34 protein-coding genes and 1 pseudogene (2 of these 35 cut by a window edge) are annotated in these 57671 nt (G+C 59.8%); 15 read left to right on the forward strand and 20 right to left on the reverse strand.

Features of this window, described 5'->3' with window-relative positions; translation table 11 throughout:
* On the forward strand, positions 1-3901 hold the 3' portion of the coding sequence (locus tag ALO80_RS20590; RefSeq protein WP_055010330.1) for a membrane-targeted effector domain-containing toxin. 2225 nt of this gene lie to the left of the window's left edge; only the last 3901 of its 6126 coding nucleotides appear in the window; its start codon lies beyond the left edge, outside the window; the stop codon is at positions 3899-3901.
* Between the two features lie 9 nt (positions 3902-3910).
* On the opposite strand, the gene ALO80_RS20595 is transcribed toward ALO80_RS20590, so the two are convergent.
* The 8 genes from ALO80_RS20595 to glnE form a co-directional block, all read right to left on the reverse strand.
* Positions 3911-5356: a lipopolysaccharide kinase InaA family protein gene (locus ALO80_RS20595; protein ID WP_055010331.1), complete on the reverse strand. Its 1446-nt coding sequence runs from the start codon at positions 5354-5356 to the stop codon at positions 3911-3913.
* Complete coding sequence (locus ALO80_RS20600) at positions 5356-6135, reverse strand: lipopolysaccharide kinase InaA family protein (RefSeq protein ID WP_055010332.1); 780 nt, start codon at positions 6133-6135, stop codon at positions 5356-5358. Before ALO80_RS20600 ends, ALO80_RS20595 begins: the two co-directional genes overlap by 1 nt.
* On the reverse strand, positions 6132-6866 hold the full coding sequence (locus tag ALO80_RS20605) for a lipopolysaccharide kinase InaA family protein (RefSeq protein WP_055010333.1): 735 nt from the start codon (positions 6864-6866) through the stop codon (positions 6132-6134). The genes ALO80_RS20600 and ALO80_RS20605 overlap by 4 nt, the downstream gene beginning before the upstream one ends.
* Complete coding sequence (gene rfaP, locus ALO80_RS20610; protein WP_055010334.1) at positions 6866-7672, reverse strand: lipopolysaccharide core heptose(I) kinase RfaP; 807 nt, start codon at positions 7670-7672, stop codon at positions 6866-6868. Before rfaP ends, ALO80_RS20605 begins: the two co-directional genes overlap by 1 nt.
* A complete protein-coding gene (locus tag ALO80_RS20615) occupies positions 7672-8793 on the reverse strand; it encodes a glycosyltransferase family 4 protein (protein ID WP_055010335.1) in 1122 nt (373 codons plus the stop codon). The genes rfaP and ALO80_RS20615 overlap by 1 nt, the downstream gene beginning before the upstream one ends.
* Positions 8793-9857, reverse strand: a complete 1065-nt coding sequence (waaC, locus tag ALO80_RS20620) for a lipopolysaccharide heptosyltransferase I (protein ID WP_055010336.1) — start codon at positions 9855-9857, stop codon at positions 8793-8795. Before waaC ends, ALO80_RS20615 begins: the two co-directional genes overlap by 1 nt.
* A gap of 2 nt (positions 9858-9859) precedes the next feature.
* Positions 9860-10894 carry a lipopolysaccharide heptosyltransferase II gene (gene waaF, locus ALO80_RS20625; RefSeq protein WP_055010337.1) on the reverse strand — a complete coding sequence of 345 codons (1035 nt, stop codon included), beginning with the start codon at positions 10892-10894 and terminating at the stop codon, positions 9860-9862.
* A gap of 129 nt (positions 10895-11023) precedes the next feature.
* Positions 11024-13981 (reverse strand): bifunctional [glutamate--ammonia ligase]-adenylyl-L-tyrosine phosphorylase/[glutamate--ammonia-ligase] adenylyltransferase, encoded by a 2958-nt coding sequence (glnE, locus tag ALO80_RS20630; protein ID WP_055010338.1) that lies wholly within the window; start codon positions 13979-13981, stop codon positions 11024-11026.
* Positions 13982-14365: 384 nt separating this feature from the next.
* On the opposite strand from glnE, the gene aceE reads away from it, so the two are divergent.
* The 5 genes from aceE (at position 14366) to yccS (ending at position 24309) form a co-directional block, all read left to right on the forward strand.
* On the forward strand, positions 14366-17011 hold the full coding sequence (aceE, locus tag ALO80_RS20635) for a pyruvate dehydrogenase (acetyl-transferring), homodimeric type (protein WP_054986102.1): 2646 nt from the start codon (positions 14366-14368) through the stop codon (positions 17009-17011).
* Between the two features lie 143 nt (positions 17012-17154).
* Entirely contained in the window at positions 17155-18807 is a 1653-nt protein-coding gene (gene aceF / locus ALO80_RS20640) for a dihydrolipoyllysine-residue acetyltransferase (RefSeq protein WP_055005437.1), read from the forward strand.
* Between the two features lie 328 nt (positions 18808-19135).
* Positions 19136-20515 (forward strand): ATP-dependent RNA helicase DbpA, encoded by a 1380-nt coding sequence (gene dbpA / locus ALO80_RS20645; protein WP_082427220.1) that lies wholly within the window; start codon positions 19136-19138, stop codon positions 20513-20515.
* Positions 20516-20795: 280 nt separating this feature from the next.
* Positions 20796-21974 carry a BaiN/RdsA family NAD(P)/FAD-dependent oxidoreductase gene (locus ALO80_RS20650; RefSeq protein WP_055010339.1) on the forward strand — a complete coding sequence of 393 codons (1179 nt, stop codon included), beginning with the start codon at positions 20796-20798 and terminating at the stop codon, positions 21972-21974.
* A gap of 136 nt (positions 21975-22110) precedes the next feature.
* The gene (gene yccS / locus ALO80_RS20655; RefSeq protein ID WP_055010340.1) at positions 22111-24309 is read left to right on the forward strand and encodes a YccS family putative transporter; all 2199 of its coding nucleotides are present in this window, start codon (positions 22111-22113) and stop codon (positions 24307-24309) included.
* Here the strand turns inward: yccS and ALO80_RS20660 are convergent.
* Positions 24272-25027 carry a substrate-binding periplasmic protein gene (locus ALO80_RS20660; RefSeq protein ID WP_055010341.1) on the reverse strand — a complete coding sequence of 252 codons (756 nt, stop codon included), beginning with the start codon at positions 25025-25027 and terminating at the stop codon, positions 24272-24274. The genes yccS and ALO80_RS20660 overlap by 38 nt on opposite strands.
* 227 nt (positions 25028-25254) lie before the next feature.
* On the opposite strand from ALO80_RS20660, the gene ALO80_RS20665 reads away from it, so the two are divergent.
* Entirely contained in the window at positions 25255-25713 is a 459-nt protein-coding gene (locus ALO80_RS20665; RefSeq protein ID WP_054986097.1) for a GNAT family N-acetyltransferase, read from the forward strand.
* A gap of 55 nt (positions 25714-25768) precedes the next feature.
* Positions 25769-26065: a winged helix-turn-helix domain-containing protein gene (locus ALO80_RS20670; protein WP_055010342.1), complete on the forward strand. Its 297-nt coding sequence runs from the start codon at positions 25769-25771 to the stop codon at positions 26063-26065.
* A 62-nt stretch (positions 26066-26127) separates the two neighbouring features.
* Here ALO80_RS20670 and ALO80_RS20675 read toward each other — a convergent pair whose 3' ends face one another.
* A complete protein-coding gene (locus tag ALO80_RS20675) occupies positions 26128-26646 on the reverse strand; it encodes a M48 metallopeptidase family protein (protein WP_055010343.1) in 519 nt (172 codons plus the stop codon).
* 33 nt (positions 26647-26679) lie between these two features.
* Entirely contained in the window at positions 26680-28818 is a 2139-nt protein-coding gene (locus ALO80_RS20680; protein ID WP_055010344.1) for a two-component system response regulator, read from the reverse strand.
* Between the two features lie 314 nt (positions 28819-29132).
* Between ALO80_RS20680 and ALO80_RS20685 the strand changes: the two genes are divergently transcribed.
* Complete coding sequence (locus ALO80_RS20685) at positions 29133-29804, forward strand: polysaccharide lyase family 7 protein (RefSeq protein ID WP_055010345.1); 672 nt, start codon at positions 29133-29135, stop codon at positions 29802-29804.
* 81 nt (positions 29805-29885) lie between these two features.
* Here the strand turns inward: ALO80_RS20685 and putP are convergent.
* Positions 29886-31381, reverse strand: a pseudogene (gene putP / locus ALO80_RS20690) (sodium/proline symporter PutP).
* Between the two features lie 448 nt (positions 31382-31829).
* On the opposite strand from putP, the gene putA reads away from it, so the two are divergent.
* Both putA and ALO80_RS20700 read left to right on the forward strand, forming a co-directional pair.
* Positions 31830-35783, forward strand: coding sequence for a trifunctional transcriptional regulator/proline dehydrogenase/L-glutamate gamma-semialdehyde dehydrogenase (gene putA, locus ALO80_RS20695; RefSeq protein WP_055010346.1), 3954 nt, complete (start codon positions 31830-31832; stop codon positions 35781-35783).
* A 231-nt stretch (positions 35784-36014) separates the two neighbouring features.
* Positions 36015-37817 (forward strand): acyl-CoA dehydrogenase, encoded by a 1803-nt coding sequence (locus tag ALO80_RS20700; protein ID WP_055010347.1) that lies wholly within the window; start codon positions 36015-36017, stop codon positions 37815-37817.
* A gap of 27 nt (positions 37818-37844) precedes the next feature.
* On the opposite strand, the gene ALO80_RS20705 is transcribed toward ALO80_RS20700, so the two are convergent.
* A complete protein-coding gene (locus ALO80_RS20705; protein WP_055010348.1) occupies positions 37845-40466 on the reverse strand; it encodes a dermonecrotic toxin domain-containing protein in 2622 nt (873 codons plus the stop codon).
* Positions 40467-41014: 548 nt separating this feature from the next.
* Here ALO80_RS20705 and ALO80_RS20715 point away from each other — a divergent pair.
* Positions 41015-42757 (forward strand): potassium/proton antiporter, encoded by a 1743-nt coding sequence (locus ALO80_RS20715; protein WP_055010350.1) that lies wholly within the window; start codon positions 41015-41017, stop codon positions 42755-42757.
* A 38-nt stretch (positions 42758-42795) separates the two neighbouring features.
* Positions 42796-46185 (forward strand): mechanosensitive channel MscK, encoded by a 3390-nt coding sequence (mscK, locus tag ALO80_RS20720; RefSeq protein WP_055010351.1) that lies wholly within the window; start codon positions 42796-42798, stop codon positions 46183-46185.
* A gap of 69 nt (positions 46186-46254) precedes the next feature.
* On the opposite strand, the gene ALO80_RS20725 is transcribed toward mscK, so the two are convergent.
* Genes ALO80_RS20725 through ALO80_RS20745 form a run of 5 tightly spaced genes read right to left on the reverse strand, consistent with a single transcriptional unit; the run spans position 46255 to position 52409 of the window.
* On the reverse strand, positions 46255-47988 hold the full coding sequence (locus ALO80_RS20725) for an acetyl/propionyl/methylcrotonyl-CoA carboxylase subunit alpha (RefSeq protein ID WP_055010352.1): 1734 nt from the start codon (positions 47986-47988) through the stop codon (positions 46255-46257).
* Positions 47985-49589 (reverse strand): 5-oxoprolinase subunit B/C family protein, encoded by a 1605-nt coding sequence (locus ALO80_RS20730; RefSeq protein WP_055010353.1) that lies wholly within the window; start codon positions 49587-49589, stop codon positions 47985-47987. The genes ALO80_RS20725 and ALO80_RS20730 overlap by 4 nt, the downstream gene beginning before the upstream one ends.
* A 9-nt stretch (positions 49590-49598) precedes the next feature.
* Positions 49599-50393, reverse strand: coding sequence for a putative hydro-lyase (locus ALO80_RS20735; protein ID WP_055010354.1), 795 nt, complete (start codon positions 50391-50393; stop codon positions 49599-49601).
* Between the two features lie 2 nt (positions 50394-50395).
* Positions 50396-51160, reverse strand: a complete 765-nt coding sequence (locus ALO80_RS20740) for a LamB/YcsF family protein (RefSeq protein WP_055010387.1) — start codon at positions 51158-51160, stop codon at positions 50396-50398.
* A gap of 16 nt (positions 51161-51176) precedes the next feature.
* Positions 51177-52409, reverse strand: a complete 1233-nt coding sequence (locus ALO80_RS20745; RefSeq protein ID WP_054986144.1) for an NRAMP family divalent metal transporter — start codon at positions 52407-52409, stop codon at positions 51177-51179.
* 254 nt (positions 52410-52663) lie between these two features.
* Here ALO80_RS20745 and ALO80_RS20750 point away from each other — a divergent pair, with 254 nt between their 5' ends.
* Complete coding sequence (locus ALO80_RS20750; RefSeq protein ID WP_082427215.1) at positions 52664-53329, forward strand: GntR family transcriptional regulator; 666 nt, start codon at positions 52664-52666, stop codon at positions 53327-53329.
* A gap of 138 nt (positions 53330-53467) precedes the next feature.
* On the forward strand, positions 53468-54931 hold the full coding sequence (gene selO, locus ALO80_RS20755) for a protein adenylyltransferase SelO (protein ID WP_055010355.1): 1464 nt from the start codon (positions 53468-53470) through the stop codon (positions 54929-54931).
* 355 nt (positions 54932-55286) lie between these two features.
* Here selO and ALO80_RS20760 read toward each other — a convergent pair whose 3' ends face one another.
* Together ALO80_RS20760 and ALO80_RS20765 are read right to left on the reverse strand one after the other, a co-directional pair.
* The gene (locus ALO80_RS20760) at positions 55287-55757 is read right to left on the reverse strand and encodes a chemotaxis protein CheW (protein ID WP_044344666.1); all 471 of its coding nucleotides are present in this window, start codon (positions 55755-55757) and stop codon (positions 55287-55289) included.
* On the reverse strand, positions 55750-57671 hold the end of the coding sequence (locus tag ALO80_RS20765) for an Hpt domain-containing protein (RefSeq protein ID WP_055010356.1). The gene runs 4042 nt beyond the window's last position; 1922 of the gene's 5964 nt are visible here — the last part of the coding sequence; its start codon lies off the right edge, out of view — the gene reads right to left on this strand; it ends in the stop codon at positions 55750-55752. Before ALO80_RS20765 ends, ALO80_RS20760 begins: the two co-directional genes overlap by 8 nt.

Below are 57671 nucleotides of genomic sequence, written 5' to 3' on the forward strand. Positions count from 1 at the left end.
GGCAACCTTCAGTGGCCCCGACGGACTGGACCTCAGCGCACTGTCGCCCGCAGTGGTGGCAGGCTCGGTGCGCGGCAAATGGCTGGCGGACGGCTATATTGCACTGGTCAGGAATACACTGCTGAACGCTGAAAACGCCGGTTACACCGATCGCCGTCAGGCCAGCGTACTGATCAATCAATTGCAGATGAAGGCCGCCGCGCTGCGTAGCGTTTTAAAGGGCCACATTGAAGCGTCGCAATATACCTGGCTGAAGCAGTCGCTGGACCACGCGCACCTCAACGACCCGGTCGTGCGCGAGCAGTACCCGTTCTATCCCCTGCAGTTGCATATCGACAAGCCGTTGATCGGCTCGGGGCTGACCGACATCGACCAACTGGTCATCCCAAGCCCGCTGCTCACTCACATCGAAACCGTGCAGGGATGCCTGGTGGTCCTGCCGACGCAGACTCGACACGCTGCACTGCTTTATACACCGCAGGCGCCCGATGGCTTCGAGTTCCGCCTGTTCAGCGACTTTGTACGTTCACTGAGCACCGCTGGCATGATCGATTACTACAAGGATCGCTGCCGGGTAAAAGCGCGCCGGACCCTGTCGTTTTTCCTGCGCGACATGGAGAAAGGCAATGCCAACAAACCTCCGGTCATTCCCAAGGCATTCATTGCAGACCTTGCCGACACTTGCTTCAACCGACCGCTGGAGCGCAGGCTGCGCGATGTGGAAGAGACCACCACAGGCCGTAATGACATGCTGGCCCGGTTGATCTGGGTCAGCGTGGAAATAATTGCCACCGCCCTGACGCTACCGTTCCCGCCGGCAAGCTTTGCGGTTGGCAGCCTGCTGTCGCTGCATGACAGCGGGCAGGCCCTGGCCGCGCTGACCGAAGGCGACCAGCAACGCGCTACAGCGTACATGCTGTCGGCACTGTTCAACGGCATCGGCGCAGGCAGCGACTTGCTGGTGGGCCTGAAAGGCTTCGGCGGTGTATTGCATCAGCTTGAGCACAGTCATGAAACAACACCGGTACTGCGCTCGTTCCAGCGTCAGTCCTCGCTGCCGCGTTACGAAGATCTCTACCCGGTGGAATTGCAGGAGCAGGTATTCCTGATCGGCAAGCCCGACGTCAACGGCCACGCTGCAGTTTTCCATGCCAGCCACGTTGCTTCTGCGCCTCCGATGGCAACCGGTCAGTTCGCTGTGCGGGAAGCCGGTGGTGCCTGGCAGCCGCTCCTACCGTCTGCCAACGCTGTGCCTCGCGCGCCATCAGGTTTGCGCACCGACCTGGCAGTCGACATTTCTCTGGATAACCTGCCACGCATCACCGAGGGTCACGCAAGGGGTGTGGTGCTGCTCAACGGCAAACGCTACATCGGCCTTTCCGGCCAGACCTTCGAGGTTCAATACAACACGCATCTGGGCTGCTGGCAGATCATTGACCCGGCCAATCCATTCGCGTTCTTCGGCAAACAGCCCGTTCGCCTGAATGAACAGGGACAGTGGCTGGTCATTGATCGACAGCGCCTGCGTGGTGGAGTGCTGGATGACGCGGGAAGCTATCGGCGACTGCCTGAAGGAGGTGCCGGTAGTTCGACAGACACGCTGAATGATTACGAGATGCCAAGCAGCATGCGGGCGCACCTGGATGTCGTCATCAGCAAGGAAGTATTTGACCCTACCGGCGCAGGCCTGGAAGTCTATTTCGAGACCTATCTCACCGACATACGTCAAACCTTCACCACATTGCGAGAAAAGCTCTATCAGGATGCCCAGGATTTTTTTGCCAGGTTCTCCCCGCCGCCCAGGCCGCCACTGCCTGCCTATTCTTTGCCGGGTAGCGTCGACACGCTGATCAAGCACATCTTTACGCACAACAACGGCCTGGTTTTCAGCGAGGCACCAAAGTCCGTGGCCAGCAAGCGCCTGCTGCTACTCAACATGCCATTGCTGGCAGAGCAGCGTGTAGAGATCCTGTACATCGAACATCTACTGACCGACAAGCATCTGACCAAACTCGCCAGATACCGCAAGCTCGGCAACAAGAGTCGCTCCGGCTCTCATGAGCTAAAGTATTACCTGCGCGATACCAATCGCGGCGCGTTGAACAACTCAAGCACCGAGTATGACTACTACCACCTGATCAAGGCCGCTCATCGTTACGGAATCGAGGTGCGTCCTTTCAGTTCGTCGATCAGTTACCCGTTTCTCGGCCATACAGTGTCGGGCGCAACCAATGATCCGGCAGCCGCCTTGAAAATGAGCAACTTCTTCGGACATAAGCTCATCAGCCACGACATAGGGCCCGATTCCGCAAAGCGCTGGGTGGCACTGCTTGATCAGAAACTTGCCACGAAACATGACCAGGTGCCCGGCATCGCCGAGCTGAACGGCGCGGTCAGCGTGCACGTCGAGGATATCCCGGCAGGGCGTCCGACCCGCATCAGGCAGGACGCCGGCGTGCCGACTGACGAGCGAACGCCGATTCACTGCGACTTCACCATAGCGTTTTCCGACCCGGCAATAGTTGCAGCCCCACTGCCCCCCGTCACGCCTCTGGATGAAGTGCTGATGCGCGAACTGGGGAGCCCGTCGATTATTGCCGATGGCGAGCATTGGGCGGGCCAGTACGGTTTTGTTCAGGGCCAGGATGAGGCCTGGCTGCGCGTGCCTCCCGAAGACTGGGTCGCCGACAGCCCGCTGACAGCGATCCAGCAATCGCTGACCGATGCGACCCATGACATGCCGCTGGAGACCAGAACGACCTTTCACACCCTGGCGAACTTCGAAAAGAAAGGTCTCGATATGGAGTATTTCTTCGGTGATCCGCAATTCGAGTCCGTCCGCAATACATTCGCCGTGCACCGCAATCGCTTGCAACAGGATGCTTCCGCAATCAGCGCTATACCGCTGCCGCCTCGTCCCGTACTGCCTGTCATCGCGGCGCGGACAAGCACCTCCGAGCTGCTTGAACACCTGTACAGACAAACTGAAGGCATCGTTGTCGGCGAGTCGCACTTTTCTGTCGCCAGCAAGAAACTGATCATCGACAACCTGCCGTTGCTGGCACAGCAAAATGTAAAGACACTGTACATGGAGCACCTGCTGACTGATCTGCACCAGGCAAACCTCGACCGCTTTTTCGAAACCGGCCAGATGAGCAAAACCCTGCTTCACGACCTGAAAGTTCTGGATCGCGGGCATCACACCGATCCAGGCAGGGTTTATAACTTCGAACAACTGGTCGTCAAAGCGCGACAGCATGGGCTGGAAATACGGGCCATCGACTGCGCGAGCAGTTACCACCTCAAAGGCATTGCCAGAGAACACTCCATCACGCGCCAGCAGATGATGAACTACTTTGCATCACGCACGATGCGCAAGCATCAGGAGGTCATGGGTTCACACAAGTGGATCGCTCTGGTTGGCAATAGCCATTCCAATATCTATCAGGGCGTCGTGCCCGGCATTGCCGAACTGGAAGGCGGAATCGGCCTGCGGGTCGTCGATGTGGCGCCGGGACTGTCGAGGGGTGTCATTCACGATCCCGGGGAGCTTGTCCTGGCAGGCATCACGAATGACAAGGTGCACATCAAAGCGGATTATCGCGTGGAGATAGAGGTGACGCGTTCGGCTGACAATGTTCGCCCCGCCAGACCGCTGACCATTGAACAGCGACTTTTCAAGCCAGGGATGTTTTTGCTGGAGCAAGGGGGTGGCAATGTGCAGACCGTTGTTCATCGCGCACGCGACACCTGGCTTTACCGCACGCCGGTGCAGATCAACGACGAGGGCAAACTGTATGTGGAGCGCGTCCGCTGGCCGCGCGTCCACCTCATGCCCTACGACGATATGGACGCACTGGTGGCGGCACTGGAGGCGATGGGGCTGAGGCGGGTTGACTGACGCGCCGGCTCAGACAGACGCAATCTTCGGCAAGCGCTGCTCCAGCATCTGGTGCAGCGCACTCTGCGCAGGCCAGTTACGCATGAACCGCGCCCGGTCACGGGCGTAGGCTGCGGCGAAAGACGATTGCGAGCCGTGCTGCTGCATCGCATCCAGATCGATCAGTGCCCAGCGATCACTGTGCCAGAACAGGTTGTGCCCTTTGAAATCGCCGTGGCTGATACGCTCGCGAATGAGCTGTGCGAACAGCTCGTCCAGCGCCAGCAACTCGGCCTCTGGCGCATCGCCGCTTTCTACATAAGGCGCAAACCGCTCGATGATATCCGGCCCCTCGATAAACTCGGTCACCAGCCAGGCCTTGCTGCGCAGGCCGAAGAAGCGCTGCTCCCGGACCGCCAGCGGTTTTGGCGTGGCGATGCCGAGAAACATCAGACGATTGCCTTCGCGCCATGAGTGCCATGCCCGGCTGGGACGCCAGAAGCGCTTGAGCCAGTGACTGAAGCTTTTGATATTGTAACGTTTGATGACCAGAGTACGACCACTGACGTCGACACGACCGACACTGGCAGCGCCACCTGTCTTGTACAGAAAGCCCTTGTCGAGCAAGTCATCAGCCTGATCCAGTATCGGCAGCATCGCATGTGCTTCCTCGCGACAAATGGCGCGAAATACCGAAGCGTTGTCCTCGACACTGAACAGACTGCAATCGCGCACAGTCTTGCTCATGAAGTCCTTGAGCCGCCAGCTGCGAACCTTGTCGATCTGCTTTTGCAGCGCTTCCATCGGCAAACCGTGTTCGGCGTTGCTCAACAGATAATGCACCAGCAACTCTTCAGTGAAGGGCTCGAAAGACCTCGGCAGCTGAGCAAAGAACACGCCCAGGTTTTCCAGCACCTTCTGCCGGGACAGCGGCTTGCCAGCCTGCTCGGCGCGGATGCCTGCACCGTCAATCAGGTACAACTGTCCTTTGTGGCGCAACAGGTTGTCCAGATGCAGATCTTCCTGCCACAGGCCTTTTGCGTGTTGCCGGGCAATGGCTGACAACGCCTCGCCGAGCACGGCTTGCTGCGCGTCTGCCAGCGGTGGCAAATCCTGAACGGCGCTCCAGGCATCGCCCAGGCTTGACGCCTGCTCCAGAAACTCGAACAGCAGCCAGCCGCCCTCGCCATCCTGCAAACCGTCGGCCAGCAACAGCGGTGTGGTCAGGCCCTGTCCGGAAAGCAGACGCACCCCGGCCAGTTCACGCTGAAAATGCCGGGCCGCCTTGTCGCCAACCAGCAGTTTTGCCAGAACCGGCCTGCCTCGCCAGACGCCTGCGCCTACATAGCGCTGCCCCGGCAATACCCGCAGCAGCGTCAACAGTTGCAGTTGTGCCGAACCGGCAGCATCGGCCAGCGTCAGGCTCATCGGTAACTCGGGGGTACGTCCGGCATTCTTGAGTTCAGACAAGCGCATCAACGGGTCTCTTTATCATCGCGGTGTTGAAGGTCTCGTTTGTGAGCGCTGCGCTTGCCCAGACGTGCACTCCAGGCGTCGACCAGCAGACTGTCAGGGGTGGCTTGCAGGTAAGCGGCCAGCAACTCGCGCCGCTCGGTGTCATTCCACATCGGTGCACGGCGCAGCAGTGGCTCCAGGTCACGGGCAAGGTCGCGCTTGCCGAAAATCACCGGACGGGTTTTTTCCAGATCGATCAGTTGCGCCTGATACCCACTGCCCACTGCCCGAAGAAAAATATGCTTGGGATAGAAGCAGCCATGAACCTGCCCGGCACCGTGCAGCGTGCGGGCCAATTGGCCGCAAGCGTGAAGTATTGCCAGACGCTGTGGGCTATCCATCTGGCCCCACTGCTGTAACAGTTCGTCGAGATCGGTCCAGCCGTCCAGCGCGCGCGTCATCAGGATCGCACGGTGTTCGCCGTCAACCTTGCGCTCGCCATAAAACACCGCTTGCAGCGCCGGGATACCCAACTTGCGATAACGGCTGATGTTACGAAACTCACGCGAGAAGGACGGCTCGCCAAACGGATGATGCAACGTGTGAGTCAGATAATTGCTCTGACGCTTGAGGTAAAAACCCTGACCGTCCAGGTCGAGGCGGAACACGCTGCTCCAGCCGCCACGCCCGGTGTTGGGCTCATCGACGGCATCAAGCCTGATATTCCAAAGCGATTCAAAATCAGCCAGATTATGACGAGCCAGTAAAGGCTGATCGGCACTGGCAATAAAAACGCTCATTCACGGCCCTCGAAAAAGCTGACGATATGTCGAATACGTTTTTTGTCGGAGGCGTTCAAACGCGTTCGTTGACGGTACTGCAAGTAAAAGCGCAGGCGTTGGGTCGCCGACAAGTGATACTTGGCGACTTTGTCCAGACACGCCAGATCCTTGGTGATCCGATAGCGCAGCATGAAGCTCCACCAGAATGCGCCATTGGGGCAATCGATGAAAAACAGGTGGCCTTCGTTATCCACTAACAGGTTGCGCCATTTCAAATCGTTATGTGTGAAATGGTTGTCGTGCATGGTCCGGGTAGAGGCCGCCAACTGCCGGCTGATAGCGTCGACCCAGCTCCGGTCGGCCAGCCGCGAATCCTTGCGCTGAGCCAGCGCAGACAAGTCTTCGGTGTTCGGCAAACCGCGCGTGATCAGTGCGCCGCGATCATACGCCGCGCCCTTGCGCTCCAGCCCCCAGGCCACGACCTCGGCCGTGGGGATGCCCCATTTGGCGAAGCGTTTGAGGTTCTGCCATTCGGACTTGACCCTGGGTTTGCCCATATAGCGACGCAGGCCTTTGCCCGCACCCACGTAGCGTTTGACGTAGTAATGAACTCCGGAACGCTCGACGCGGATAACGTCGGAAAGCGGATCGCGGGTCAACTGCTGGCCCTGCAGGGCAAACACGGCATCCAGACTACCGAAATCCTGCTCCAGAAAAGCGTATTCGGGTTCGAGCTTCCAGCCCGCCATCAGAGCGCGTCTCCGTAGCGCACTTTACGCTGATACAACTTGTCGGCTTTTTTATCCAGCCAGCTCAGCAGCGCGGCTTCCTTGAGCAGTATTTCGCGCAGTGGCTGCTGGAAATAATCCTTGAGAAAACGCAGTTTGTCGCGCTTGGTCAGACCGATATCCAATGCTGAAAAGTACAGCGCGGCCAGGTCCTTGTTGCGCCAGCGCGGCGTGATCGCCCTGCGCGTCTGGGCGCGGTGCAGGTCGATGACCGACAACCTGAAATCGTCGGCGGTGACCGGCCTGTCTGTGTGCAACAGGAAGTGACAGATGTAACAGTCGCGATGGTTGACTCCGGCACGGTGCATCATCCCGACCAATCGGGCGACTTCAGCAATGAACGCCCTCTTCAGGCGAGGCTCGGGCGGTTCGTTGCGCCAGTTGAGGCTGACGTCTTCCAGGCTGGTCGTAGGGGCCAGCTCTTCGGTGACGATAAACGAGTGCTGCGCGGCAGGGTTGCTGCCACGCTCGCCATAGGCCACAGCGGTCATGGTGGGCACACCGACCTGATGAAGACGCTCGATGGCGTCCCATTCCTTGCCCGCACCCAGCACCGGCAGCTTGGCGGTCGCCAGGTTCTTGGCAATCTCGGCCCAGCCGATGCCACGGTGGATCTTGACGAAGTAGCCACGCCCGTTGACCTCGGTGCGCAGCGTGCGGCGTCCTTCCAGCTCGCGGTAGACTTCGCCGCTCAGGCCTTCGACCTCGGCGAACACATCGCGTCCGGCCCACAGGCTCTTGAACGGTTCAGCCAGGAACAGCTTCATCAATAGTGCTCCGCCAGAATCACATCCGCAGCGCGTTGCGGCATGCTGTAAAGGTCCGCTGTGTCAGCAAAGGCCAGGCCATTACGGCCCCAGGCACTGCGCGCGGCATCGTCCTGAAGCATGTTCGACAGGTAGCGGTTGAGTTGCGCCTGATCGAACGGTTCGTCCAGCACTCGCCCGCAATCAGCCTCGGCAATGTAATGGGCATACCCGCAAACCGCGCTGACCAGCACAGGCAAACCGGCGACCAGTGCTTCGAGCAGAACGGTGCCGGTGTTTTCGTTGTAGGCCGGATGGATCAGCAGATCGGCGCCCAGCAGAAAACGCGGAATATCACTGCGCCCTTTCAGGAACGTCACCTGATCGCCCAGTCCCAGCGTCGTGCTCTGCAGCTGGAATACTTTGGGGTCGTCCTGACCGATTACAAACAGGCGTGTGCGTTTTTTGAGTTCTGCAGGCAGGGCCGCCAGCGCTTTCAGGCTGCGATCCACGCCCTTGGTCTTGAAACCGGAGCCGATCTGCACCAATAACAGGTCATTGTCGGCGAGCCCGAACTCCTTGCGAAAGCCTGCGCGGATGTCAGGGGCGTCCGGCGGTGCACGGCGATCCGGAGAAATACCAGGTGGCAGCAAGTGAAAGCGCGACAACGGTGTGTCGTAATGCTTGATGAACAGCGGCTGTTGCACTTCGGAAATCATCAGCACCTGGGTTTTCGAGTCTCTGGCGAACACGGCGCGCTCATAATCGGCGAAGTGGCGGTAACGCCCCCACTTGCGGTACAGCGGGCTGCGCAGGTTCTGCGCCTTGTCCTCGAAGCAGCCGTCAGCGGCGTAATACACATCCAGTCCGGGCATCTTGTTGAAACCGATCAGGCGGTCCACCGGGCGTTTGGCCAGGTCTGCCTCCATCCACGCGCTGAGCTTTTCGTTGCGTCGATGATTGAAGAACGCCTTGACCGGTGCCACCAGCACTTCAAAACCGGGAGGCACATCGCCCTCCCAGATAAGGGTGTAGACGCGGATCTGATGGCCACGCTGCTGGCACTCAAGCGCAATGCGCATGAAATCGCGCTGCAGGCCACCGAACGGGAAGTATTTGTAGAGTACGAAAGCCAGTTGCATCAGCCAGGTTCCTTTGCCAGCAACAGCGCGCCCAGTTGGCTCGCTACTCGCTCGGGATTCAAGCGAGTGAAGCACATCGGCCACTCGCGTTTCAGGTCGAACCGGCGCTGATCGTCAGCGGTCGGTTGGTACGTGCATTTCTTCTGCAGGCAGGGCGTGCAGCCCGGATAGTCGCTGGCCAGATGCACCTGCGACTTGCCGTAGGCACCGGTGAGGCCGGGATTGGTCGGGCCGAACAGGGAAATGGTCGGGACGTCCAGTGCGGCGGCCAGATGCCCGATCCCGGTGTCCACCGCAACACAGGCCCGCGCACTGGCCAGTACCCGCGCAACACCTGCCAGATTCAGTCTGGGCAGCACATGCGCGCTGCTCAGCCCCTCGGCAATGCGCTCGGCGCGGGCCTTCTCGGCCGGGTTACCCCACGGCAGCTGCACGTGCAGACCGCGCGCCGCCATCAGCTCGGCCAGTTGTCGCCAATACAGCTCGGGCCAGTGCTTGGTGTCCCAGGTCGTGCCATGCAGGAACAGTACAAACGGAGCCTGCAACCTGTCATCCAGCGCCGCCATAGGCTTCAGGCCATAGTCTCCTGTCCCGGACGGCTGTGGATAACCCAATGCCTGGGCGAACAACTGACGCAGCCGCTCGACCGCATGCTGTCCGCGCGCCACCGGGAACGTCCGGTCATAAAACCGGCTGGCGACCGGCTCGCGCGCCGACGCGCGGTCCAGGCCGGCCACGGGGGCGTCAATGTAACGCGTCAGCCAGGCACTTTTGAACAGGCCCTGAGCATCAATCACCAGGTCATAGCGCTGTTCGCGCACCTGCTGTTTAAAGCGTTGCCACTCACCGGACCTGACTGTCTGCCAGAGGTTCTTGCGCCAGCGGCGGATCGCCACCGGGATCACCCGGTCGACTGCCGGATGCCAGGCGGGAATCTCGGCGAAACCTTCCTCTACCACCCAGTCGAAGCGGATCCCGGGCAGCGCCCGTTGCGCATCGGTCAGCGCGGGCAAGGCGTGGATAACGTCACCCAGCGAAGACGTCTTGATCAGCAGTACCCGCAAAATCAGGCAACCTCCACCGGCGTGCTGTTCAGACGGGTCAGCGCCTGAATCACAGCGTCCGGCTCAAGCAAACGCATGCAGTTGTAATGACCGAAACGGCAGGTGCGTTCAAAGCACGGGCTGCATTCGATGCCCAGCCGGACCACTTCGACCTCGTCGGCCAGCGGCGGCGTGAAGTCTGGCGAGGTCGAACCATAGACGGCCACCAGCGGGCGGTTCAGGGCGGCGGCCACATGCATCAGGCCGGAGTCGTTGGACACCACGGCATCGGCACACGAGAGCAGATCAATGGCCTCGGCCAGCGAAGTTTCGCCACTGAGGTTGACGGACTCCTCGCGCAGACCGGGAATCAACTCCTGTCGAATGCTCTCACCTACCGGATGGTCCTTTTTCGAACCAAACAGCCAGACCTGCCAGCCTTCGCGAATACTGGCGTCAGCGACCTGTGCGTAATGCTCGGCGGGCCAACGCTTGGATTCGCCAAACTCCGCACCGGGGCATAGCGCCAATACCGGACGATCCAGGCTCAGACCAAATTTACTCAAGGCCGCCTCGCGGGTCGCCGGGTCGATACGCAGACTGGGGCGGGGATAAGGACGCGGCAGTTCGCTGCCTTTTTCGAAAGCCAGGGCCATGAACCGTTCGATCATCAACGGATAGCGCTGCTTGTCGAGGGTGCGCACGTCATTGAGCAGACCGTAACGGAACTCGCCACGCCAGCCGGTACGTTTCGGGATACCGGCGAAAAACGGTACCAGCGCGGATTTCAACGAGTTGGGCAGCAGGATAGCCTGATCGTATTGGCCAGCCAGGGACTTGCCGATCCGGCGACGGGTTGCCAGTTCCAGCGCACCGTGGCCCAGCGGAAAACTGAGCGCAGCACGGACCTGCGGCATGCGCTCCAGTATCGGACGACTCCATTCCGGGGCCAGCACGTCGATTTCGCACTCGGGATGACGCTGTTTCAGACACTGGAACAGCGTTTGTGCCATCACCATGTCACCGACCCAGCTCGGCCCAACGATCAGAATTTTCATGTTCTATCCAAAAACGACCAGAAACGATCAGGGAGGCCGATCAGACTGCGTGACATTCCCACACAACCTGTCGCCTCCCTGTCATAGCTTTATAGAGTGTTGCATCGAAATATGGCGTTACCGTGAGGCTCAGCTCAACCCCATCTGCGTCCAGATCCGCATCACCTCACGCCGCTGGGCATGAAACTGATCGCCGCTGACCACGCCCGCCTGCTTCTGCAACGCCTGACGGTGCGCCGCCGAGCGATACGCCTTATAGGCCTCGCGCAGCAGGCTGGCGTCGGTGTCAGGCAACAGCCCGGCCTCTTCCAGCCCTTCGAGAATCCGGATGTTGTCGGTGTATTGCAGCAGCGCAGGATGCTCTCTGGACCACGCCAAGGCGGCGTATTGCACCATAAATTCGATATCGACGATACCTCCGGCGTCCTGCTTGAGGTCGAATGGCATCGCTGCCTCAAAGGCATTGACCGCCCGCCCGGCCGCAGTCACGCGGGTACCGAGGTTATCGCGCATTTTGGCGCGCATCTCGCTGACGTCGGCACGCAGTGTGTCCAGATCGCGCTCGCGCCCCAGAACATCGGCACGGACCTTCTCGAACTGCTCCCCCACATCCCGACTGCCGGTCATCACCCGGGCGCGAACCAGCGCCTGATGCTCCCAGGTCCACGCTTCATTGGCCTGATAACGGGCGAAGGCTCCCAGAGAACTCACCAGCAACCCGGATGCGCCCGATGGCCGCAGGCGCATGTCTACGTCGTACAACTGACCGGAGTTGGTCTGTGTGGTCAGCAAATGGATCACTCGCTGCCCCAGCCGGGTGAAAAACTGAGCACTGTCGATCGGCTTGGTGCCGTCGGTCTCGGCCTGCAGGTCGCCGTCATGAATGAACACCAGATCCAGATCGGAACCGTGTCCCAACTCGATGCCGCCGACCTTGCCGTAACCGACGATCACGAACCCCGGATCGCACAATGTGCCGTCCGGACGCAAGGGCGTGCCATGACGGGCCACGCTGTAGCGCCAGGCCAACGCCAGCACCTGATCCAGAATCGCCTCCGCCAGCCAGGTCAGGTAATCGCTGACCTTCATCAACGGCAGGCTGCCGGATATCTCGGACGCCGCGACCCGAAGGCTGTGGGCCAGTTTGAAATGCCGCAAGGCTTCCATTTGCTGCTCGAGGTCGTCCTCGGGGATACGAATCAGCCGCTCACGCAGTTCAGCCGCCAGCTCTGGTGCCAACGGCGGATTGAACAGACGACCCTCATTGAGCAGTTCATCGAGCAGCAACGGAAAGCGTGCAATCTGCTCCGCAATCCACGGACTGGCGGCGCACAGGGTGAGCAGTTGCCGCAATGCATCGGGGTTTTCGGTCAGCAGCACCAGATACGCCGAGCGCCGCGCGACCGCTTCTACCAGCGGCAGCACACGTTCCAGCACCAGATCGGGCTTCTCATGCTCCACCGCCTGAGCCAGCAGCCGGGGAATGAACGCATCCAGCCGCTCACGACTCAGACGTTGCATCGAACGCAGGTTGGGACTGCTGCGCAGGCTGGCCAGATTCTTCAGGGCTTTTTCGGCATCGACGAAACCGGCCTGCAACAGCTGACGACCAGCGGCGTCTTCGTCCTGGGACTCTTCCCACAAGGGCAGCCATTCGCCACCGACCACAACGTCGCCGTCTTCATCTTGCTCGTCGTCCGGATCGGCGTCGGGGTCAGAAATGACCTGACGAAAATGCCAGGCAACCCGGCCACGCCAGTACATCAGTCGCTCATGAAAGGCAGCCCAGTCGGCAAACCCCATGATCAGGGCAATACGCGCCTGATCCTGTTCGTTGTCGGGAAGCATCTGCGTCTGGCGGTCGGCAATAGCCTGAATGGCATGTTCGGTGTACCGCAGAAATTCGTAGCCCTCGCGTAACTCTTCAGTCACGGCCGAAGGCAGATAGCCCTGCCCTTCAAGGGTTTTCAGCACTTTGAACAGCGGCCGCTGTTGCAGGCTCAGATCGCGGCCACCGTGAATCAGTTGAAAGGCCTGGGCGATGAACTCCACCTCGCGGATCCCGCCCGCACCGAGCTTGATATTTTCAGCCATGCCCTTGCGTTTGACTTCCTGCTGAATCAACTGCTTCATGGTGCGCAGCGCTTCAATGGCCGAGAAGTCCAGGTAGCGGCGATACACAAACGGGCGCAGCATCGCCAGCAACTCGGCACCGGCGGCCTGATCACCGCCGACCACACGCGCCTTGATCATCGCGTAGCGTTCCCAGTCCCGCCCCTGATCCTGATAGTACTGCTCCAGTGCATTGAAGCTGAGCACCAGCGCACCGGACGAGCCATAGGGCCGCAGACGCATGTCGACACGAAACACGAAGCCGTCGACAGTCACGGGGTCCAGCGCCTTGATCAGACGCTGCCCCAGGCGAATGAAAAACTCCTGGTTGTCCAGCGCGCGCTTGGTGCCTACCGTCTCACCGCCCTCCGGGTAAGCGAAGATCAGGTCAATGTCCGACGAAAGGTTCAGTTCGACCGCACCAAGCTTGCCCATGCCCAGAATGACCATGTGCTGCGGCTGCCCGGAGTGACGACCGGTCGGTGTACCGAACTGCTGGCAATGCCGTGGGTACAGCCATTGGTAGGCCAGGTCGATTGACGCATCGGCCATTTCCGACAGGTCGCGACAGGTTTCGATCAGGTTCGCCTGACGGGTCAGATCACGCCAGATAATCCGTACTTGCTGGCGTGCGCGCTGTCGACGTAGATTACGCCCCAATTCGTCGTCGCTGGCAGCGCTCGACAAGGCATCGGCAATCTGGCTGCGCATCTGACCGGCCGAGAAGCTACGCTCCAGCTCGCCCGAATCGGCCAATTGCAGGAGCATCTGCGGGTCGCGGCAGATTTGTTCGGTTACAAAATCACTGGCGGCGCAGACCCGGTCGAACGCTGTAAGGCGCGCCTCCGGCCAGGCCTCGAAAGACGCCAGCGCGTCCTCCGGCAAGGCAGAGAGCGCGGCCTGAAACGTCTGGCGGGCGCGGGCAATCAATGGCAGCAGAATGGCCGGAAATTCAGCCAGTAAAGGTAGGCTCATGGTCTATCCTTGATCGGCGTGCAAACGCCCGTCCGTCATGACGGCAAGACGCGTCTGCCAGCACCGCTTGTCGAACAAAGGTTATAAATTGCTGGAAAAATCAAATTAGAAGCATAAAAATCCGCTTTTTCCCTGCAAGATATTCAATAGCGATCAACAGTAACGTTTTAAGTCACAAGACAACAGGAGCGATTGAGTCGCTTCTCTGTAGTTTTACTACTGGGTCCGATACTCGGAGGGCTGAAATCGTCGTCGATTTGTAGTAAAACTACACACCGCCGGATCCCACCCTCCGGTAATCCAAGAATTTATGTCGTCTGCCCACAAGGCCAGTCGCAAACTCAGGCAACCGATTCTGGAAGCCTTTCCGCCCTGGAGCAAGCCATGCAAGACCTCGATCCCGTCGAAACCCAGGAATGGCTGGACGCCCTGGAATCGGTTCTCGACAAAGAAGGCGAAGACCGCGCTCACTACCTGATGACCCGTTTGGGCGAGCTGGCCACCCGTAGTGGTTCGCAACTGCCGTACGCCATCACCACGCCATACCGCAACACGATTCCTGTCACCCACGAAGCACGCATGCCTGGCGACCTGTTCATGGAACGCCGCATTCGCTCGCTGGTGCGCTGGAACGCATTGGCCATGGTCGTCAAAACCAACCTGAACGACCCGGATCTGGGCGGCCACATCTCCAGCTTCGCCTCCAGCGCGACGCTGTACGACATCGGTTTCAACTACTTCTTCCAGGCCCCGACCGACGAACACGGCGGCGACCTGATCTACTTCCAGGGTCACGCATCGCCAGGCGTCTACGCCCGTGCGTTCCTTGAAGGCCGCATTACCGAAGACCAGATGAACAACTTCCGTCAGGAAGTCGACGGCAACGGCCTGTCGTCTTACCCACACCCGTGGCTGATGAAGGATTTCTGGCAGTTCCCGACGGTGTCCATGGGTCTCGGCCCGATCCAGGCGATCTACCAGGCACGCTTCATGAAGTACCTGGAGCACCGTGGTTACATCCCGGAAGGCAAGCAGAAAGTCTGGTGCTTCCTGGGTGACGGCGAGACCGACGAGCCGGAATCCCTGGGCGCCATTGCGCTGGCCGGTCGCGAGAAGCTCGACAACCTGATCTTCGTCGTCAACTGCAACCTGCAGCGCCTGGACGGCCCGGTTCGCGGCAACGCCAAGATCATCCAGGAACTGGAAGGCGTGTTCCGTGGTGCTCAATGGAACGTCACCAAAGTCATCTGGGGCCGTTTCTGGGACCCGCTGCTGGCCAAGGACGTCGACGGTATCCTGCAACGCCGCATGGACGAAGTCATCGACGGCGAATATCAGAACTACAAGGCCAAGGACGGCGCGTTCGTCCGCGAGCACTTCTTCAACTCGCCTGAACTCAAGGCGATGGTTGCCGATCTGTCCGACGACGAGATCTGGAAACTCAACCGTGGCGGGCACGACCCGTACAAGGTCTATGCGGCCTACCACGAAGCCGTCAACCACAAGGGTCAACCGACCGTGGTTCTGGCCAAGACCATCAAGGGTTATGGCACCGGTGCCGGCGAAGCGAAAAACACTGCGCACAACACCAAGAAGGTCGATGTCGACAGCCTGCGTCACTTCCGTGACCGTTTCGACATACCGGTCAAGGACTCCGAACTCGAAGCCCTGCCGTTCTACAAGCCGGAAGAAGGCAGCGCCGAAGCCCGCTACCTGAGCGAGCGTCGTGCCGCGCTGGGTGGTTTCGTGCCTCAGCGTCGTGCACAGAGCTTCAGCCTGCCGACACCGCCACTCGACACCCTCAAGGCCATCCTTGACGGTTCGGGCGACCGTGAAATCTCCACCACCATGGCTTTCGTGCGCATCCTGGCGCAGCTGGTCAAGGACAAGGAAGTCGGTCAGCGCATCGTTCCGATCATTCCGGACGAGGCCCGTACCTTCGGTATGGAAGGCATGTTCCGCCAACTGGGCATCTACTCGTCGGTCGGCCAGCTCTATGAGCCAGTCGACAAAGAACAGGTGATGTTCTACCGCGAAGACAAGAAGGGCCAGATTCTCGAAGAAGGCATCAACGAAGCGGGCGCCATGTCCTCCTTCATTGCTGCCGGTACTTCGTACAGCAACCACAACCAGCCGATGATTCCGTTCTACATCTTCTACTCGATGTTCGGTTTCCAGCGTATCGGCGACCTGGCATGGGCCGCCGGCGACAGCCGCACCCGTGGCTTCCTGGTCGGCGGCACGGCCGGTCGTACCACGCTGAACGGCGAAGGCCTGCAGCACGAAGACGGCCATAGCCATATTCTGGCGTCGACCATCCCGAACTGCCGTACCTTTGACCCGACTTACGGTTACGAGCTGGCGGTCATCATTCGTGAAGGCATGCGTCTGATGTTCGAAGAGCAGCAGGACGTTTTCTACTACCTGACCGTGATGAACGAGTCCTATGCCCAGCCAGCCATGCCGGCCGGCGTGGAAGAAGGCATCATCAAGGGCATGTACCTGCTCGAAGAAGACACCAGGGAAGCGGCGCACCACGTCCAGTTGCTGGGCTCGGGCACCATCCTGCGTGAAGTTCGCGAAGCGGCGAAGATTCTCCGTGACGAGTTCAACATCGGTGCTGACGTCTGGAGCGTTACCAGCTTCAACGAACTGCGTCGCGACGGTCTGGCGGTAGAGCGCAACAACCGCCTGCACCCTGGCCAGAAGCCTGAATTGAGCTATGTTGAGCAGTGCCTGAACGCTCGCAAGGGCCCGGTCATTGCATCGACCGATTACATGAAGCTGTTCGCCGACCAGATTCGCCAGTGGGTTCCAACCAAGGAATACAAAGTCCTGGGCACCGACGGTTTCGGCCGTAGCGACAGCCGCAAGAAGCTGCGTCACTTCTTTGAAGTCGATCGCCACTTCGTGGTGCTGGCAGCCCTGGAAGCCTTGGCTGATCGTGGCGATATCGAACCTAAAGTCGTGGCGGAAGCCATCGCGAAGTTCGGCATCGATCCTGAAAAACGCAATCCGCTGGACTGCTAAGAGTCTGCTTCAAGAGCGCCAATCAGGGCGTAACAGCGCCGAGGATGCGGAATTTACCGAGCGTAAATGAGCATCCAACGCTGTTTCGTTGTAACTGAACCGGCGTATTCGTGAGTGAACAGGTTCTCCTAAGGAGAGACATAGTGAGTGAGTTAATTCGTGTACCCGACATCGGCAACGGTGAAGGCGAAGTCATTGAATTGATGGTCAAGGTCGGTGATCGCATCGAGGCCGACCAAAGCATTCTGACGCTGGAATCGGACAAGGCGAGCATGGAAATCCCGGCTCCCAAGGCCGGCGTCATCAAAACCATGAAGGTCAAGCTGGGCGATCGTCTGAAAGAAGGCGACGAACTGTTCGAGCTGGAAGTGGAAGGCGAAGCGGCTGCCGCTCCTGCCCCTGCTGCCGAACCCGCTGCGGCCCCTGCCGCAGCCGAAAAGCCGGCCGATGCCGCACCGGCACCTGCCGCCGCTGCTGCGCCCGCTCCAGCCGCCAGCGCCAGCGTTCAGGACATCCACGTGCCGGACATCGGCTCGTCAGGCAAGGCCAAGATCATCGAGCTGATGGTCAAGGTCGGTGACAGCATCCAGGCCGATCAGTCGCTGATCACCCTGGAGTCCGACAAGGCCAGCATGGAGATCCCGTCTCCGGCAGCAGGTGTTGTCGAGAGCATCGAAGTCAAGCTGGACCAGGAAGTCGGCACCGGCGACCTGATCCTCAAACTGAAAGTCGAAGGCGCTGCGCCTGCCGCTGCTCCGGCGCCTGCTGCCAGCGCTCCGGCTGCTGCTCCGGCCAAGGCTGAGGCGGCATCTGCTCCGGCTGCCGCACCGGCTCCCAAGGCAGAAGCTGCACCTGCCCCAGCTGCACCGGCAAAAGACGGTGCCAAAGTTCACGCCGGCCCGGCCGTTCGTCAGTTGGCCCGCGAGTTCGGCGTCGAGCTGAGCGCCGTCAGCGCCACCGGCCCGCACGGCCGCGTGCTGAAAGAAGACGTTCAGGTTTACGTCAAAACCATGATGCAGAAGGCCAAGGAAGCTCCAGCTGGCGGCGCAAGCGGCGGCTCGGGCATCCCGCCGATCCCGGAAGTCGATTTCAGCCGTTTCGGCGAGATCGAAGAAGTACCGATGACGCGTCTGATGCAACTCGGCGCTTCCGGCCTGCACCGCAGCTGGCTGAACATTCCGCACGTCACACAATTCGACCAGGCCGACATTACCGACCTGGAAGCTTTCCGTGTTGCGCAGAAAGGCGCTGCCGAGAAAGCTGGCGTGAAGCTGACCGTGCTGCCGTTGCTGCTCAAGTCCTGCGCGCATCTGCTCAAGGAACTGCCGGACTTCAACGCCTCGCTGGCACCAAGCGGCAAGGCTGTGATCCGCAAGAAGTACGTGCACATCGGCTTCGCCGTGGACACCCCGGATGGCCTGCTGGTCCCTGTTATCCGCGACGTCGATCAGAAGAGCCTGTTGCAGCTGGCCGCCGAAGCCGCCGCACTGGCTGAAAAGGCGCGCAACAAGAAGTTGACTGCAAACGACATGCAGGGTGCCTGCTTCACCATCTCCAGCCTCGGCCATATTGGCGGCACTGGCTTTACGCCGATCGTCAACGCGCCGGAAGTGGCGATCCTGGGTGTTTCCAAGGCAACCATCCAGCCAGTCTGGGACGGCAAAGCCTTCCAGCCGAAACTGATGCTGCCGCTGTCGCTGTCCTACGATCACCGCGTGATCAATGGTGCAGCCGCTGCCCGCTTCACCAAGCGCTTGAGCGAATTGCTGGCGGACATCCGTACAATTCTGCTGTAAGCAAGGCAGGCCCGTCACAGCGACGGGCCTTGCTGTACACCTTTGCGAGCTGCCACGCTCGAACCTCAACCCCGCCCAACAGCGGGGATTTTTTTGCCCTGGATTACTTAGCGCGGCGCAAACGTGTGACGCACAGCGTCACGAAAGGCATTCCCACGCCGGAGCGTGAGGTACGACAGGTGTTCTCCCGCACACCTATCGTACCGACGCTCCAGCGTCGGTACGCCGCTCTGGACACTCTGCGTCCGATCTCGTCCTTATCGTCAGTGTGAGGTCTGACTGGCGGGTGATACACTACGCGACATTTTTGTTTTGCAGGTCCACTGTCGTGACTAACACCGCTTTCAATTCTCTGCCTCTGTCTGCTGCCATGCTGGCTAACCTGGAGTCGCTTGGTTACGCCGAGATGACACCGATTCAGGCACAGAGCCTGCCGGTGATTCTCAAGGGCATGGACCTGATCGCCCAAGCCAAGACCGGTAGCGGCAAGACCGCTGCGTTCGGCATCGGTCTGCTCAACCCGATCAACCCGCGTTTCTTCGGATGTCAGGCACTGGTCATGTGCCCGACCCGCGAACTGGCCGATCAGGTAGCCAAGGAAATCCGTCGTCTGGCGCGTTCGGAAGACAACATCAAGGTGCTGACCCTCTGCGGCGGCGTGTCTTTCGGCCCGCAGATCGGCTCGCTGGAGCACGGGGCGCACATCATCGTCGGCACGCCGGGGCGTATTCAGCAGCACTTGCGCAAGGGTTCGCTGGTGCTGGACGGCCTGAATACACTGATCCTCGATGAGGCCGACCGGATGCTGGACATGGGCTTCTACGACGCCATCGCCGACATCATCGAGCAGACGCCGCAGCGCCGCCAGACCTTGCTGTTCTCGGCGACCTACCCGGTGGGCATCAAACAACTGTCATCGAAATTCATGCGTGATCCACAGACCGTAAAGGTCGAAGCACTGCACGCCGACAGTCAGATCGAACAGATTTTCTACGAGATCTCTCCGGAACAGCGTCTGGAAGCGGTGGTCAGGGTGCTTGGTCATTTCCGCCCGACGTCCTGCGTGGCGTTCTGCTTTACCAAGCAGCAGGTTCAGGAAGTGGTCGATCATCTCACCGCCAAAGGCATGTCTGCTGTCGGCCTGCATGGCGACCTGGAACAGCGTGATCGTGATCAGGTACTGGCGATGTTCGCCAACCGCAGCACCTCGGTACTGGTTGCCACCGACGTGGCAGCACGCGGCCTGGATATCGACGCGCTGGACATGGTGATCAACGTCGAACTGGCGCGCGATTCGGAAATTCACATTCACCGTGTAGGCCGTACCGGTCGCGCAGGCGAGAAAGGCATCGCGGTCAGCCTCGTGGCTCCATCGGAAAGCCAGCGCGCCCGCGCCATCGAAGAATTGCAGAAAGCCCCGCTGAACTGGCAGCAGTACGACAATCTGAGCATCAAGGAAGGCGGCAAGCTGCTGCCTGCCATGACCACCCTGTGCATCGGTTCGGGTCGCAAGGACAAACTGCGTCCAGGCGACATCCTCGGTGCGCTGACCGGTGAAGCGGGCATTCCGGGTACTCAGGTGGGCAAGATCGCCATCTTCGACTTCCAGGCCTATGTCGCCGTCGAACGCAGCATGGCCAAACAGGCCCTGGAGCGCTTGAACAACGGCAAGATCAAAGGCAAGTCGTTGCGCGTGCGGATTTTGTAAAGTTTATCGTTGACCCTGATAGTCCCTACACTCCGCGCCAAGCGTCATATACAGGCCAGAAGGTCCTGAAAACACGGTTTTCAGGCTTCTGCCCGTAGGGCGTGGGAGCGAACTTGTTCGCGAAGACGGTAGTTCAGACGATAAATCTTCGGAGAACATACCGGCCCTTTCGCGAACAAGTTCGCTCCCACGGCCTTCGGCCAGAATCAAAAACAGGCTTGTATATAGCTTAGCGCGGAGCATGGGAACGATCGTGACCTACAGATCGAGGAACCACGCTGTGCCCGTTACTGACGTTGTAATCATTGGCGCTGGCGCCGCAGGTCTGATGTGTGCGTTTACCGCGGCCGCTCGCGGGCGCAAGGTGATGCTGATCGATCACGCCAACAAGCCAGGCAAGAAAATCCTCATGTCCGGCGGCGGACGCTGCAATTTCACCAACATGTACACCGAGCCGGCCAACTTCCTGTCGCAGAACCCGCATTTCTGCAAATCGGCCCTGGCCCGCTATACCCAATGGGATTTCATCGAGATGGTCGCCAGGCATGGCGTGCCTTATCACGAGAAGAAACTCGGCCAGCTGTTCTGTGACAACAAGTCCAGCGACATTCTGGAGATGCTGCTGGAGGAATGCCGTCAGGCCGGTGCAAGCCTGCACATGGACACCTCCGTACAGCAGATCGAAAAGACCGAGTCCGGCTATAGCCTGCAAACCACGCTGGGCACCCTGCACTGCCAGTCGCTGGTCATCGCCACGGGCGGGCTGTCGATCCCGACGCTGGGCGCGACCGGTTTCGGCTATCAGGTCGGCAAACAGTTCGGTCACACACTGCTGCCCACACGCGCCGGGCTGGTGCCGTTTACCATCACCGATCAGCTCAAGGAACTGTGCACCGAGCTTTCAGGCACGTCGGTGGATTGTCTGGTCAGCTGCAATGACACCAGCTTCCGCGAAAACATTCTGTTCACGCATCGCGGCCTCAGCGGCCCGGCGGTTCTACAGATATCTTCGTTCTGGCAGCCCGGTGACACCGTGGAAATCAACCTGCTGCCCGATCACGATGTGCCCGCCTGGCTCAGCCAGCAGCAGGCAGAGCGTCCCAACAGCGAACTGAAAACCCTGCTGGGCGAGATATTCACCAAGAAAATGGCCAATCTGATTGCCGAACACTGGTTCGTGTCGAAACCCTTGAAGCAGTACACCCACGCCGAACTGGCCGATATCGCTGAAAAGCTGTCGGGCTGGCAGGTCGTACCGGCGGGCACCGAGGGCTACCGCACCGCAGAAGTGACACTGGGCGGTATTGATACCCGTGAAGTGTCGTCCAAGACCATGGAATCGCTGAAATCCCCCGGCCTTTATTTCGTTGGCGAGGTGCTCGACGTGAGCGGCCATCTAGGCGGCTTCAACTTCCAGTGGGCCTGGGCATCGGCCTATGCGGCCGCGCAGTACGTGTGACGTGGTACGCGCGGCGTAACATCAGGACACTGCAAACCGGTATAAATTGTGCGAAGCGGATGTACAGCCAGTCATTTGGTCTGTACATATCCTCCTGCAGAATCGATCAATTGCGAACAGGGCCGTCAGCTTATCCATGGCATCGAAATCTCTCCGTCATACATTCCGTCGATTGTGGGCGCTAGATAAATTCAGCTATAGCGTTCGAGTCTTTATCGCACTGACCGGCAGCATGGCGCTGTGCTGGTATCAAAACGAGATGGCGTTGCTGATCCCGCTTTTCCTGGGGATCATCGCCTGCGCACTGGCCGAAACCGACGACAGCTGGCAAGGCCGGCTCAACGCTCTGGCCGTGACACTGGTATGTTTCAGCGTTGCCGCACTTGCTGTAGAACTGCTCTTCCCCTACCCCTGGCTGTTTGTCTGCTCACTGGCGCTGGCGAGCTTCTGCCTGACCATGCTCGGTGCGCTGGGCGAACGGTATGGCGCAATTGCCTACGGCACGCTGATCCTCTCGGTGTACACCATGATCGGCGTCGATCAGCGAGGCGGCGAGGTACTGGACTTCTGGCACGAGCCGATGTTGCTGGTCGCGGGCGCAGCCTGGTACGGCCTGCTGTCGGTGCTGTGGCAGATGCTGTTTTCCAATCAGCCGGTGCAGCAGGCCCTAGCGCGATTGTTCCGTGAACTGGGCCAGTACCTGAAGCTCAAATCGACCCTGTTTGAGCCGATCCGCACACTCAACGTCGAGGCTCGTCGCCTGGAACTGGCGCAGCAGAACGGCAAAGTGGTCGCCGCACTGAACTCCACCAAGGAAATCATCCTGCACCGCGTCGGTAGCGGCCGACCCGGCTCGAAAGTCAGCCGCTACCTGAAACTGTACTTTATCGCCCAGGACATCCACGAACGCGCCAGCTCGTCGCACTACCCTTACAACTCGCTGGCCGACGCCTTTTTCCACAGCGACGTGCTGTTCCGCTGTCAGCGCCTGCTGCGCCAACAAGGCGTTGCCTGTCAGGCGCTGTCGGAATCCATCCAGTTACGTCAGCCATTCGTGTACGACCCAAGCTTCGCTGAAGCCATGGAAGACCTGCACGCGTCCCTTGAACACCTGCGCATCCAGAGCAACCCTGCGTGGCGCGGCCTGCTGCGTTCGCTACGTGCGCTGGCTGCCAATCTCGGCACGCTGGATCGACTGATCAGCGACGCCAGCAACCCGGACGCCGTGGCCGATGCCACTGACAGCAGCCTGCTGGACCGCTCACCGCGCAACCTCAAGGATGTCTGGACGCGCCTGCGCCTGCAGATGACGCCGACTTCGCTGCTGTTCCGCCACGCCCTGCGCCTGCCGCTGGCGTTGACCGTCGGTTACGCGATGGTGCACCTGATTCACCCGTCACAGGGCTACTGGATCATCCTGACCACGGTGTTTGTCTGCCAGCCAAGTTATGGCGCCACCCGGCGCAAACTCGGCCAGCGGATCATCGGCACAGCCATTGGCCTGACGGTCGGCTGGGTGTTGTTCGACCTGGTCACCAGCCCGATTCTGCAGTCGATGTGCGCGGTATTGGCCGGCGTGGTGTTCTTCGTCAATCGCACCACGCGCTACACCCTGTCGACGGCCGCCATCACGGTCATGGTGCTGTTCTGTTTCAACCAGGTCGGCGACGGCTACGGGCTGTTCCTGCCTCGACTGTTCGATACGCTATTGGGCAGCCTGATCGCCGGGCTCGCGGTATTCCTGTTCCTGCCTGACTGGCAAGGACGACGCCTGAACAAGGTGCTGGCCAATACCCTGACCTGCAACAGCATTTATCTGCGGCAGATCATGCAGCAGTACGCCAAGGGCAAGAGTGACGACCTTGCCTACCGACTGGCACGGCGCAACGCCCATAATGCCGACGCGGCGCTGTCGACGACCCTCGCGAACATGCTCATGGAGCCCGGCCACTTTCGTAAGGAGGCCGACGTCGGCTTCCGTTTTCTGGTGCTGTCACACACGCTGCTGAGTTACCTTTCCGGCCTCGGCGCGCACCGTGATACCCAGTTGCCGAGCGATGTCCATGAACATCTGATCGATAACGTCGGCGCAACGCTTGCAGCCAGCATTGACGAAATCGCCGCCGGGCTGGCCGAAAAGAAACCTGTCGCGGTACAAAGTGATGCAGAGGAGGCACTGGCCACGCAGCTGGAACAGCTCCCCGAGGAAATGGACGAAAGCCAGCGTCTGGTGCAGGCCCAACTGGCGCTGATCTGCCGCCAACTGGCACCGCTGCGTACGCTTGCCGCCCACCTGATCAAGGCTCCGGAGGCTGTTGCAGCCCGTGCAGTCTGAGCAGTTCGTCGTAGGTACCGTCGGCTTTCATCGCGGCAATTTCACGATCAAAATCAGCAACGATTCTGGCGTGATGAGGATTCTTCAGACTGACCAGAATATGCAGGCTGTTCTCGCTCAGTGAGCCAGGGATGAATTCAACACGGTCACGAACCTCATCCGGCTCCATCGCCAGGTTGTAACGGGCTACGTATTCGTCCTCCAGTGTCAGGTCTACACGCTCGGCGGCAAGCATGCGCACGGCGGTGGAGAAGTTTTGCACGGGGACTTTCTTGAGCAGGCTGTCGCTGTCAAAGGCGGGGGCATAGGCGTAGCCCCGAACAACCGCAATCATGTACTGGTGCAACTGCTCGTGAGTCAGGGTTTCAATGGTCGACTCCCTGCGTTTGATGAAGCGCACCCGATTAAGCAGGTATTCAGCTGAAAACTGGCCTATTTTGGTGCGATCTTCACTGAACCACGCGTTGATCAGCACATCGTGACGCCCTTCGCTCAGCCCCAGCATCGCTCGCGCCCAAGGCACCTGTTCATACAGGGTGGTGTACCCGGCACGGCGCAAGGCGGTGTTGACGATATCGGTCGCAAGCCCGCCATTGAGCAGAAGCGCATCGGTAAACGGCGGCCACGGGTCGGCGACCAGGCGCAGCTTTTCAGCTGCGTTGGCGTGCGCCAACAGCAGAAAGACCAGCACCCCAACCGCTCGACGCAATCGCGACATGCTCAGGTTCCTGAAAGGGGCAGCATGCCCGATTTAATCCTATCGGCAGCAAAACGGTCACTCATGAGAGTGCCTACAGCTTTTAATTGAAGACCTGAAGCCGTCAGTAGACAAGCAAGGAGAGGAACATGCTCAGTAAAGCTGTATGTACATCGTTGAAGGCGTTTATTGGGAATGTCGCCGGATACGTTTAGACTTCGCTTCTGATTTCCCTGCGAGTCTGCGACATGTCTATCAAATGGATCTGCAAACACCACACCGAGCTGAGCATCGAGCAGCTCTACGCCGTGCTGCAACTGCGCGCCGAGGTGTTTGTGGTTGAGCAGCAATGCGTATATCTGGACGTGGACGGGCAGGACCTGACGGGCGATACCTGCCACCTGATGGCCTGGCAGGAAGACAAACTGGTCGCCTACCTGCGCCTGCTCGACCCTATCCAGCAGGGCGGCGACGTCACCATTGGCCGGGTAGTGACAGCACCCTCGATTCGCAGCAGGGGCATTGGCCATGAATTGATGGAGCAGGCTCTGGAAAATGCCGAACGCAAATGGCCCGACCAGCCGATCTATCTATCGGCACAGGCCCACCTGCAGGGCTATTACAGCCGCTACGGCTTCAATCCGGTAGGCGACATCTACCTGGAAGACGACATTCCCCATATCGGCATGCGCCGCGACCTGGACTAGAAACAGCTGTCAGCTTTGAGCGGCAAGTTGAATGGATTGAAAAAAGGATTCGTCGATGGAGATCAGCAAGACCAGGAGCAGTTTCTATCGCCGACTGTATGTGGCGTACCTGATTGATTCGAAACTCGCCAGCAGCGTACCCGAACTGACGGCCGTGACCGGCATGCCACGTCGCACCGCGCAGGACACCATCAGCGCGCTTTCCGATCTGGACATCGAGTGTGCGTTCGTACAACAGGAAGGTGCTCGTAATCACTCGGGCAGTTACTGCATTCGCGACTGGGGTGCCATCGACAAGAGCTGGATCGCGCGCAACCTGACCCGTATCAAAGCCGTGCTCGGGTATCCTTGAAAGCAGCCGCAAGTTTCAAGCTGCAGGCCAACGGCACAAAGCAATACGCTTGCCGCTGAAGGCTAGCCCCTCGAAGCTTGCAGCTCGTTATAGGTCAAATACACACGCAAATCGAATTCCAGCTGGTGATAACCGGGCAGCATGTGCTCGCACAACTGGTAGAACGCCTTGTTGTGGTCCGACTCGCGGAAGTGCGCCAGCTCGTGCACGACAATCATTTTCAGAAATTCCGGTGGTGCGTCCTTGAACAAGGCTGCCACACGAATCTCGTTGCTGGCCTTGAGCTTGCCGCCCTGCACTCTGGAGATTTTAGTGTGCAACCCAAGCGCACGATGGGTCAGGTCGAGACGATTGTCGAAAAGGACCTTCCTGATGGCCGGCGCGTTGCGCAGATGATCCTGCTTGAGCGCCAGCGCATACGCGTACAGGGCTTTGTCGCTCTGAATCTGATGGCGCGCAGGATAGCGTTGCTGCAGGTAATCCGCCAGGCGATCCTGGGCAATCAGCTGATGCACCTGATCCTGCAGGGCCTGCGGGTAGGCCTGCAGGTATTTGAGCGGAACATGGCTGGATGCAGTCATGGTGCCTTTTGCATGAGGTAGAGAGCCGCCATTCTACAACAATCCGCCCTGCCTCAAGCCCGCCCCTTCAAAGTGCCCGGGAAAATGCAGCGCTTCTTCGGCCACCATCGGATGAGCGATCAGAAAGCCCTGCATGACCTGGCAACCATTATCCGCCAGCCACCGGTATTGCTCGGCAGTCTCGACCCCTTCGGCAATGACCAGCATATCGAGGTTACGGCTCAGGTCGATGATACTGCTGGCCATCGCAGCCTCGCGCCTGGACCCGACGATGTTGGCGACAAACCGCCGGTCAAGCTTCAAGGTGTCGAGCTGGAGGTTGCGCAGGTGCGACAGCGAACATTCACCGGTCCCGAAGTCGTCCAGCGCAATGCGCGCACCGACATCATGCAGCGACTTCAGCTGTTTATGGCTGTGCGTTAGGTTATGCACCAGCGAGCTCTCGGTGATTTCCACCTCGATCTGCCCAGGCTTCAGCTCGAAGCGATCCATCGCGCGTTTCAATTCCGAGGCCAGGTTGGGCATGCAGAATTGCGTGGGGCTGACACAGACACTCAGCACCACGTCGGGGGCAAAGACCCGGCTCCATGCCTGACGCTGCTCGGCACCCTGATCGAAGATCCAGCTGCCGAGCCGGTTGATCAGCCTGGTCTCCTCAAGCAGGGGAATGAACAGCGCAGGAGGCACTTCACCGACCGCAGGATGCTGCCAGCGCAGCAAGGCCTCGAAACCGCGCAAGCGACCATCCGCCACATGCACCTGAGGCTGATACACCACTGAAAAATCCTTGCCGTCGATGGCCGTGCGCACACTTTCCTCAAGCATCAGCCGCGAGCGGGCGCGTCCGTTCATGTTCTGGTCGTAGAACCGGTATTGTTGGCGTCCCGCGCGCTTGGCCTCATACATGGCGATATCTGCCGCACGCAGCAAACCGTCCAGGTTCGAACCGCAGTCCGGAAAGGTCGCGATACCGACACTGGCGCCCAGAGTGATATCGACACCATCGACCTGGCGCCTTCCCGATACCCGCTCAATCAGCTTTTCGGCGATCTTGGCGGCCTGTTCCGGGTAATCAAGCCCATCGATCACAACTGTGAATTCGTCGCCACCAATGCGCGCCAGAACATCGTAGGGTCGCATGCTGTCCTTGAACTGCTCGGCGACCCAGAGCAATACCTGATCGCCCGCGTCATGGCCCAACGCGTCATTGATCTGTTTGAAGCCATCCAGGTCCATGAACAGCACAACCAGGTATTTATCCGCACGCTCGTTGCGCAGCAGCATGCTTTCAACCGCCTGATAAAGCCCTCGACGGTTGAGCAGCCCCGTCAAGGCGTCGGTCACTGCCTGCTTTTCAAGTTGCTGATAAAGATCACGGACCACCGACATATCGAGGACAGTCAGTACCATCGCTTTCTGTTCAGCGGGCAACGCGGCACAGGACAGCGCGACCGGTAACTGCGTGCCTTGTGCAGTGCGCAAAATGGCATCGTGCACCCGGTAGGTGTCGGCCTTGCGATAGTGCTGGTAAAAGCCTGACTCCAGCCAACTGCCAACTTGCGGTTCGATGATGTAATCCAGCACTTGCGTACCGCGCAGTTGGTCCACCGATGCGTTCAACAACTGGCAAATGGCGGGATTGGCAAAGCTGATCGTACCGGCCTCATCCACGACCAGAATGCCTTCGGCGACATTGGCCAACACTGACGCGTTGAATGCGCGGGCCGATTCCAGTTCCAGCGAAAGCTGTTGCAGCGCACGACGATTGCGCTGCTGCTCAAGCAGGGTCTGCACTTTGGGCTTGAGCACATTAGGGTCGAAGGGCTTGAACAGATAATCCGTCGCACCATTCGCATAACCCTTCTGCACGGCATCCTGAGTCTGCTCATTGGCGGTCAGAAAGATAATAGGGGTAAGACGGGTCCGCTGACTGCCACGCATCAACCGGGCGACCTCGAAGCCATCCATGCCCGGCATCTGCACATCCAGCAGTACCAGGTCGACTTCCTGCTCAAGAAGTACCGTCAATGCTTCGATTCCTGAACTCGCCGTCACAATGTGCCAGTCCGTTCTTTGCAGAACAGCGCACATCGTCACCAGATTTTCAGGGTAATCGTCTACAACCAGTAAAACCGAAGAGCCATCATGTGGCTGGGTTGGCACGCGTTCCATGCTGCTTCTCTGTGTGGGCATGACGCCTGACTTTCAGGACGACCGTCATACTTTGGAATAACTCTAGCCCCGTCTCGCCAAAAGCAGAAGCAAGGCACCTCTTCCCTACCATCAAAGTTCGACCTACCCGACTAACGGTCATTCGCTACACGCCATGTGGAATCTGCCCTGCAGGAAAAGTGACAGCACTTTGACGTCATCCGTTCGACAATTTTTCATTAACAAATTGTCCTACAAGTCGTATAAAACCCGCCCAAAGCCTCGTCCCAGAGGCTTTTCCATGAGTGACAAAGACATTTACGGACGGAGATAAAATGATAGATCTTGGATCGTGGAATCTCAGCATTCCGGTGGGGTCGCCCCCCAAGACCATCGAAACCCCTCAGTTGGTAAAAGGCTATGACGGTAAATATTTCAAATCAAAATCAGACTCCATCGTGTTCTGGTCACCCGTCACTGGAAGTAAAACCGAAAATGCGAAATATGCTCGCAGCGAACTTCGCGAAACCTGGTCCGATGGCTCACTGCACAACTGGGTATATCCGGACGCCGACAATTATCTGAATGCAAAACTGGAAGTCGACCAAGTGCCTTCCACGGGCAAGATCGTTATCGGACAGATACACGCGTACGAAAGTACCGAGCCTCTTCTGAAAGTCGAGTATCAGTACAAGGAAGACACCAAGACCGGGGATATTGTTGCAAAAGTCCGTAACCGTTATGACGACAATGAGAGCAAGGTCTACACCCTCGTGGAAGGTGTGAAGCTGAATGAGACCTTCAATTACGTTATTCATCTGAGCAAAGGCGGAAAATTGTCCGTCAGCGTCAAGGATAAAGACTGGAGCATCCGCATCAGTGAGACCTGGCGGGACAAGCTTCTGTACTTCAAGGCGGGGGTCTATACCCAGGACAATACCGGGTATACCTCAGAGGGCGGCAAGGCTACGTTCTACAACCTCGATATCGACCATAACAAGAGCTGAACGCGACGCACGCTCAAGCCCAGACAAAACGGCCCGCACTTCTCACCGAAGAACGGGCCGTTTTTTGTGTAGCCTGCGTTATCAGCGGTTTGCCTTGAACTCCTGCTCGGCCGCCAGGAAACGTGTCTGCATCGATGCCGACGCAGGCTTGCCAATCAGGCTGAATATCACGATGGCGAGGCTGGCCAGGATGAAGCCGGGAATGATTTCATACAGCCCCAGGGTACTGAACTGCTTCCACAGCACGACAGTCGCGGCCCCCACGATCACACCGGCCAACGCACCGTTGCGTGTCATGCCTTTCCACAACACCGAAATCAGCACCACAGGACCGAACGCTGCGCCGAAGCCTGCCCAGGCATAGCTCACCAGCCCCAATACACGGTTCTCGGGGTTGGCAGCCAGCAGAATCGCAATGACCGCGATCAGCAAGACCATCGCACGTCCGACCCATACCAGCTCAAGCTGCGAAGCGCCCTTGCGCAGATACGCCTTGTAAAAGTCTTCTGTCAGCGCACTGGAGCACACCAGCAACTGGCAGCTCAGCGTGCTCATCACCGCAGCCAGAATGGCCGACAGCAGCACACCGGCGATCCACGGATTGAACAACAGCTTGGCCAGCTCGATGAACACACGCTCCGGATTCTCGGTTACCGGCCCGGCCACCTCCGGGTGCGCAGAGAAATAAGCGATACCGAAAAAGCCCACCGCCACAGTGCCACCCAGGCACAGGATCATCCAGGCCATGGAGATGCGTCGGGCGCTGGCAATCGACTTGACCGAGTCAGCTGCCATGAAGCGCGCCAGAATATGCGGCTGACCGAAATAACCCAGGCCCCAGCCCAGCAGAGAAACGATGCCGATGAAAGTGGTGTTCTTGAACATGTCGAAGCTGGTCGGATCTTTGGCTTCAATCGCAAGGAACGTGGTGTCGACTCCTCCCGTCGCCAGCAGGACGATGATCGGCGTCAGGATCAGGGCGAAGATCATCAGCGTGGCCTGCACGGTGTCGGTCCAGCTCACGGCCAGAAAACCACCGACGAAGGTATAGGCAATGGTCGCCGCCGCACCGGCCCACAGTGCAGTTTCGTAGGACATGCCAAACGTACTTTCGAACAAACGCGCTCCCGCAACGATGCCGGAGGCGCAATAGATGGTGAAGAACACCAGAATCACGATGGCCGAAATAATGCGCAGCAGGCCGCTGTTGTCTTCGAAGCGACTGCTGAAGTAATCCGGCAGGGTCAGTGCGTCGCCGTTGTGCTCTGTCTGCACACGCAGACGACCTGCCACGAACAGCCAGTTCAGGTAGGCGCCGATGATCAGACCGATGGCGATCCAGCTTTCCGACAGGCCGGACATATAGATATATAGATGGCGCCCGGCAACCCCATCAGTAACCAGCCGCTCATGTCCGAAGCACCTGCTGAAAGTGCTGTTACCACACTGCCCAGGCTGCGCCCGCCGAGGATGTAATCCGAAAGGTTGTTGGTAGACCGATAGGCCATCAGGCCGATCAATACCATTGCCGCTATATAGATCACGAACGTGATCAAGGTAGGGTTGCTGACACTCATGAGTTCTGCCTTGGCATTGTTTTTATGTTGGCACCCGATGCCAAAGGGAATGGCGACCGGTATCCGGCGCATCCGTGCTTTTGCACCCGACACCGCGTTGACTGATCGCTCCGCAAGGATCGGCAATCGATGACTGGCGGTTGCACCGCGGGCATGAATCCTATTAAACAAACCAGAGAAGGTGCAACCCATTTCACCGTGCAAGTTGCACCTGTTACAAAAAAACAGACACAAGCACTTTTCTGCGCCATTTTAGGGCGTTTTCAGCGTAATCCACAAATAATCGCGCACCAGGCTTGGGCGGACAGGTGCTATTTCCACGCGCTCGCCGTAAATGTCACAAAATATTCTCGAAACAGGGTTGCACTCGGTTGCACCTGACCCCGCCACGGCGCTAATCTGCGCCAAAGCCGATGCCACTTGCGTGTGGCTATAACGAGGACAATCCATGGCCACCACTACTCTGGGCGTCAAGCTCGACGACCCGACCCGCGAGCGATTGAAAGCCGCTGCCCATTCGATCGACCGTACCCCACACTGGTTGATCAAGCAGGCGATTTTCAATTACCTGGAAAAGCTGGAGAGTGGTGCAACCTTGCTGGAGCTCAACGGTGCCTTGGGCAAAGACCATGAAGACCGGGGCGAAGTGGCGGAAGACCCGGGGCTGCAATGTTTTCTGGAATTTGCCGAAAGCATTCAGCCGCAGTCGGTCTTGCGTGCAGCCATTACCTCGGCCTACCGTCGCCCCGAACAGGAAGTAGTGCCGATGCTGCTGGAGCAGGCACGTCTGACCGCGCCTGTTGCCGAAGCCACCAACAAGATGGCCGCGTCGATTGCCGAAAAACTGCGCAATCAGAAAAGCGCCGGTGGCCGCGCAGGCATTGTTCAAGGTCTGCTGCAGGAGTTTTCGCTGTCCTCTCAGGAAGGCGTTGCGCTGATGTGTCTGGCCGAAGCGCTGCTGCGCATTCCAGACAAGGGCACGCGTGATGCCCTGATTCGCGACAAGATCAGCAATGGCAACTGGCAGCCGCACCTGGGCAACAGCCCGTCGCTGTTCGTCAACGCCGCCACATGGGGCCTGTTGCTGACTGGCAGGCTGGTCGCCACGCACAACGAAGCAGGCCTCACATCCTCGCTGAGCCGCATCATCGGCAAGAGCGGCGAACCGATGATCCGCAAGGGCGTCGACATGGCCATGCGCCTGATGGGCGAGCAGTTTGTCACCGGCGAAACCATCGGCGAAGCCCTGGCCAACGCCAGTCGCTTTGAAGCCAAGGGCTTTCGCTACTCCTACGACATGCTGGGTGAGGCTGCACTGACCGAACATGACGCCCAGAAATATCTGGCGTCCTACGAGCAGGCCATTCACTCCATCGGCAAGGCCTCCCACGGGCGCGGCATCTACGAGGGGCCGGGAATCTCCATCAAGCTGTCGGCACTGCACCCACGCTACAGCCGCGCCCAGTATGAGCGCGTGATGGAAGAGCTGTACCCGCGCCTGTTGTCGCTGACCCTGCTGGCCAAACAGTACGACATCGGCCTGAACATCGATGCCGAAGAAGCCGACCGGCTGGAGCTGTCGCTGGATCTGCTCGAACTCCTGTGTTTCGAGCCGCAATTGACCGGCTGGAACGGCATCGGCTTTGTGATTCAGGCTTACCAGAAGCGCTGCCCTTATGTAATCGATTACGTGATCGATCTGGCACGTCGCAGCCGCCACCGTTTGATGATCCGCCTGGTCAAGGGTGCGTACTGGGACAGCGAAATCAAGCGTGCCCAGGTCGAAGGTCTGGAAGGCTATCCGGTGTACACACGCAAGGTGTATACCGACGTGTCGTATATCGCCTGCGCCCGCAAACTGCTCGCAGCACCAGAAGTCATCTACCCGCAATTCGCTACGCACAATGCTCACACGCTGGCGGCTATCTACCAGATCGCCGGGCAGAATTACTACCCCGGCCAGTACGAGTTCCAGTGCCTGCATGGCATGGGCGAGCCACTGTACGAACAGGTCGTAGGCAAGGTCGCCGACGGTAAACTGAATCGCCCATGCCGCGTTTATGCGCCGGTCGGCACTCATGAAACGCTACTGGCCTATCTGGTGCGTCGCCTGCTGGAAAACGGTGCCAACACGTCGTTCGTCAACCGCATTGCCGACCACTCGATCTCCATTCAGGAGCTGGTGGCCGATCCGGTCAGCCAGATCGAGCGTATGGCCACACAGGAAGGCGGTTTCGGCCTGCCGCACCCTCGCATCCCGCTGCCGCGTGACCTTTACGGCAGCGAGCGCGCCAACTCCAGCGGCATCGACATGGCCAACGAGCATCGCCTGGCTTCGCTGTCCTCGGCTCTGCTCGCCACCGCGCACAACGATTGGAAAGCTGTCCCCGTGCTGGGCTGCCCTTCGAGCGCTGGCACACTGACTGCTGCGTTGAACCCGTCGGATCTACGTGACGTGGTCGGCCACGTCCAGGAAGCCTCGCTTCAGGATGTCGATAACGCCATCCAGTGCGCCTTGAGCGCCGGCCCGATCTGGCAGGCCACACCACCAGCCGAACGAGCCGCGATTCTGGAACGTGCCGCTGACCTGATGGAGGCCGAAATACAGCCTTTGATGGGCCTGCTGGTACGCGAGGCGGGCAAGACTTTCGCCAACGCCATCGCCGAAGTGCGCGAAGCCGTGGATTTTCTGCGTTATTACGCCGTGCAGGTGCGCAATGATTTCACCAACGATGCTCACCGTCCGCTGGGGCCGGTGGTCTGCATCAGCCCGTGGAACTTCCCACTGGCGATTTTCAGCGGTCAGGTAGCAGCGGCACTGGCTGCGGGCAACCCGGTGCTGGCCAAACCGGCTGAGCAGACACCGCTGATCGCCGCCCAGGCCGTGCGCCTGCTGCTTGAAGCGGGGATCCCGGAAGGCGTCGTGCAATTGCTGCCGGGGCGCGGTGAAACGGTAGGTGCGGGCCTGGTAGGCGACGAACGTGTCAAAGGCGTGATGTTTACCGGCTCCACCGAGGTCGCCCGCCTGTTGCAACGCAACGTGGCCGGTCGGCTCGACTCGCAGGGCCGACCGATCCCGCTGATCGCCGAAACCGGTGGCCAGAACGCAATGATCGTCGACTCCTCAGCGCTGACCGAACAGGTCGTGATCGATGTAGTGTCTTCCGCGTTCGACAGTGCGGGTCAACGTTGCTCGGCATTGCGCGTGCTGTGCCTGCAGGAAGACTCAGCCGACCGCGTCATCGAAATGCTCAAAGGAGCGATGGCCGAGAGCCGTCTCGGTAACCCGGAGCGTCTGTCCGTCGACATCGGCCCGGTGATCGACGCCGAAGCCAAGGCCGGGATCGAAAAACACATCCAGACCATGCGCGACAAGGGCCGTACGGTTTATCAGGTGGCCATCGCCGACAGCTCTGAACTCAAGCGCGGCACCTACGTGATGCCGACCCTGATCGAGCTGGAAAGCTTCGATGAGCTGCAACGCGAAATCTTCGGTCCGGTGCTGCACGTGGTGCGCTACAAGCGCAAGGAACTCGGCCTGTTGATCGACCAGATCAACGCATCGGGTTACGGCCTGACCCTCGGCGTTCATACTCGCATCGACGAGACCATCGCCAAGGTCATTGATAACGTCAACGCGGGCAACGTCTACGTCAACCGCAACATCGTCGGTGCGGTAGTGGGCGTGCAGCCCTTTGGCGGCGAGGGGTTGTCGGGCACAGGCCCCAAAGCCGGTGGTCCGCTGTACTTGTACCGCCTGCTGTCGACGCGCCCGCAGGATGCTATCGAGAAATCGTTCGCGCGCAGTGACGCGTTGTCCGCACCGGACATCCGTCTGCGTGAAGTCTTGAGCAAACCGTTGCAAGCCTTGAGGAGCTGGGCGACCAGCAACCAGCAACCAGAACTGGATGCCCTGTGCGGTCAATATGCCGAGCAGTCGCAAAGCGGCATCACTCGGCAGTTGGCGGGCCCGACCGGCGAGCGCAACAGTTACGCCATCCTGCCGCGCGAGCACGTGCTTTGCCTGGCGGATGATGAGAACGATCTGCTGATTCAACTTGCTGCGGTGCTGGCTGTCGGCAGCGCTGCCGTGTGGCCGGAAACAGACATCAGCAAGCCACTGCGCGCCCGTTTGCCAAAGGACGTTCAGGCACGCATCAAGCTGATACCTGACTGGACCAAGGACGAAGTCGCTGTAGATGCCGTCCTGCACCACGGCGACTCCGATCAGCTACGCGCCATCTGCCAGCAGATCGCGCAACGCAGTGGCGCGATTGTCGGCGTCAACGGCCTGTCCCACGGCGAAACCAACGTACCGCTGGAACGCCTGGTGATTGAACGCGCCTTGAGCGTCAATACCGCTGCAGCAGGCGGGAATGCGAGCTTGATGACGATCGGGTGATGCCGCGCTGCAACAGATGACGCAGAGCGTCACAAAAGGCGTTGCCATGCTGGAGTGTGCGGAACGAGAGGTGCCTGGAGCACACTACTCGTCCTCATGCTCGGCGTTGGTAGGCACTGCATTCATCTCGATTCCCCTCGCACACGCTCGACCATCACCCGAATCAATCTTGCTACCCTCCCCCCTGAACCCGACATAGACTTGAGCCATTCCAAGAACAGGTACGCCATCATGTCCGAGTCGTTGCTCAGTTCCAGAAATCTGGCTTTCGAGCTGTATGAGGTGCTGGACGCCGAAGGCCTGACACAGCGTGAGCGCTTTGCCGAGCACTCGCGGGAAACCTTTGATGCTGCGCTGGGCACGGCGCGTACCCTGGCCGAAAAGTATTTTGCGCCGCACAACCGCAAGGCCGACGAGAACGAGCCGCGCTATGAAAATGGCGAAGCGATCCTGATACCGGAGGTCAAACCTGCGGTGGATGCGTTTCTGGCTGCCGGTTTCCTGAATGCATCGCGTGATTTCGAGGCGGGCGGCATGCAGTTGCCGACCTTGCTGTCCCAAGCCTGTTTCGCGCATTTCCAGGCTGCCAATGTCGGCACCACCGCCTATCCGTTTCTGACCATGGGCGCGGCGAATCTGATCGAAAGCTTTGGCAATGACGAGCAGAAACAGCGCTTCCTGCAACCCATGATCGAGGGGCGCTTCTTCGGCACCATGGCGCTGACAGAGCCACATGCGGGATCGTCACTTTCGGACATTCGCACCCGCGCAGAGCCGGCAGAGGACGGCACGTATCGACTGCGTGGCAACAAGATTTTCATCTCCGGCGGCGATCACGCATTGTCGGAAAATATCGTGCACATGGTATTGGCGAAACTGCCCGATGCACCGGGTGGGGTGAAAGGCATCTCGCTGTTCATCGTGCCCAAATTTCTGGTCAATGATGATGGCAGTCTCGGCAAACGCAACGACGTATTGCTGGCTGGGCTGTTTCACAAGATGGGCTGGAAAGGCACCACCTCCACCGCCTTGAATTTCGGTGATAACGGGGAATGCGTCGGCTACCTGATCGGCAAACCTCATCAGGGTTTGAGTTACATGTTCCAGATGATGAACGAAGCGCGCATCGGTGTAGGCCTGGGCGCGGTCATGCTCGGTTATTCAGGGTATCTGTATTCCCTGGATTACGCCCGTGACCGTCCGCAGGGTCGGCTGCCAGACAGCAAGAGCCCCGAGAGCAAGCCCGTGCCGATCATTCAACACGCCGACGTGCGGCGCATGCTGCTGACTCAGAAAGCGTATGTGGAAGGTGCTTTCGACCTGTGCCTGTATGCCTCGCGACTGTTCGATGACACGCAAACCGGTGAAACCGAAGACGTCCGCAAGCACGCCCATGAGTTGCTGGACTTGCTGACACCCGTGGTCAAATCCTGGCCTTCGGAGTTCTGCCTGAAAGCCAACGAGCTGGCGATTCAGGTGCTCGGCGGCCACGGCTATACCCGCGAATACCCGGTCGAGCAGTATTACCGGGACAATCGGCTCAATCCGATTCATGAAGGTACTCATGGCATCCAGTCGCTGGACCTGCTTGGCCGCAAGCTGGCGCAGAATGGCGGCACGGGCCTCAAGCAACTGCTGCGTCTGATCGCGGACACCGGCGAGCGCGCGCAGGCCCATCAGTCACTGGACGAGCTGCGCCAGCCTCTGGAGCAACTGGTTGCACGCATGCAGGTTGTCACGCTGGGGCTGTTGACGGATCTGGCACAGGGCAGAATCACCAGCACACTGGCCAATTCGGCGCTGTACCTCAAAGCCTTCGGCCACACGGTAATAGGCTGGCGCTGGCTGGAACAGGCAATCCGCGCCGAGGAAGGGCTGAGCAAAGGCAGTCAGCCCGACAGCGCCTTTTATCACGGCAAACTGCAAGCCGCCCGGTACTTCCTGACTTGGGAAGTACCGGGCTGCCATCACGAACTGGCGATCCTGGAAAGCCGTGATACCACCTGCCTGTCGATGCGCGACGAGTGGTTTTAATCAACACAGAGAGGCTCGACGGGCTGCTCAGTGAGGGCTGAACAGATCAACCGATGCCCCCTGAGGAAAAAACCGGTCGATCAATACCTTGGCATCAGCGCCCAGTTTAAGGGCGTACTGTTCCCGACTGAAGGGTTCACCCGAGCGCATGTCGTAAAGCGGCTGCCCCTGGGTGGGACGATCCACTTCCTGCATCTGGATTTTCATGATGCGATAAAACTCGCCGCGCACTTCTTCGATGCTGTCGATCTGGAAGTAGCATCCCGGCAGAAAAATCGATTCGGCCTCATTGGGAGAGGCTGAAAAAGGCGCAATCGGCGTGGCCCGAAGGTATCGCCCCTTGGGCAAAACGAAGACCACCGAGCTGTCATCAAATGTCACCGGGGCAGAGATTGCGGTGGTGGGCTCGCCAGCCCGACTGCTGGCGAAGGCACTGACTACATAAGGGTTTTCACTGAACGAAGTGACGTCGGTATTGACCAATACATCGCCGACCTTGATCTGCCCGCTGCGGAACACGGCGCCCGAAGTGCCCCGACTCCCACTGCCGCCACGATACAAATCTACATCATTGTTGTACCCCACCACGTGGATATCTTCGGCCAGCCGTTCGATGATTCTTATCTGATTGGCATCCTTGAACTGACCTGAGCGCAGGAACTGATTGAATTCCGAATCTTCATGGGTATAAAGCGTGATATTAGCGCCGTAATAGTCGTCCTCGCCCAACTTGAATACCCGGTGTTTACCCTGCCAGGGGTCCCTGTACACTTCATTGCCTTCGGAAGACGAATCAGATTCCAGACCATCCTCTGAAGTGGGCTCCCAAATCGCCATGACCTCCTTTTGCCGGGCCACAGCCGCCTCCGCATAACGTTGCTCACCGAACACGTCCGTTTGCAGGTACCTGTCCCAAAACGTCGAGCGCACCGTCCCGTAAGCCTTGCCTGCCAAGGCAGATGCACTGGTTGACGGCACCTGCGGTTCCATAGGCGCGCCACCCTGCAAGCCGAGCGGCTTCATCAATTCCCACTCTCCATCAGCACCCAGGCGGACAGGGTTGCTGGCGATGAATGCAAAAGGATTCTCAGGGTTGACGATAAACCAGCATTGCTGCTGCTCATTGAACATCACGCGATACGGCAGTTGCGCAAGCCTGATCCAGGTTTCGCCATTAGCCAGCGTGTAAATGCCACGAAGCCTGCCTTCTTCGGCTGAGGGCGTGAGGTTGTCCAGCAGCAGGTTGCCTTCCAGGTTGTCCAGCCGGTCGACAGCCACGCTGCCGCCCTCCGCCGCTTCGCTGGCGATTGGCCCGATGTCCGTTGCCGTCGCAGGCACTGACTGGGGAATGGCACGTATGGAAAGCAGCAGAGGAAGATTGAAAAGCAGATAAACGGCGTTAATGATTGCGCCCAGCACGCCAGCCTTGCGTTGCGCGGGGGTCTTGCCATTGACCGCCTGATCGATGTTCAACCCGGTGTTGGCAAGGCTGGCCCCAACCAGTGTCAAAGCGATCGGCCAACCCAGCGGGGCAAGTCCGCCAAAAGCCTGCATGAAGGCGCTGAGATAACCGATCCACACTTGCTTGCGCAGCTCGGCATTGGACGTCAGCAGTTGATGTGCATCGGCAGTCATGACTTGGCAGGCAATATCACGCAGGTAAACAAAGGGGTCGCCTGCAATAGCCGCGTGCGCCCTGTTTATAAGCTGAACGTCAGCACGCCAATCGTGCGCGAGCAAATCGCTTACCCCACGAGCAAACCTGGCGCTGTCTTGTACTCGGGACGCTTCACCACGCAGGAAATGCCCCTCTATAACCCTGGCTGCCTTCTTGTCCATGAACTGACCCTTGAGCCAGTTGTACAAGGCGCGCTCGCCATCGAAGGCCAGAAAAGGCTGCTCGGCACCTGGCCAGTAGATCACCTGCCGCCCCTCGGCCGTGACGATACGCAGCAGGTCATGGGCTTTGATGCCATCGATATCCAGAGTATGGACCGAAACGCCGGAAGGTAACGGAAGCGTGGCCTGCAATGCCTTCAACGTAGGCGTCTGTAGTGGATCCGCGATAACGATGCCGGAAACCTGTCTGAAGTCGTCAGTCGACAACTGCCCCTTGCGCAGGCAATTGCCGGCTGCGACCAGATATTGCGCCTTGGCCAGAAGGCAAAAGTCCTCACTGTGCCTGCTCCAGAAGCGCTCTATCCGGCGGGTGTACTGTGCGCTGAAATCAAGCGTCCACATGTCTTTGAGCACATCCTTAGGCAGCATGGGTACCTCATTGCGCTCGTCAAAGACCCCGTGGTCCGCGCCATCAGTATAAAAACCACTGTACAGGGACAGCTCGTCGACGTTTTGCTGGTCATGGGCGCTGAATTGCCGTATCAGCAGCTCGATCAATGTCATCGACTGCACCGGCGCTCCGGAGTGTTGCCAGCCGGTAAAGGTTCGCGGGCTGCTGCTCGCGCTACTGAAACGATGCCAATACACATGCTCCGGAGAGAGCGCTCTGCGAGTGTGTTGAAGAATGATCTTGCTGGCGGCAGCACAGGCCAGGTTGTGCAGGTCGGGATAATCGAGAACAAACTGCCGCGCGCGTTCGCGCAGCAGTTGCTGATCGGTTTTGCGTGTTTCCGGGGGAGTGGATGTCATGACGTCTTCCTGCAAATTGAGAAGTCATGCACGTAATCATTCATCGGAGCGTTCGTGGCACTAACTATCTATACCGTCACTGATCTGCCGATGCATAAGGCTGATTCAGCAAACGGCTCACCCTGAATAGCGGCGAACCACTGCAAACACTGAACGCGTTACCCACGTTGACAGGGATCAGTCGGGAGTAATCGCTGACCGAAAAGTCCTGACGCACCCGCACCCAGAACCCGGTGTCAGGATCATGATTATTGCCAGACAGGATTCCGGTGTCCTGATTTACAGCAAACTCATCGTCCTTGATGAAAACCTTCCTGTGGTCGGGACCTCGACAGCAGGGCTCAGGAGGGTCTGGTCTGCGGTACATACGTATGTGCCAGCCGGCGGATTGCAACGAGCGATGTGCGCTGAAGCGCTGATCTGTGGCGACTGGTTGAAATTGCTCTTTGACAGCCAAGCAATTCAACAGGTTAAATCGCTTGGCACGCGGACTGCATGGTCAGTTCTCGCCCTCTCGCTTCAATTCAGTTTTCTACGGAGTACCGCCCTTGGACGCCACCACCATCAACAGCCTGTTCCTGGTCGGCGCGTTGCTGGTAGCCGCAAGCATCCTGGTCAGTTCTCTTTCATCACGTCTGGGCATCCCGATCCTGGTCATCATTCTGGCCGTGGGCATGGTCGCAGGTGTCGACGGCGGCGGGATCATCTTCGATAACTACGCCACCGCCTATCTGGTCGGTAACCTTGCACTGGCTGTGATCCTGCTCGACGGCGGGCTGCGCACACGGGTGGCCAGTTTCCGGGTAGCACTGTGGCCTGCCTTGTCGCTGGCAACGGTAGGTGTACTGATCACCACTGTACTGACTGGCATGGTGGCTGCCTGGCTATTCAATCTGAGCGTCATCCAGGGGCTGTTGATTGGCGCGATCGTTGGCTCGACAGACGCTGCGGCGGTGTTCTCCCTGCTGGGCGGCAAAGGCCTGAACGAGCGAGTCACCGCCAGCCTTGAGATCGAATCGGGCAGCAACGACCCTATGGCGGTGTTCCTGACCGTTACCCTGATCGGCATGCTGGCCAGTGGTCAGACCGGGCTGCACTGGGGGCTGTTGGGGCATTTGATCCAGGAATTCGGCATCGGCAGTTTCATCGGCCTGGGTGGCGGCTGGATCCTGCTGCAACTGGTCAACCGCATCAATCTGGCGGCGGGCCTGTACCCCATTCTGGTGATCGCCGGTGGTCTGGCGATCTTTGCCCTGACCAACGCCATTCACGGCAGCGGCTTTCTCGCGGTCTACCTGTGCGGCCTGGTGCTTGGCAACCGCCCTATCCGCAGCCGCCACGGCATTTTGCACATGCTCGACGGCATGGCCTGGCTGGCGCAGATCGGCATGTTTCTGGTACTCGGTCTGCTGGTCACGCCTCACGACCTGCTGCCGATTGCAATACCCGCACTGGGCCTGGCGCTGTGGATGATTCTGGTCGCACGCCCGCTGTCGGTGATGGTCGGGCTGCTGCCGTTCAAGGCTTTCCATGGCCGCGAAAAAGCGTTTATCGCCTGGGTCGGGCTGCGCGGCGCGGTGCCGATCATCCTGGCAGTCTTTCCGTTGATGGCAGGGTTGCCGAACGCTCAGCTGTATTTCAACCTGGCGTTCTTTATCGTATTGGTCTCGCTGTTGCTGCAAGGTACCAGCCTGCCGTGGATGGCCAAATTGTTGAAAGTGACGGTTCCACCCGATCCTGCGCCTATCTCGCGGGCAGCGCTGGAGGTCCATGTCACCAGTGAGTGGGAGTTGTTCGTTTACCGCCTGGGCGCTGAAAAGTGGTGCATCGGTGCGGCGTTGCGCGAACTCAAGATGCCGGAAGGCACTCGTATCGCGGCACTCTTCCGGGGCCAGCAATTGCTCCATCCATCCGGCAGCACGACGCTGGAAGTGGGTGACCTGTTGTGTGTGATCGGCCACGAACATGACCTTCCCGCGCTGGGCAAACTGTTCAGCCAGGCACCGCAACGCGGTCTGGACCTGCGCTTCTTCGGCGACTTTGTACTGGAAGGTGATGCACGACTGGGGGAAGTCGCGGCGCTTTATGGTCTGAAACTCGACGGTATCGATCCCGGAATGCCGCTCAGCCAGTTCATCGTGCAGAAGAACCGCGGCGAACCGGTGGTAGGCGACCAGATTGAATGGAATGGAACTATTTGGACAGTTGCCGTCATGGACGGGAACAAGATCCAGAAAGTGGGCGTCAAATTCCCCGAAGGAACCCGCCCGGGCCCCGGACTGTTCCTTTAAACTGCCAATCCACACGTATCATCATGCGACCGGTGTCTATGTTTTCCCTGCGTTCCATTTGTGCTGCCGCACTGTTTGCGCTTTGCCTGTCCACCTTCCCGGCGCTCGCCGCCGATCCGCCCAGCAGCGATGCCGTACAGCAAAGCCTCGACAAGATTGCCGACCGCAAGCTGCCTGACGCCGAGCAAAAAGCGCTGCAACAGGTGCTTGAGCAGACACTGGCCTTTCTGAACAGCAAGCAGGACAGCGAACAGAAACTGGCAGCACTCAAACAGCAGCTCGCCCAGGCACCCAAACAGACATCGGAAAACCAGCGTGAGCTGGCCCGCCTGAAAGAAAGCAAAATAGTGCCCGTCGCTCAGCGCTATGGCGGCCTCGATGTACCGCAACTGGAGCAGCTTCTCAGCCAGCGCAGCACTCAGCAAAGTGACTTGCAGAGCGAACTCAACGATGCCAACAGCCTGGCCATAACGGCGCAAACCCGGCCGGAGCGGGCGCAGACTGAAATCAGCGCCAATCAGACGCGCATTCAGCAGATCAACGCCATCCTCAAGAATGGCAAGGACAACGGCAAGACCCTGAGCGCCGACCAGCGCAACCTGCTCAATGCGGAACTGGCCTCGATCAATGCCCTCAACCTGCTGCGCCGTCAGGAACTGGCCGGCAACAGCCAGTTGCAGGACCTGGGCAACAGTCAGCACGACTTGCTGACTGAAAAAGTCGCACGTCAGGAACAGGAAATTCAGGACCTGCAAACCCTGATCAACGACAAGCGTCGTGCCCAGTCGCAGAAGACGGTCGCCGACCTGTCCCTGGAGGCGCAGAAGTCCGGCGGCAGCAGCCTGCTGGCGACTGAAAGCGCCGCCAACCTCAAGCTGTCCGATTACCTGCTGCGCGGCACCGATCGCCTCAACGAACTGACCCAGCAGAACCTCAAGACCAAACAGCAACTCGACAACCTGACCCAGACCGACCAAGCCCTCAGCGAGCAGATCAACGTACTGAGCGGCAGCCTGCTGCTGTCCAAGATTCTCTACAAGCAGAAGCAAGCGTTGCCGCATCTGGAGCTGGACAAGGGTCTGGCTGACGAAATCGCCAACATCCGCCTGTATCAGTTCGACATCAACCAGCAACGCGAACAGATGAGCACACCCACGGCTTATGTCGAACGGCTGCTCGCCACTCAACCGCCGGAAAACGTTACCCCGCAATTGCGCAGGACGCTGCTGGACCTGGCCATCACCCGCAGCGATCTGCTGGAGCGCCTGAACCGCGAACTGAGCGCGTTGCTGAACGAGTCCATCACGCTGCAACTGAACCAGAAACAGCTGACCAGCACCGCTCAGGGCCTGCGCTCGACGCTGGACGAGCAGATGTTCTGGATCCCCAGCAACAAACCGCTGGATGTGGAATGGTTTCAGAATATCTGGCCACGCCTGCAAAAGCAGATCGCTACCCTGCCGTGGACATCCAGCCTCACCGAGCTGTCAGACGGCCTGACTCAGCGGCCGCTGCTGTTCCTGCCGTTATTGCTGCTGATCGGCGTACTGACCTGGAGACGCAAGGCGCTGTACCAGAAACTCAATCGCCTGCACGCCGACATCGGCCACTTCAAACGTGACAGCCAGTGGAAAACCCCGCTGGCGCTGCTGATCAATGTGCTGCTGGCCATGCCCGTGGCGCTGGGACTGGCGCTGTGCGGCTATGCCCTGCAAATCGATGCCCGCGGGCAAAACGCCAACCTGGGCGAGGCACTGCTGCAGATTGCCCTTGCGTGGCTCGTGTTCTACACCGCTTACCGCGTCCTCGCCCCGTCCGGCGTTGCACAACTGCATTTCCGCTGGGAAACGGCGCAGGTCGAGTTCCTGCGTGGCTGGGTCCGTCGCCTTGGTCTGGTGGTGCTGGCGCTGGTGGCCGTGGTGGCGGTAGCCGAACACCAACCAGCCGCACTGGCCGACGATGTGCTGGGCATCGGCGTGGTCCTGACCTGCTACGCCCTGATGACCTGGCTGCTCGGCCGATTGTTGATCTCCAGCCCCACTCACCATAACGCGTCGCTGTTCCGCAAGACCGTCGGCGTGGTGTTCACGGCATTGCCCGTCGCTCTTTTCCTGGCAGTGTGCTTTGGCTACTACTACACGGCGCTCAAGCTCAGCGACCGCCTCATCGACACGCTGTACCTCATGATGATCTGGCTGATGGTCGAGGCGACTTTCGTTCGCGGTCTGAGCGTCGCCGCCCGGCGACTGGCATACCAGCGCGCGTTGGCCAAGCGTCAGGCAGCCAGAGAAAACGGCGACAGTGATATTCCGGTCGAAGAGCCCAAGCTGGACATCGAACAGGTCAACCAGCAATCACTTCGTCTGATTCGTCTGGCCCTACTGGCGGGTTTCGTCGGCGCGCTGTATCTGGTGTGGGCCGAGCTGATCACGGTATTCGCGTATCTGGACAACATCATCCTCTACGAATACACCAGTGGCACCGGTGCCAACATGAGCATGGTGCCGATCAGCCTGAGCGATTTCCTCGGAGCCGGGGTGATCATCGTCATCACCTTCGTGCTAGCTGGCAACCTGCCCGGCCTGCTGGAAGTGCTGGTGCTGTCACGCATGAACCTCGCGCAAGGCAGTGCCTATGCGACCACCACGCTGCTGTCGTACACCATCGCCGGGATCGGTTTCGTGACCACGCTGTCGACGCTGGGCGTGAGCTGGGACAAGCTGCAGTGGCTGGTCGCGGCGCTGTCGGTGGGCCTGGGCTTCGGCATGCAGGAGATCTTCGCCAATTTCATCTCCGGGATCATGATCCTCTTCGAACGCCCGGTGCGTATCGGTGACACCATCACCATCGGTGCCCTGTCTGGGACGGTCAGCAAGATCCGCATCCGTGCCACGACCATCACCGACTTCGACCGCAAGGACATCATCGTCCCGAACAAGACCTTTATCACCGGCCAGCTCATCAACTGGTCGCTGACCGACACCGTTACCCGCGTAACCCTCAAGCTGGGCGTGGATTACGGCTCGGACCTGGATCTGGTGCGCTCCCTGCTGCTGCAAGCCGCACGGGAAAACCCCCGGGTGCTCAAGGAACCGGAACCGATCGTCTACTTCCTGAACTTCGGCGAAAGCACCCTCGACCACGAACTGCGCATGCACGTGCGCGATCTGGGCGACCGCAACCCGGTGCTCGACGAAATCAACCGCTTCATCAATCGCGAGTTCAAGAAGCAGCACATCAACATCTCGTTCCGTCAGATGGAGATCTACCTCAAGAACACCCAGGGCCTGGAATACAAACTGGTGCCCGCCGAACCAGGCGAAAAGAGCGGTGCGCCGACCGGACAAACGACGCTGCAACCGGTGAACACCACCGTGACCCCGGCGACCAAGGATGCACCGGAACCGCCTGAGCTGCGGCTGGATTGAGACGACTCCTTGCAGCGGTAGCGCGCATCAACCGGGCTCCAGTCCGGCTGATGCGCAATAGCGGATAAATCAGGCCTCAACCCGCCCAATCACCACCTTCGCCTCCAGATATTCCCCAGGCGCTTTGCCGATCTGCAGCGTCCCGGCACACGGTGCCAGAATCGATGTTTCCATCTTCATCGCCTCCATGATCGCGATCACCTGCCCCTTCTCTACCGTCGCACCGTCTTCAACCGCCCAGGCATGCAGGTTACCCGCTACCGGCGTCAGCACTGCGTGCGGGTCCGGGGCGTCGGCCGGTGGCTGGCTGGCGTCAGCCGGTGCGGCAGTGTTCAGGCTCATGCCACGCAGCAGCGCAGCAGGCAGGCCCAGTTCGTGGCGCTTGCCGTCGATTTCGACGAAGGTGCGCAGTACGCCCGTGTCGACCGGCACCGTGCTGCGCGGAGCGATTGCGACCTGTTCGGCGAAGTCGGTTTCGATCCAGCGGGTGTGAACGGCGAAGGTATCGGCTGCGGTGAAATCGTCGTGGTCCATGACTGCCCGATGGAACGGCAGCACAGTGGCGACACCTTCCACCTTGAACTCGGCCAGCGCACGACGGGCGCGGCTGATGGCCTGCTCGCGGGTTGCGCCGGTGACGATCAGCTTGGCAATCATCGAGTCGAAGTTCGGTGAGACGCGTGAGCCTTCTGTCACGCCGGTGTCCAGACGCACGCCCGGACCGGACGGCGGCTGGAATACATCGATCGCGCCCGGCGTTGGCAGAAAGCCGTTGCCTGCATCTTCGGCGTTGATGCGAAATTCAAAGCTGTGGCCGCGCGGCACAGGTGTGCCTTCGAACGACAGTGGCAAACCGTCGGCCACACGAAGTTGTTCGATAACCAGATCCACACCACTGGTTTCTTCAGTGACCGGGTGTTCCACCTGCAAGCGCGTGTTGACCTCCAGGAACGACAGGGTGCCATCGCCGCTGAGCAGGAACTCCACCGTACCGGCACCGACATAGCCCGCTTCGGCGCAGACCGCACGGGCCGACTCGTGAATGCGCTGGCGCAGTTCGTCATTCAGATAAGGCGCTGGTGCCTCCTCGATCAGCTTCTGGTTGCGGCGTTGCAGCGAGCAATCGCGGGTGCCGACCACGACCACCCGGCCATGCCGGTCAGCGATGATCTGCGCCTCGATGTGCCTTGGGCGATCCAGAAAGCGTTCGACGAAACACTCGCCACGGCCGAATGCGGTCACCGCCTCACGCACGGCAGACTCGTACAGTTCGCGGACTTCATCGAGCTTCCAGGCAACCTTCAAGCCACGACCGCCGCCACCAAATGCGGCTTTGATGGCAATCGGCAAGCCATGTTGTTCGGCAAACGCGACCACTTCAGAAGCATCGCTCACCGGGTTTTCAGTACCGGCCACCAACGGCGCGCCGACTTTCAGGGCGATACGCCGGGCCTGAACCTTGTCACCCAGTGCATCGATGGTTGCCGGGTCCGGGCCGATCCAGGTCAGGCCTGCGTCGATCACGGCGCGAGCGAAATCGGCGCGTTCGGAGAGAAATCCGTAGCCTGGGTGAACCGCGTCGGCACCGGCACGAGCGGCAACTGCCAGCAGTTTCTCGATATTCAGATAGGTGTCGGTCGGGCGCTCGCCCTGCAGGCCATAGGCCTCGTCGGCCTGATGCACATGCAGCGCATCAATGTCGGCATCGGCATACACCGCCACCGAGGCGACTCCGTAGTCACGGCAGGCACGGGCAATACGAACGGCAATTTCGCCACGGTTGGCAATCAGAACCTTTTTCATCTGTTATTGGTCTCGTCTGAAGTGGCGGGGCGCACTGGCTCGAAGGCGCTCAGCGGGTTGAAACGAATGCGGGCGTTGACCGGGATCTGCCCGGCCTTGTCCAGATGGTAGGTGGCAACTGCACCAATAACCGGGTAACCGCCGGTCAGCGGGTGATCGGCCAGAAACAGCACCGGCTGGCCGCTGGGTGGCACCTGAATGGCACCAACCGTGGTGCCTTCGCTGGGCAGTTCGCCACTGACGGCGCGCTCCAGCGCCTGCTCCCCGGCCAGGCGGATACCGATCCGGTTGGATTGCGGCGTGACCAGCCAGGTCTGTTGCGCGAGCAGCGCCTGCGCCTCGGCGGTGAACCAGTCACTGCGCGGGCCCATGACCACATCCAGCGTGATGACCTGATCGGCACGCGGCATATCGAATGCCGGTTGTTCGGCCACCGACACGGCAACGCCGCCTGCCCTGCGCTTGAAGCCCAATCGATCGCCGGCCGCCAGCGCGGCAGGGCCAACCTGGGCCAGCGTGTCGGTAGAAAGACTACCCAGCACTGGCTCATGAACAAAACCGCCGCGAACCGCCAGGTAACTGCGCAGACCTGCGGTGGGCGAACCGATGTCTACCTGATCGCCGCTGTGCAATACAAATGGTACGTAGAGAGGCGGCTGTAGCCGCTGACCATCGACGGTCATGACCTCTACCGATACCTGCGCGCCAGTTATCGCGACGACAGTCTGCCCCTGGCAGGTGAACGTCAGGCCGCCCATGAGAATTTCCAGGCAAGCGGTGCCCGGATCATTGCCGACTGCGCGATTGGCCGCCCGCAGTGCGCCACGATCCAGTGCGCCCGATGCGGAAACACCCTGCCCCGCCCGACCGGGGCGACCCAGATCCTGAAACAGCGTCTGCAGACCCGGCGCCACGATCTGCAGATAGTCTTCGGTGATCGTCGAAACCTGCTGACGAGCGGGCGCAGCCACCGACACGCTGGTCACTGGCAGCGGTCCGGCGTCTTGAAAACGCACACGGTAGCCAGGCTGGAGCAAGGCTGGCTCGTCCCGGCCCAGATCCCACATTGTCGAGTGAGTCACACCGATGATCTGCCAGCCGCCAGGACTGGCCTGTGGATAAATACCGCTGAAACCACCGGCCAGCGCCACTGCGCCAGCGGGAATGCGCGTACGTGGCGTACTGCGCCGCGGCACCACGAACCCGGCACCGCCGCTCAGATAGGCAAAACCGGGCGCGAAGCCGCAAAACGCGACGTTGTAGTCGCTGCCGGTGTGGCGCTTGATCACTTCTTCGACGCTGATGTCCAGTTCCCGGGCGACATCGGCCAGGTCTTCGCCGTTGTAATGCACGGGTATTTCAATCAGCTTGCCGGGCTCGCGAGCGGTGCCGCGAATGTCACGCGAAGCAATCTGCGCCGCCAGCGCTTCGAAGCTGACGGCTGCGGGGCGAAAATGCACCAGTAACGTTCGCGCTGCCGGAACGATTTCCTCCACGCCAGCGACAGGTTGCTGCTGCAGCGATTCGAACAGGGCCAGGGTCTCGTCCAGATTCGACAGTTCAACCAGGAGCGCATCCAGGTTGGCCGGGTAGAAACGCATGAGCCTCTCCTATACGTGGTAGTAGCTGTCCGGGATATCGGTGATGAACATGTGGCCCGGAGCGTGGGAAATCGCAAACGGTACGCGAGACGCCATGACCACCGCCTGGGGCGTCACGCCGCAGGCCCAGAACACCGGAATCTCGCCGGGCCCGATCGTCACGGCATCGCCAAAATCAGGGCTCGCCAGGTCTTTGATGCCGAGCAGTCCAGGCTCGCCGACATGTACCGGCGCGCCGTGCACACCGGGATAACGCCCGGTGATGCGCGCCGCTTCGGCGACCCTGTCTGCCGGGATCGGTCGCATCGACACCACCATGTTGCCCTGCAGACGCCCGGCCGGGCGACAGACCCGATTGCTGCGGTACATCGGCACATTGCAGCCTTCGCTGATATGCCGCACATCGATACCAGCATTCATCAGGTCGGTCTCGAACGTAAAACTGCAACCGATCAGAAAGCTGACCAGATCAGTGTGCTGCGTCCATATGTGGCTGACGTCACTGAGCTCTTCGGCCAGCTGGCCATCGCGCCAGACGCGATACAGCGGCAGATCGGTGCGCAGATCCGCCTGCTCGGCCAGAAGTGTGGTGTGGCTGCCGGGCTCTGTCACATCAAGCACCGGGCAGGCTTGCGGGTTGCGTTGCGCGAACAGCAGAAAGTCATACGCCCATTCACGCGGCAGCGTGATCATGTTGCATTGGGTCAGACCGGGTGCTTCGCCAGCGGTCGGTGAGACGAAACCATCGCGGTAGCGGGCACGGGCAGCGCTGGCAGCCTCGCGGGCGTGTTGCAGTGAGTTCATGATCAGCCTCGAGTGAATGCGCGGACGGTGATGCCTGCGTTGTGCAAACGATCTTTCAGGATGCGGGCGATGTTCACCGCACCCGGACTGTCGCCATGGACGCAGATCGAATCGGCCTGCAGGCTGATTTCGCGGCCATCTTCAGCCTCGATAGTGCCTTCGCGAACCAGGCGCAGCATGCGCTCGGCGATCAGCTCGGCATCGTGCAGAACGGCACCGGGACGCGAGCGGGACACCAGCGTGCCTTCAGGGGTGTAGGCACGGTCAGCGAATGCCTCGGCGACGCAGGACAGCCCCGCTTCACGCGCCCAGTCGAGCAATGGCGAATTGGCCAGACACACCAGTTTCAGCGCAGGGTCAATGCGCAGTAGCGCCTGAATGACCGCCGTTGCCTGACGCTGATCGCCAGCGATGGTGTTGTACAGCGCACCGTGCGGTTTGACGTAGGTCACGCTCGTGCCTGCGCTGCGGGCCAGGCCCTGAAGCGCGCCGATCTGATAGATGACATCGGCGGTCAGCTGGTCGCTCGGGATGTCCATGTTACGGCGACCGAACCCTACCAGGTCCGGGTAGGCCACATGCGCGCCGATGGCAACGCCCCGGGCCGCTGCGGCCTCAAGGGTACGCAGAATGCCGGCCGGGTCACCGGCATGAAAACCGCAGGCCACGTTGGCGCTGCTGACCACATCGAGAATCGCTTCGTCGTCGCCCATGCTCCAGGCGCCGAAGCTTTCACCAAGGTCACTGTTAAGGTCTATCGCAGGCATTTCTTGTTCTCCGAAATCAGGCTGCATTGATAAAGGCAAAGATGGCTCCTGCCGATTTGAACGCCATGTACCACGACAACAGGCAAGTCAGAACACCCAGTACCAACAGCCAGCGAGGGTAGTGATAGCCGTCCATCAGGTCGGAACGACGCCAGCCGACGTACATGAAAATGCTCAGGCCCAGAGGCAGGATCAGACCGTTGAAGCCACCGGCAAACACCAGCAGCGCGGCCGGTGGCTTGCCCCACATCACGTATACGACCACAGTGATCAGAATAAAGCCGACCGTCGCCAGATTGCGCGCTCGCTCGGTGATGCGCTTGGAAAACACCGTGATGAACGACATGGAAGTATAGGAGGCACCGATAACGCTGCTGATACCGGCAGCCCAGAGCACCAGACCGAACATCATCAGACCGAAGTTGCCGGCAGCAGCACCAAAGGCCTGGGCTGCGGGGTTTGCGCCCTGGCCGGACACATCAATGACGACCCCGCTGGCAACCACACCCAGAATCGCCAGAAACAGCACGTAGCGGGCGATGCCGGTGACCAGAATCCCGGTGAGTGCAGCCTTGGATACCACATCAATGTTTTCCACCCCGACCGTACCGCGGTCCAGCAAACGGTGGGCACCTGCGTAAGTGATATAGCCGCCGACGGTCCCGCCGACAATGGTGGTGATGGCCGCGAAGTCGACCATGTCCGGCAATACTGTCTGGCGCAGCGCTTCGCCCAACGGCGGATGCGATGCAAAGGCAGCGAAGAGGATCAGGCAGACTTTCAACGTGCCCAGTACCATCATGATGCGGTCCATCGCGATGCCCGCACGGTGCGACGAGAAGATCGCGATGGCGATCAGCGCGCTCAAGGCACCGCCCCATTTGGGATCAAGACCGGTCAGCGCATTCAAGCCCAGGCCCGCACCGGCGATGTTGCCCAGACTGAACACCAGACCGCCGAAGATGACCAGCACCGCGAGCAGATAACCGCTGCCGGGAATTGCCGCGTTGGCCAGGTCAGATGCACGCATTCTGGTCAGCGTAACGATACGCCAGACATTCAGCTGGACCACGAAGTCGATCAGAATCGACGCCAGGATGCCGAAGGCAAACGCCGCTCCCAGAGTCGCGGTGAACGTGGCTGTCTGGGTCAGAAAGCCAGGACCGATGGCAGAGGTCGCCATCATGAAGATCGCGGCGATCAAAGAGGCGCGGCGCGCCTTGGTGAACTCATTGGCAGTCTGTGTCACGGCGGCATTCCTGAGGTGAGGGGGTAACCTGCCAGAGCAATGAGCATGCCAACGATCAATCAAGTGCGCCAAGCTGTAGATACATAAGGATAATATTGTTGAACAATCCATTATCAATGATTCAACCACATGCACCATGTTGTTACGCAGTGACTCATATGTGCTACCTCATGAAGCATCGGACGGCCTTGGTCCTTGCCAGCCAATGAGCTGTCGTGGAATATCGACTCGGCTTTTATCTCTCTGGACCCTTTATGAATGACGCTGCTTCTGCCCTCCCTCGCACCCTTGGAGAATCCATCACCACAGAGCTTCGCAGAATGCTGGTTGAGGGCGAGCTGGTCCCCGGTCAACGCCTCTCCGAAGCCGCGTTGGCCGAAAGCCTGCAGATTTCCCGTAACACCTTGAGAGAAGCCTTCAGAATCCTGACCCGCGAGGGGTTGCTCACGCATGAGCCCAATCGCGGAGTGACCGTGGCCAAGCCTGACATAGCCTCTATCATCGATATTTACCGTATTCGGCGCTTCATCGAGTGCAGGGCGATTGCCCAGGCGTACCCACAGCATCCGGGCGTGCTGCACATGCGCGATGCGGTCGAAGCAGGCGTGCGCGCCCGCGAAGCCAATGACTGGATTGCCGTGGGCACCGCCAACATGATGTTTCACAAGGCCATCGTTGAACTGTCCGACAGCCCGCGACTGGTGGCGTTTTATGCGCAGATATCGGCCGAGTTGCGGCTGGCCTTCGGCCTGCTCAACAATCCCGAGCTGATGCATTCGCCTTATCTGGACATGAACGCCGCCGTGCTCGGCCGCCTTGATGCTGGCAAGACCGATGAAGCGACCCGTATGCTCGAAGATTATCTGGTGCAATCGGAGCGCACGATTCTGGCCGCCTACGAGCGAAGCCGGAACCGATAGTCCGGGCAGCGGGCTCATCATCAGAACTACCACTCAAGGGCCCGGTCTACGGGTTCTGACCGTTGAAACACGCCCGACGAGCCAGGCAGGCCGCCGCTTCGTTGAAAGCCTGAAATTCCCCTCTGGAGGCGACACGCTTTGAAAGCACTCGACGAACTCATTTTCGACAACCGCTTTGCCCGCCTGGGCGATGCGTTCTCCACATCCGTGCTGCCCGAGCCCATCGATGCGCCGCAGCTTGTGGTCGCCAGCCAGTCGGCTCTGGCGCTATTGGACCTGGCCCCTGAACAGGCCGATCTGCCGTTGTTCGCAGAAATATTCAGCGGCCACAAGCTATGGTCCGAAGCAGAGCCACGGGCGATGGTCTATTCCGGGCATCAATTTGGCTCCTACAATCCGCGCCTGGGCGACGGCCGCGGACTGTTGCTGGGCGAAGTCTATAACGATGCAGGCGAACACTGGGACTTGCACCTCAAGGGCGCGGGCCGCACACCCTATTCGCGGATGGGCGATGGACGCGCCGTGCTGCGTTCGTCCATCCGCGAATTTCTGGCATCTGAAGCCCTGCACGCTCTGGGGATCCCCAGCAGCCGTGCAGGTTGTGTGGTCAGCTCCAGCACGCCGGTATGGCGCGAAACCCAAGAGCATGCTGCCATGGTGCTGCGCCTGGCACAGAGCCATGTACGTTTTGGCAGTCTTGAATACTTTTTCTATACCAAACAGCCGGAGCAGCTGAAGACACTGGCCGAACATGTACTGACGATGCATTACCCGCATTGTCAGGAGCAGCCCGAGCCGTATCTGGCGATGTTCCGCGAAATAGTCGAGCGCAACGCCGAACTGATTGCCAAGTGGCAGGCCTACGGTTTCTGCCACGGCGTGATGAACACCGATAACATGTCGATTCTGGGCATTACCTTCGATTTCGGACCGTTTGCGTTTCTGGATGATTTCGACGAGCACTTCATCTGCAACCACTCCGATCACGAGGGCCGCTACTCCTTCAGCAACCAGGTGCCTATCGCACAATGGAACCTGAGCGCACTGGCGCAGGCGCTGACGCCGTTCATCAGCGTGGAAGCATTACGCGAGACTATCGGCTTGTTCCTGCCGCTTTATCAAGCGCACTACCTGGACCTGATGCGTCGTCGCCTGGGCCTGACCATTGCCCAAGAGCAGGACGAACAACGGGTCAACCAATTGTTGAAGCTGATGCAGAACAGTGGCGTGGACTACACCCTGTTTTTCCGCCGCCTGGGTGATCAGCCAGCCGCAGAAGCGCTGCGCACATTGCGCGACGACTTTGTCGACATCAAGGGCTTCGATGGCTGGGCAGAAGCGTATCTGGCACGTATTGCCAGCGAGGACAACGGCACCGAGCAGGAGCGTAAAACACGCATGCACGCGGTCAATCCGCTGTACATCCTGCGCAACTACCTGGCCCAGAACGCTATCGCCGCGGCGGAAAAAGGCGACTACGAAGAAGTCCGCCGCCTGCATCAGGTGCTCTGCACGCCCTTCACCGAACAAACCGACATGCAAGGCTACGCCCAGCGTCCACCGGACTGGGGCAAGCACCTGGAAATCAGCTGTTCGTCGTGAGGCTTTTGCTTCCCTATCCTACCCATGCTCCGCGTGGGCGATAACCTGACTATCGTGCGGCGCTCCGCGTCGCATGCCGTTCTGGACGCTCTGCGTCCGATCCTGACGGTGTGGTGCGGCACAGATTTGTGACGCAGAGCATCACCCACGGCATTCCCACGCTGGAGCGTGCGGAACGATAACCTGACTATCGTGCGACGCTCCGCGTCCGATGCTGACTCTGCGGCGCGGCGAAGATTTGTGACGCAGAGCGCCACGCACGGCATTCCCACGCTGGAGCGTGAGGAACGATAACCTGACTATCGTGCGACGCTCCGCGTCGCATGCCGTTCCGGACGCTCCGCGTCCTCTTTACCTATGACAGCCCCGCATCCACCAACCATTGCTCCAGCCCTTCCAGGTCGGGAATGCGTGCCACGGTTTCGCCGATCTGGACGGCGGCCAGTTCCAGTTCCGCCAGCGGTACGTCGACGTAACTCAGCTGGCTGTCGACCTTGCACGAGCGTGGAATGCCTTGGGTCAGCAGGGCGATGAACCTGACGTCGTTGCGCCCGCCCAGCGCATTGAGCACGACAATCCGGGCCCGGCCACCCACACGGGTGCGGCCTCCGCAAGCGGCTTCGAAGCTGAGCAGCGGCAAGGTCAGCTCGCGCCAGCTGATAGGCCCCAGATACCACTCGGGAGCGTCCGGCTCTGCGCTGCAGTCCTGGTAGTCGATCAACTCGGCAACGGCGACATTGGGCAGCAGCAGGTGGCGGTCGCTCAACGGCAGCAGCAGACCGGTCAGACTGGTCAGACGACTGGTCTGGAACGTACCTTCAGACATGAACCTGACTCCAGTAAGCGATGCTCTCCAGCAACACGGTCTCCTGATAAGGCTTGCTCAGGTACTCGTTGACGCCCACTGCCATGGCCCGGTCGCGGTGTTTCTGGCCCGAGCGGGAGGTGATCATGATGATGGGCAGTGCCTTGAGCTGTTGGTCCTGACGGATCTGGCTGGCCACTTCAAAGCCATCCATACGCGGCATTTCGATGTCGAGCAACATGATGTCAGGCGTGTGTTCCTGCAACAGGGTCATGGCGTCAATACCGTCCTTGGCCGTCAGCACATGCATGCCATGGCGCTCAAGCAACCGGCTGGTGACCTTGCGTACTGTCACCGAATCGTCCACCACCATCACCAGCAACGGCCTGGCGTGCTCGACTTCGTGATAGACAGGTGCCATAAGCCCTCTGAAAGGCAAGCCCTGCAGGGTGCGAATCTGCGCCATCAAGTCAAGAATCAGGACCACACGACCGTCACCAAGAATGGTTGCGCCAGAGATACCCTGCACCCTGGAGAACTGCGTGCCAAGACTCTTGACCACAATCTCGCGCGAACCGGCCAGCGCATCGACCTGCACCGCCACCCATTGATCCTGCAAGTGCACCAGCAACACCGGCAGCGGCTGCAATTGCCCGGCCAGTCTGGGCGGACTGCTGCCCAGCAATTCGCCCAGGTAGCGCAACTCGTAACTGCGCCCGCCGTATTGATAGCGCGGCGGGCTGGCCTGGTAATAGCCGTCCAGCTCATTGGCCATGACGCGTACGATGCCATCGACGGTATTGAGCGGTACCGCGTACTGCTCTTCACCACAGGTCACCATCAACGCCCGGTTGACCGAGACTGAAATCGGCAGACGAATACGAAAGCGCGTGCCCTTGCCCGGCACCGAGTCGATGACCATCGAGCCGCCCAGCTGTTTGACCTCGGCATGCACCACATCCATACCGACGCCACGTCCGGAAATCTGGGTGATGATCTCGCTGGTGGAAAAACCCGCCTGCAGAATGAACGGCAACACTTCATGGTCGGACAGATCGGCATCCGGATGAATCATGCCGCGCTTGATGGCCTTGCGGCGAACTGCCGCCAGATCGACCCCCGAGCCGTCATCGCTCAGTTCGATGACCATATCGCCGCCTTCGTACATCAGTTCCAGACTGATATGGCCCTCTGCCGACTTGCCGGCAGCGATGCGTTTTTCAGTGCTTTCAAGGCCATGATCAACCGCATTGCGCAGCATGTGCTCCAACGGCGCGACCATCCGTTCCAATACATTGCGATCCATTTCACCGTCGGCATTGCCAACCTCGAAATGGACTTTCTTGTGCAACTCCGAAGCGACCTGGCGTACCACGCGGCGCAAGCGCGGCACCAGTCGCTCGAACGGCACCATGCGCGTACGCATCAGACCTTCCTGAAGCTGGGTGTTGACCCTGGCCTGCTGCGACAGCAGTGTTTCAGCGTCGCGTGCTCGAGCACCGAGGGTTTCCTTGAGGTCCATCAGGTCGGAGGCAGACTCGAAAAGCGCCCGCGACAACTGCTGTAATTGAGAATGGCGGTCCATTTCCAGCGGGTCGAACTCTTCATAACCCAGCCGCTCGGCCTGGACCTGTTCCCGGCTGAGAATACGGCCCTGGGTTTCCATGTCCAGACGACGCAATTGATCGCGCATCCGCTCGATGGTGGTTTCCATCTCTACAAGTGCAACCTGAGAATCCAGAATCTGCTGTTCGATCCGGCCACGGAAGATAGATGTTTCACCGGCCAGATTGACCAACTCCTCCAGTTGCTCGGCAGGCACCTTGACCATTTCCGGCCCACTGCGCTCGACCTCGCCGTCGGCCGCAGGAGCAACCGCCACAACGGGCTCCAGACCGGCTTCCTGGGCTTGTGCAACCACCGGTTCACCCACCG

The sequence above is a fragment of the Pseudomonas caricapapayae genome, assembly GCF_001400735.1.
GTDB lineage: Bacteria > Pseudomonadota > Gammaproteobacteria > Pseudomonadales > Pseudomonadaceae > Aquipseudomonas > Aquipseudomonas caricapapayae.

Excerpts from the sequence above, each read along its gene's own strand:
- ALO80_RS20595 (WP_055010331.1), bottom strand. The coding sequence starts at position 5,356 with ATGCGCTTGTCTGAACTCAAGAATGCCGGACGTACCCCCGAGTTACCG.
- ALO80_RS20600 (WP_055010332.1), bottom strand. The coding sequence starts at position 6,135 with ATGAGCGTTTTTATTGCCAGTGCCGATCAGCCTTTACTGGCTCGTCAT.
- ALO80_RS20605 (WP_055010333.1), bottom strand. The coding sequence starts at position 6,866 with ATGGCGGGCTGGAAGCTCGAACCCGAATACGCTTTTCTGGAGCAGGAT.
- rfaP (WP_055010334.1), bottom strand. The coding sequence starts at position 7,672 with ATGAAGCTGTTCCTGGCTGAACCGTTCAAGAGCCTGTGGGCCGGACGC.
- ALO80_RS20615 (WP_055010335.1), bottom strand. The coding sequence starts at position 8,793 with ATGCAACTGGCTTTCGTACTCTACAAATACTTCCCGTTCGGTGGCCTG.
- waaF (WP_055010337.1), bottom strand. The coding sequence starts at position 10,894 with ATGAAAATTCTGATCGTTGGGCCGAGCTGGGTCGGTGACATGGTGATG.
- glnE (WP_055010338.1), bottom strand. The coding sequence starts at position 13,981 with ATGAGCCTACCTTTACTGGCTGAATTTCCGGCCATTCTGCTGCCATTG.
- aceE (WP_054986102.1), top strand. The coding sequence starts at position 14,366 with ATGCAAGACCTCGATCCCGTCGAAACCCAGGAATGGCTGGACGCCCTG.
- yccS (WP_055010340.1), top strand. The coding sequence starts at position 22,111 with ATGGCATCGAAATCTCTCCGTCATACATTCCGTCGATTGTGGGCGCTA.
- ALO80_RS20660 (WP_055010341.1), bottom strand. The coding sequence starts at position 25,027 with ATGTCGCGATTGCGTCGAGCGGTTGGGGTGCTGGTCTTTCTGCTGTTG.
- ALO80_RS20665 (WP_054986097.1), top strand. The coding sequence starts at position 25,255 with ATGTCTATCAAATGGATCTGCAAACACCACACCGAGCTGAGCATCGAG.
- ALO80_RS20670 (WP_055010342.1), top strand. The coding sequence starts at position 25,769 with ATGGAGATCAGCAAGACCAGGAGCAGTTTCTATCGCCGACTGTATGTG.
- ALO80_RS20675 (WP_055010343.1), bottom strand. The coding sequence starts at position 26,646 with ATGACTGCATCCAGCCATGTTCCGCTCAAATACCTGCAGGCCTACCCG.
- ALO80_RS20680 (WP_055010344.1), bottom strand. The coding sequence starts at position 28,818 with ATGGAACGCGTGCCAACCCAGCCACATGATGGCTCTTCGGTTTTACTG.
- ALO80_RS20685 (WP_055010345.1), top strand. The coding sequence starts at position 29,133 with ATGATAGATCTTGGATCGTGGAATCTCAGCATTCCGGTGGGGTCGCCC.
- putA (WP_055010346.1), top strand. The coding sequence starts at position 31,830 with ATGGCCACCACTACTCTGGGCGTCAAGCTCGACGACCCGACCCGCGAG.
- ALO80_RS20700 (WP_055010347.1), top strand. The coding sequence starts at position 36,015 with ATGTCCGAGTCGTTGCTCAGTTCCAGAAATCTGGCTTTCGAGCTGTAT.
- ALO80_RS20705 (WP_055010348.1), bottom strand. The coding sequence starts at position 40,466 with ATGACATCCACTCCCCCGGAAACACGCAAAACCGATCAGCAACTGCTG.
- mscK (WP_055010351.1), top strand. The coding sequence starts at position 42,796 with ATGTTTTCCCTGCGTTCCATTTGTGCTGCCGCACTGTTTGCGCTTTGC.
- ALO80_RS20725 (WP_055010352.1), bottom strand. The coding sequence starts at position 47,988 with ATGAAAAAGGTTCTGATTGCCAACCGTGGCGAAATTGCCGTTCGTATT.
- ALO80_RS20730 (WP_055010353.1), bottom strand. The coding sequence starts at position 49,589 with ATGCGTTTCTACCCGGCCAACCTGGATGCGCTCCTGGTTGAACTGTCG.
- ALO80_RS20735 (WP_055010354.1), bottom strand. The coding sequence starts at position 50,393 with ATGAACTCACTGCAACACGCCCGCGAGGCTGCCAGCGCTGCCCGTGCC.
- ALO80_RS20740 (WP_055010387.1), bottom strand. The coding sequence starts at position 51,160 with ATGCCTGCGATAGACCTTAACAGTGACCTTGGTGAAAGCTTCGGCGCC.
- ALO80_RS20750 (WP_082427215.1), top strand. The coding sequence starts at position 52,664 with ATGAATGACGCTGCTTCTGCCCTCCCTCGCACCCTTGGAGAATCCATC.
- ALO80_RS20760 (WP_044344666.1), bottom strand. The coding sequence starts at position 55,757 with ATGTCTGAAGGTACGTTCCAGACCAGTCGTCTGACCAGTCTGACCGGT.